We start from the raw sequence: 43,606 nt of genomic DNA on the forward strand, positions 1-43,606 counted from the left end.
CCCGCGCCCGCCTCGGTGAACTCGACGGTCCCGCCGAGGACCTCGGAGACGGCGTGGGCGACGTCGTGGACGCCGCCGCCGCGCAGGACGAGTTCGGAGAGCCGGTCGTGGACCTCGGAGGCCCGCTCGATGACACCGCTGTGCTCGCGGATGATGTCGTTGGCCCGCTCCAGTTCGGCGAGGGCCGAGCGGGTCTCGGCGAGCAGGTTGGCGGTGTCGATGGCGACGGCGGCGTGGGCGGCGAAGGAGGCGAGCAGCGCGACCTGTTCGCGCTCGAAGACCCTGGCCCTGCGGTCGGCGGCGAACAGGACGCCGATGACCTGGCTGCCGAGGCTGAGCGGCACGCCGAGGATGGCGACAAGGCCCTCGTCCCGTACGGCCGCGTCGATCGAGCGCGTGTGCTGGAAGCGCGGGTCCTGGAAGTAGTCGTCGGTGACGTACGGACGGGCGGTCTGGGCGACCAGACCGCCGAGCCCCTCCCCCATGCCGAGACGGACCTGCTGGAAGCGGGCGGAGACGGAACCCTCGGTGACCCGCATGTACGTGTCTCCGGCCGCCGGGTCGTTGAGGCTGAGGTAGGCGACCTCGGTGCCGAGGAGCGAGCGGGCCCGCTGCACGATGGCGCGCAGCACCGCGTCGAGGTCGCGGAGCCCCGCGAGGTCGTGGGCGGTGGCGAAGAGCGCGGAGAGCTCCGCCTCGCGGCGCCGCCGCCCCTCCAGCTCGGCCCGGACCCGCAGCGCGAGCTGTTTGGCCTCTTCGAGCCCGGCCAGCGTCTCGGGGCCCGCGCCGCTCGCGCGGGCGAGCAGCACGGGCCGGTCGTAGGCCTCCGTCGCCGCTCCCCGGGCGAGGAGTTCCAGGTAGGAGACGTGTTCATGGGACATGGACACAGGGATACCTGCCGTACGTGTGGTCGCACCACCCCTGTGGACGACCTTCACAGGGTCCACCTCAGTGGGCGGTCCAGCCGCCGTCGAGGGTGAGGGAGGTGCCGGTCATGAACGAGGCCTGGGGGCTGCAGAGGTAGAGGACGGCTTCGGCGACCTCCTCGGGTTCGATGAGCCGCTTGAGCGCCGAGTCCTTGAGGAGGACCTCGGTGAGAACCCGTTCGGACGGGATGCCGTGGGCGGCGGCCTGGTCGGCGATCTGCCGTTCGACGAGCGGGGTACGGACGTAGCCGGGATTGACGCAGTTGGAGGTGACCCCGTGCGGCGCGCCTTCGAGGGCGGCGGTCTTCGACAGCCCCTCCAGGCCGTGCTTGGCGGCCACGTACGCGGATTTGAAGGCGGAGGCGCGCAGCCCGTGGACGGAGGACAGGTTCACGATCCGTCCCCAGCCCTGGGCGTACATGTGGGGCAGGGCTCCCCGGATGAGCCGGAAGGGCGCCTCCAGCATCACGGTGAGCACGGTGTGGAAGACGTCCGGCGGGAACTCCTCGATGGGGCGGACCAGCTGGATCCCGGCGTTGTTGACGAGGATGTCGGTCCCGGCCGCCGCCGACTCGGCCGCGTCCAGGTCGGTCAGGTCGAGGAGCCGGGGTTCGAGGGCGCCGGGGAGCGTCCCGGCCGCCTCGGCCAGGGCCTCCAGGCCCTCGGCGGCACGGTCGACGGCTCTCACCCGGGCTCCGGCGGCGGCGAGCCGCAGCGCGCAGGCGCGCCCGATGCCGCCGGCCGCGCCGGTGACGAGCGCGGTGCGGCCGGTGAGGTCGAGGGCGAGTCCCGCGGCGCGGGGCAGGGGCGAGGCTGCGTCCGTGCCGGGCTCGCTGCCGGGGACGGTGATGGGGGCGCTCATGCTCCGCACCCTATGAACGGGCCCCTCCCCCACCGATGTGTGCTCACGCCACAGTTCAGTCGGTTGCTGTGGTGCGGAACCATGTGGGTTCGTCGGCGAGCGCCTTCTCGATCCGCAGGTACGAGAAGCGCTTCATCTCCGGCAGCGCGTCGACCTCGAACCAGCCGACCTCGGTCGACTCGTCGTCGTTGACCCGCGCCTCGCCGCCGACCGCCCGGCAGCGGAACGAGACGTCCAGGTACTGGCAGATGTCGCCGTTGGGGTAGGTGACGGGCTTGCGCAGGGTCTCCACGAGCAGGATCCGCTCGGGCACGCACCGCACGGCCGTCTCCTCGAACACCTCGCGCACCACGGCGTCGGCGGGCTGCTCCCCGGGGTCGACGATCCCGCCGACGAGCGCCCAGCGGCCGTTGTCGGCCCGCTTGCCGAGCAGGACCCTGCCCCGGTCGTCGAAGACGACGGCGCTGACGCCCGGCAGGAAGAGCAGCTGGTGGCCGGCCGTCTTGCGCAGTTCGCGGATGAAGTCAGGAGTACCCATGCCCCGACCCTAGATCATCAGATCATCTCCGGGCCGGGGCCGGGGCCCGTGCGGGGCCTCCTCAGGCCGCCGGCGTCCGGCGGGCGCGCACCGCGCGGGCGGCGGCCCAGCCGAGACCGGCCGCCGCGAGGACCGCGAGCAGCGCCTCGGGCAGGGTGCCCAGTCGGGTGGCGGGGGTCTGCGAGGACCGCAGCGGCACCTTCTCGACGAGGACGTCGGGGGTGAACATCTTCGTCTGCGCGACGATCTCGCCGTCGGGGCGGATGACCGCGCTGACGCCGCTGGTGACGGGCACGACGACGGAGCGGCTGTGCTCGACCGCGCGCACCCGGCTCATCGCGAGCTGCTGGTAGGTCATCTCGCTGCGGCCGAAGGTGGCGTTGTTGCTGGGGACGGAGATCAGCTGGGCGCCGTGGGTGACGGTGTCGCGCACGGCCCAGTCGAAGGCGGCCTCGTAGCAGGTGGCGAGGCCGACCTTGGTGCCCGCGAGGTCGAAGACGCCGACCTTCGTGCCGGCGCCGAAGTCGCGGCTCACCCGGTCGACGTTGCTGTTGAAGATCCGTACGAAGGAACGCATCGGGATGTACTCGCCGAACGGCTGGACGTGCCGCTTGTCGTACGTCGCGACGGGGCCGCCCTCGGGGTCCCACTGGATGAGGGTGTTGCGGAGCTTGCCGGTCTCGGGGGTGATGACGGCGCCGATCACGGTGGGGACGCCGATCGCCTTGACGGCGCCGTCGATGACGTCGGCGGCGTCGGGGTTCGCGAAGGGGTCGATGTCCGAGGAGTTCTCGGGCCAGAGCACGAAGTCCGGCTGCGGCTCGCGGCCCTCCTTGACGGCCTGGGCGAGCTCGCGGGTGCGGGCCACGTGGTTGTCGAGGACGGCCCGGCGCTGGGAGTTGAAGTCGAGGCCGAGGCGCGGCACGTTGCCCTGGACGGCGGCGACGGTGGCGGTGCCGTCCTCGGCGGAGTCGTCGACGAGGGGCAGCGCGGCGACGGCACCGGTGACCGGGACCAGGACCGCGAGCGCCGCGGCGGCGAGCGGACCGCGCGGGACGGTGCCGGCGGCCCGGTGGGCGCGGATCTGGCGGCCCGCCTCGTACAGGCCGAAGCCGCAGAGGGCGACGGCGAAACCGAGGACGGGGGTGCCGCCGGCGGCGGCCAGCGGAAGGAAGAAGCCGTCCGCCTGCCCGAAGGCGACCTTGCCCCAGGGAAAGCCGCCGAAGGGCACGCGCGCGCGTGCCCCTTCCCCGAGGATCCACACCCCGGCCGCGAAGAACGGCCACCAGGGGAGCCGGGAGACGGCGGCGATGCCGAGTCCGGCGGCGGCCACGAAGAGGGCCTCGACGGCGGCGAGCGCGAGCCACGGACCGGCGCCGACCTCCTCGCCGGTCCAGACGAGCAGCGGGAGCAGGAAGCCGAGTCCGGCGAGGTACCCGAGGCCGAAACCGGCGCGGAGCCTGCGGCCCCGCAGGGTCCAGCCGAGCAGCGCGAAGGCGGGCAGCGCGAGCCACCACAGGGGTCGTGGCGGGAAGCTCAGGTAGAGCAGGAACCCGGACAGCAGAGCCGCCCCGGGCCGTACGAACCGCAGCAGCCGGGAGACCGGCGTGGGTGCGGCGTCGGGTCCGGGCGCGTCGACGGGGGTGATGGTGGCGCTCACCTTGGGGAGTCTACGTGTCGCCCCTGTGGGCGAGCGGGGAGGTGCGTCCCGGCGCCGGGCGTCCACGGGACGGTGTACGGGGGTGGCCCGCCCGTCCGGTCAGACTCCGGTCGCGGCGGGCGGGACCGGAGGGACCGGCGGGGCCGGGCGGTGGAGGCGGTCGCGGATGACGCGGACCGCGGATTCGGCGTCGTCGACGGTCACCGTGAAGGTGAGGCCGTCTCCGAGGCGCAGGACCAGGCCCTCGCCGCGCCGGACGATCACGGCCGTGCCCTTCTCGGGGCGCCAGCGGTAGCCCCAGCCGCCCCACTGGCGCGGGGTGACGCTGGGCGCGAAGTCGGCGCCGACGACCTGGGCGAGCGGGATGCGGCGGCGCGGCACGCCCATGTGGCCGCAGCGGACCTCCATGGCGCGGTCGTCGACCCGCACGGCGACGTGGACGAAGGCGAGCGTGCCGAAGAGGACGAGCAGTCCGGCCGCGACGCAGCCGATCACCGCCATGAGGAGGGCGGCGATGCCGGAGGTCCACGGGGACTCGACGGCGAGGGTGACGCCCAGGGCCATGCAGGCCGCGCCGGCGGCGGCCGCGACCCACTGGAAGCGGTTGGTGGCGCGGCCGGTCCAGACGGCGGACGTCGGGTCGCCGGGGCGCGGGACCGGGTTCCGGGAAGACTCCCTCATAAGGGGAGCGTACCCAGGACCGGGGAGAGCGGCGCGGCGGAGCGCGCTCGCCCGGTGACGCTCGGTGGTTCGGTGACGCTCGGTGCCCAGCCGGGCCCGGTGAGGCTCGGTGTCCGACCGTGCCTGGTGACCCGATGACGCTCGGTGGTCCGGCCGGGCGGGGGACGGTCAGTGCGCGGCGGCGGTGGCGGCCGCGAGGGCGCGGCCCTCGGCGTATCCCAGGGCGGTGGCGGGGAGCTGCCCCGGCCGGCCGCTGAGCAGGACGGCGAGGGTGCCGGTGGGGTCGGCGTCGGGCGCGGGCTCGGCGCCGATCCGGCGCAGGGCCTGCGCGGCGACGGCCTCGGCGGAGCCGTGGAAGACGATCGGCGGCAGCCCTGCCTGGCGGCGGGGCTCCAGGGCGGCGACGATCCGGTCCTCGACGAGCTCGTAGTGGGTGCAGCCGAGGACGACGGCGCGGACGTCGGAGGGGGTGAGCGCGGCCGCCGCTGCGACGGCGGCGTCCACGGCGTCCCGGTCGGCGTGCTCCACGGCGTCGGCGAGCCCCGGGCAGGGCACCTCGGTGACCTCGGCGCCGTCGGCGAAGTCGCGGATGAGTCCGCGCTGGTAGGCGCTGCCGGTCGTGGCGGGGGTGGCCCAGATGGCGACCTTGCCGCCGGCCGCGGCGGCGGGCTTGATCGCGGGCACGGTGCCGATGACGGGGACGGCCGGTTCGAGGGCGGCGCGCAGGGCGGGCAGGGCGTGGACGGTGGCGGTGTTGCAGGCCACGATGAGCGCCTGCGGGCGGTGCGCGGCGGCGGCGAGGGCGACGTCGAGGGCGCGGCCCGTCAGGTCCTCGGGGGTGCGAGGGCCCCAGGGCATGCCGTCGGGGTCGTTCGAGAGGAGGAGATCCGCGTCCGGCCGGAGGCGCCGCACCGCGGCCGCCGCCGGGAGGAGGCCGATTCCGGAGTCCATGAGCGCGATCTTCACCCGGTCACCCTAGCCGATGAGCCGTTCCTCCCCCGCGATCTGGGGCAGACTGCCGCGAATGAGCACCCTCGCCTGGTTCTCGGTCGTCTCGCTGGCCGCCTGGCTCTGGCTCCTCCTCGGCCAGGGCTTCTTCTGGCGCACGGACCAGCGGCTCCCGCCGGTGCGGCGGACCCCGCCGGACGTGTGGCCGCGGGTCGCGGTCGTCGTGCCGGCCCGGGACGAGGCGGAGGTCCTGCCGCTGAGCCTGCCCTCGCTGCTGGTGCAGGACTATCCGGGGACCGCGGAGGTCTTCCTGGTCGACGACGGAAGCACCGACGGCACCGGGAAGCTCGCCGTCGAGTTGTCCGAGCGGTACGGCGGGCTGCCGCTGACCGTGGTGTCGCCGGGGGAACCGGAGCCGGGCTGGACGGGGAAGCTGTGGGCGCTGCGGCACGGCATGGCGCTGGCCCGCGCCGGTGGACCCGAGTTCCTGCTGCTGACGGACGCGGACATCGCGCACGAGCCGGACAGTCTCCGGCGGCTGGTGGCGGCGGCCGTGGACGACGGCCTGGACCTGGTGTCGCAGATGGCGCGGCTCCGGGTGTCGAGCTTCTGGGAGCGTCTGGTCGTCCCTGCGTTCGTCTACTTCTTCGCGCAGCTGTATCCCTTCCGCTGGATCAACCGCCCGCGGCCCCTGGCGACGGCGGCCGCGGGCGGCTGCGTGCTGCTGCGGACGGAGACGGCGGTGGCGGCGGACGTGCCGGAGGCGATCCGGCAGGCGGTGATCGACGACGTGTCGCTGGCGCGGGCGGTGCGGCGGGCCGGGGGCCGGATCTGGCTGGGGCTCGCGGAGCGGGTCGACAGCGTCCGCCCGTATCCGGGCCTCGGCGAGCTGTGGCGGATGGTCGCGCGGAGCGCGTACGCCCAGCTGCGGCACAACCCGCTGCTCCTCGTGGGGACGGTGGCGGGTCTCGCGCTCGTCTATCTGGTACCGCCGGCGGCCCTGGTGGCGGGCGCCTGGAGCGGGGACGCGGCGGCGGCGTGGGCGGGGGGCGCCGCGTGGGCGGTGATGGCGGGGACGTACGTGCCGATGCTCCGCTACTACCGGCAGCCGCTGTGGCTCGCCCCGCTGCTGCCGTTCACGGCGTTCCTCTATCTCCTGATGACGGTGGACTCGGCGGTGCGGCACCACCGGGGCCGGGGCGCGGCGTGGAAGGGCCGGACGTACGCGCGCCCGGAGGCCGCGCCGGACCGGTGAACACCCCGGGTTCCGTGGCCGCTTCACCGGAGGGGCTGCTCCGGCACGGTGGCTCCGTCCACGAGGACGGGAGAACGGGAGGCGCCCACGGGGAATGATCTTGCTAGGGTCCCGTCCAGGACCTGGAGCGTTCCACGCAGGGGAGGTGGTCGGGCGATGACCCCCGAGGAGCGGGATCTGGTCATGGGCCTGGTGTTCGTACCCGGCAAGGGCCGGAGACGCACGGTCGACGAGGTGCTCGCCCACTTCGGCGAGCCCGACGGCGGGGCCCTGGCGCTCCGGCTTCTCCGGGACGCCGTGGAGCGCCGGGACGCCGTCGACGTCGAGATGGCGATGATCGTCAAGGCTGTCTCGGGCGTCTCGGGCGAGGAGTTCCTGGAGCCGTTGACCGCACTGTTCCCCGCCGAATGGCACAGGAGGCACGAGGACATCGTGTCCGCGCTGGGCAGGCTCCGCTCGCCCGGGACGGTGCCGACGCTGGTCCTGGCGACCCACTGGGTTCCCCGGCATCTGGACTGGGACGAGAACCGGGCGCTCGCGGTGAAGGCGATCTGGGCGCTCGGCGCCCTTCCCGTCGCGGAGGCCCGAGCGGCCCTCGAGGCCTTGCGCGACGCCGAGGACGAGATCGTCCGCGAGAACGCGGTGCAGCAGCTCGCGCGCCGCGGCGAGCTCTGACGACGGAGCCGTAGCCGTATCCCCCGACCCGGCGCCGCGCTGGAAGCATCCCGCGACGCGGCGCTGTGACCGGTGGGTCCGAAGCGTGCCTCAGGCGTCCCGGCCCTGCCAGGTGGTCACGCAGGCCTCGTTCCCCTCCGCGTCGGCGAGCACCCAGAACGCGGGGGCACGGGTCGCGGACACGAGTCGGCCCCCTGCCGCCAGCGCGGCCTCGACCCGCCGGGGTGCCTCGTCATGGGGAACGCAGACGTCGAAGTGGATGCGATTGCGCTGGGGGCGCGCCCGGTCCATCCGCTGGAACCAGATCGCCGGGTTCTGCCCGACGGGGTCGACCAGTGGATCCTCCGGTCCTTCGGCGCCCGCCTCGTCGGCATAGCCCAGCACCGCCTTCCAGAACGGCCGGATCTCGGCGATGTCCAGCGCGTCGATCGCGATCTCCACGAGTTGGACCGACCGCGGTGCCCCCGTTCCGATCTCGGGCTCCGTCGTCAGCGACCCGGTCCCGTCGACCGCGGCGGAGATCCGACGTGCGAGTTCGACGTCCCGGGTGGTCACCGCCGCGTGGTCCACCGACTGCAGGGTCAGCACGACCCGCTGGGGGCGGACGTCGACCCGAAGGTGCCGATCGGCGTCGCCGCCGCACACCGCGACGGCGTCCGCCGCCAGGCCGATCGCCTGGGCCAACGATCCGACCGGGACCGACGTGCGCAGCGTGCCCAGCAAGAACCGCCAACCCTGGTCGTAGACAGCCTCGGACGCTTCCCGCCGACTCAGTATGTGTTCCATCGCCGCATCCTCGCAGCCCTCTGCGAGACCCACCGCGCACACATGCGGGTGACACCGTCCGATTACGCCGTTCGACGTGCGGCACAACGGCTAGCGGGGCGGCGCCCCGCGCGCTCCCCCTCATGGCACCCGCCGATCAGCCCAGTCCCCGAATTGCCTCCGTAAAAATGACTACGTATGCCCATACTCTCGTCCTGCGTCTTCCGAGAGAGTCCGCTTTTCTGATCGTCGGGCGATTCCGCCATTCGGCGATTCATGGGAACGGGGCCTCCGGCCATTCCGCTTCTCATTCCTGGAGAAACACATGCGCGTTGCCGTGACCGGTGGCGGTGGTTTCCTTGGGTCGCACCTGTGCGAGGCGCTTCTGCGGCGCGGCGACTCCGTGGTGTGCCTCGACAACTTCTCGACGGGCGACCCCGAGAACATCGCCCCTCTCCTGGCCCACCCGGCCTTCGAGTTCCAGCACTCCGACGTGAGCGTGTCCGTGGAGGTCACCGGTCGCGTCGACGCCGTCGCCCACCTGGCCTCCCCGGCCTCCCCGCCCGACTACCTGCGCCACCCGCTGGAGACCCTGGCGGTCGGGAGCCGCGGCACCGAGAACGCCCTGCTCCTGGCGCTGCGCCACGGCGCCCGCTTCATCCTCGCCTCGACCAGCGAGATCTACGGGGATCCCCTGGTCCACCCGCAGGAGGAGACGTACTGGGGCAACGTCAACTCCATCGGCCCGCGCAGCGTCTACGACGAGGCGAAACGATACGCCGAGGCGGTCTCCGCCGCTTACCGCCGCACGCACGGGGTCGACGTCGGCATCGCACGGATCTTCAACACCTACGGTCCCCGGATGCGCCCGCACGACGGTCGCGTGGTGTCCAGCTTCATCACCCAGGCCCTGACCGGCGAACCGCTCACCATCTACGGCGACGGTGGGCAGACCCGCAGCTTCTGTTACGTCGACGACCTCGTCCGCGGACTGGTCGCGCTCCTCGACTCGACCGAGCTGGGCCCCTTCAACCTCGGCAACCCGGTCGAGCGCACGGTCTCCGAACTCGCCTCGATCGTGCTGGAGATGACCGGCTCGACCTCGGAGGTGAGACACCACCCCCTGCCGGTCGACGACCCGGTCCGCCGCCGCCCGGTCATCATCCGCGCCCGTGAGGTGCTCGGCTGGGAGCCGGAGATCGACATCACCGAGGGCCTGCGCCGCACCGTGGCGTACTTCGGCGCCCGCCCGGATCGCCTCGGCGCCTCCGCAGCGGCGATCCGCGGCGGTCAGAACGAGACGGTCCCGCTGGCCGCCGTGGCCCCGGCGCCCGTCGCACCGCAGACGATCCCCGGTCCTGCGGGCGCCGGCGTGACGTCCGCCGCCCCGGGAGCCACGGTCGCGGGCGGCTGAACGGCACGCCGCGGCGGACCGCCCGCCGGTACGCCGCGGCACCGGGCTCCCTCAGCCCTCCCCCGCCTCCTCCCCTCCCCTCCCCCTGCCACACCGCCTGGAGAACCTGCCGCCATGACGTCCTTGGAGCAAGGTCCCGTCCACGGGACCGGCGCCGTCCAGGAACCCCCGCTCTCCTCGCCGGCTCCGGGCTCGCCGGAGGAGTGGGAGGCACTGGGCGACGCCATCCACGCCCTGTCCGACGGCTCGGTCGCCTCCATCGGCCCGGACGGCCCCGTCCTCGCCCGCCCGGCACGCCGTCGTCACGCCTCCCCGTCCAGCTTCGTCCGGGCGTTCTCCCGCCCGGACCGCTTCCTGGTCGCCCTGCTGTCCCTCGGCTGGGCGGCCTGTCTGGTCTGGTTCTGGGCCTGGTGGCTCGAACCGTCCCACCGCATCGGCTGGACGGGCCTGATCGTCAACAGCGCGCTCCTGCTGTACCTCACCTATCTGCCGGTGCACTTCCTCGTGGCGCTGCTGCGGATCCGCCGTTTCGACCCGGCGGTCGGCGTGCCCGCGCTCCGCACCGCGTTCGTCGTCACCCGCGCCCCGTCCGAGGGCTGGGACATCGCCCGCCGCACCCTGGAGGCGATGCTCGGCCAGCAGTTCCCGCACGGCTACGACGTCTGGCTCTGCGACGAGGACCCCACCGAGGAGATCCTCGACTGGTGCCGTGCCCACGCCGTGAACGTCTCCTGCCGCCGGGGCCGCGCCGACTACCACCGGGCCGACTGGCCCCGGCGCACGCGGTGCAAGGAGGGCAACCTCGCCTTCTTCTACGACCACTGGGGCTACGACCGGTACGACGTGGTCGCCCAGCTCGACTGCGACCACGTCCCCGCGCCCACGTACCTCGCCGAGGTCGTCCGCCCCTTCGCCGACCCCGCCGTCGGCTACGTCGCGGCCCCCAGCGTCTGCGACTCCAACGCCGGGGAGTCCTGGGCGGCCCGCGGCCGGCTGCACCGTGAGGCCATGTTCCACGGGCCCGTCCAGCTGGGCCATTCCGCCGGGCTCGCCCCCGTCTGCATCGGCTCGCACTACGCCGTCCGTACGGAAGCGCTCCGGGACATCGGCGGCCTGGGCCCCGAGCTCGCCGAGGACTTCTCCACCTCGTTCCTGCTGACCTCGGCCGGCTGGGAGGGCGCCTTCGCGATCGACGCGGACGCGCACGGCGAAGGCCCCCTCACCTTCGGCGCCATGATCACCCAGGAGTTCCAGTGGTCCCGCAGCCTGGCCGTCATGCTCCTGGGCATGCTGCCGCGCCACCTGGGCCGGATGCCCCTGAAGCTCAGGGTGCGCTTCGGGGCCGCCCTGCTGTACTACCCGCTGCTCGCCGGCGCCACGATCATGGGCATCCTGCTGCCGCCGGTCGCCGCGGTCACCGGAGCTCCCTGGATCGACGTCAACTACTTCTCGTTCCTCGGGCACTTCTGGAGCATGTCCGTCTGGCTGATCCTGCTGACGCTGCTGTGCCGGCGCCGGGGCCTGCTGCGCCCCAAGGACGCCCCGATCTTCAGCTGGGAGATCTGGCTGTTCGGGCTCTCCCGTTGGCCGTACGTGACCTGGGGCGTGCTGGCCGCGGTGGTCCAGAAGCTGAGGCCGCGCCAGATCACCTTCAAGGTCACCCCGAAGAAGCGCGACGGCCTGGAGCGGCTCCCGCTGCGCGCCGTCGCCCCGTACCTGCTGATCACGGTGTTCCTGTCGGGCGCGGCCCTCGTCGGCCAGTTCACCGGCCCCGCCGTCGGCTACGTCTTCCTCTGCATCCTGGGCTCCGCCTCGTACACCGCGGTGACGCTCGCGATCGGCGCACTGCACGTCAGGGAGACCGCGCGGGCCACCGGGACCCCCGCCGTGCGGGCGCTGCGCACGGCCGCGCTGCCGCTCGCCGCGGGCCTGTCGTCCCTGCTTCCGCTGGGGCTCGCGGTCGTCGTGTTCCCCACCTATCTCACTGGCTTCTACGCCTGGTGACGGCCCCCGAGGCCGATCGAGAAATGAGGTTTCCGTGCCCCAGACCGTGCTGGTCACCGGCGGTGCCGGTTTCATCGGCAGCCACACCTGCGTCGAGCTGCTGCAGGCCGGCCACGAGGTGGTCGTGCTCGACGACCACTCCAACAGTTCGCCCGAGGTCCTCGAACGGGTCGCGAAGGTCGCCGGCCGCCCCATCGCGGCGGCCCATGTCGCCGACGTACGCGACCGGCGGGCCCTCGACACCGTGTTCGCGAGCCACCCGATCGACGCGGTGATCCACTTCGCCGCGAAGAAGGCCGTCGGCGAGTCGGTGCAGATCCCGCTCGCGTACTACGACATCAACGTCGGCGGCACGACGGCGCTGGTCTCGGCCATGCACGACCACGGCGTGCACCGCCTGGTGTTCTCGTCCTCCTGCTCGGTCTACGGGGACGTCACGACCGTTCCCCTGACCGAGGAGTCGCCCGCGGCGCCGACCAACCCGTACGCCACCACCAAGTGGACCTGCGAGCGGATCCTCGCGGACGTCTGCCGGCACGTGCCCGAGCTCCGGGTGCTGGCCCTGCGGTACTTCAACCCCGCCGGAGCCCACCCCTCCGGACTCCTCGGCGAGGACCCGAGCGGCGTGCCGAACAACATCATGCCCTTCCTGACCCAGGTCGCCGTGGGCCGCCGTGACCGGCTCAGCGTGTTCGGCGACGACTTCCCCACCCCCGACGGCACCGGCGTCCGCGACTACGTCCACGTCGTGGACGTCGCCGAGGGGCACCGCACCGCGCTGGACCACATCGACGACGAGCCGGGCATGCGGGTCTTCAACCTCGGGACCGGGCGCGGCGCTTCCGTCCTGGAGCTCGTACGCACCTTCGAGGAGGCGTCGGGGCGGCCGATCCCGTACCGCGTCACCGAGCGCCGCCCCGGCGACGTCGCGGAGCTCGTCGCCGACCCCTCGAAGGTCGCCGCGGCCTGGGACTGGACCGCGCGCCGTGACCTGGCCGCCATGTGCCGCGACGCATGGACCTTCCAGCAGCGGAACCCGTACGGCTACGCGCCCTGACCCGTAGTCCCCCACCCCGCCCTCGCGTTCAGACAGGAGAGCTCCGCATGCGGTTGACCGTCATCGGAACGGGCTACCTCGGAGCCGTGCACGCCGCGTGCATGGCCGACATCGGACACGACGTCCTCGGCGTCGACGTCGACACCGAGAAGATCGCGGCCCTCGCGGAGGGCCGGCCCCCCTTCTACGAACCCGGCTTCGACGAAGTCCTCACCCGGGCCCTCGCCTCCGGACGCCTGCGTTTCGGCACCAGCCTGCGCGAGGCCTCGGCGCACGGCGAGGTCCACTTCATCTGCGTGGGCACGCCCCAGCGGGCCGGCTCCCGCGCGGCCGACCTCCGGTACGTCGACGCCGTCGTCGACGGGCTGGTGCCGCACCTGACCGCCTCCTGCCTGTTGGTCGGGAAGTCGACCGTGCCGGTGGGCACGACCGCGCGCCTGACCGAGCGCATCGCGGGTCTCGTCCCGGCGGGCGTGCGGGCGGACGTGGCGTGGAACCCCGAGTTCCTGCGCGAGGGCTTCGCCGTCGAGGACACCTTGCGGCCCGACCGGATCGTCGCCGGCACCACGTGCCGGGAGGCGGACCGGACGCTGCGCCGGCTGTACGCCCCGATGCTGGACGCGGGGGTCCCGTACATCGGCACCGACCCGAACACGGCCGAACTGGTCAAGTCCGCGGCCAACTCGTTCCTCGCCACCAAGATCTCGTTCATCAACGCGATGGCCGAGGTCTGCGACGCCGCGCAGGCGGACGTGGTCACCCTCGCCGACGCCCTCGGCCACGACACCCGGATCGGCCGGCGCTTCCTCAACGCCGGTCTCGGCTTCGGCGGCGGCTGCCTGCCCAAGGACATCCGGGCGTTCACCGCCCGCGCCGAGGAGCTCGGCGTCGGCTCCGCGCTGGCCTTCCTCGACCAGGTCGACGAGATCAACCAGCGGCAGCGGACGCGGACGGTCGCCCTCGCCCGCCGAATGGCCGGAGGCGACCTGGCCGGCCGCCGGGTGACCGTCCTGGGCGCCACGTTCAAGCCGGACAGCGACGACGTGCGCGACTCGCCGGCGCTGGCGGTGGCGGCGGCCCTGCACCGGGAGGGCGCCGACATCCGCGTGCACGACCCGGAGGGCGCCGCGAACGCGCGCCGCGCCCATCCGGAACTGCGCTGCGAGGCCGACCTCCTGACGGCCTGCCAGGGGGCCGAGCTCGTTCTGCACCTCACCGAGTGGGCGCAGTACCGCGAGGCGGACCCGGTGAAGCTGGCCCGTGTGGTCCGCCGGCCGGTCCTCGTCGACGCGCGCAACGCGCTCCGGCACGAGGAATGGCGGGCCGCCGGCTGGACCGTCGAGGCGCTCGGCCGCCCCTCGCCCTCGCAGGGCCGGCCGGCCGTCCCGGCCGGGGAGCCGCTGCGGGCCACGATCGCCTCGCCCGCCGCCGAGGGCGACCGCGCCACCGGCCCCCTGTCCCCGGCGCTGCCGACCGGCACGGGCCGGAGGGTGTAGCGGAAGGTCCTCGTGAGCGCCGCCCCGCACCCGTGGTCCCGGACCCGTCGTGCGGGGCGGCGTCACGGTGCGTCCGGCGGGCCCGGGCGTCGTGCGGGGAGAGCGCGGGGAGCCGGGGTGCGCCGGCTCCCCGGGGAGATCCGGCTCAGGGGGCCGGAACCGACTGGGCGGCGCCGGGCCGCAGGACGTCCGGGACGCGGTTGCCGAAGTAGTCGACGGGGCCCACATCCACGCCCGAGGCCTGCGGGCCCATGCTCGTGACCACCTCGTCCTCGCAGCGCGGTACGAGGTTCTCGGCCCCCGCCGGGTCGGTGACGGGGACGGTCAGGGCGCGCAGGCAGGGGTCGTCGCCGGTGCCGGTGGGCTCGCCGCCGAGGAGCTCCTGGCGGGAGGCGGTGCGCCATTCGTCGAGGTCGGTGAAGCGCCGGCCGCCCCAGCCCAGCGACCAGGGGCCCGTGCTGTGGTAGACGTTGCTCCGGAGCTGGTGCGTGCCGGGGAGGTACGCCGACTGGGCTTCGACCAGGGGCCCGCCGTCGGTGGCGAAGATGTTGTCGTGGACGCTCACGCTGTTCATGCCGTCGCGCAGCCGCAGCGCCGGGGGCCGGATTCCCGCGGCCTCCGCGGAGGCCAGCCGGTCGGTCCGCATCACCACCGTGTTGTTGTAGACGTCCAGGTTCCTCATGAGGGAGCCGTAGGCGACGATGCCGCCGTACTCGGGGAGCTTCCGCGCGTCGTCCCAGCTCATGTTGAAGCGGACGACGTTGTCCCGGTGGGCCCCGGTCGCCTGGCCGGAGTAGACGAGGAACCCCGGCCCGTCGTTGCCGTAGGCGAGGTTGTACTGCATGACCGAGTGGGACACGTTGTTGTCGAGGCCGAAACCGCCGCCGTCCACGCGGGAGCCGGTCCGGTTCCGGTAGGAGCGGTTGTTCTCCAGGACCACCTCGGTCGAGTCGTACGCCCAGATGCCCTCCGGGCCCTCCTGGGCGCCGGGCGCGGAGCGCGCGCCGTTGTCGTGGGCGACCGAGCGCGTCACCTTCGCGTCCCGGACGCTGCCGAGGGCGATGCCGCTGCCGGTGTTCCGCGCGTCGCTGTCCGGGTCGCCGGTGTTGGCGTACGCCGTGACGCGCTCGATCCGCAGCCCGGAGTGCGCGTAGGCCGGGCGGTCCGCCGTGAACTCGGGTCCGTAGAAGACGAGTCCGGCCTCCAGGTTGTGGTGCACGGAGACATCGCTGATGCGCACGTCGCTGTAGCCCGTGACGGCGTCGTCGTCCGCGCCGACGCTGATCCCGTTCTGGAAGCCCCGCGCCTCCACGTTCGCGATCCTGACGTGGGCGAGCCCGCGGTCCCCGGGGCGGGTGGCGCGGAGGGCGATGCCGACTCCTTCGTGCAGCGCCTTGCGGTCGCCGACCAGCACGAGGTTCCTGATCTCCACGCCCGCGGTGTCCCGCACGGTGATGCCGGACGTGCCGCGGGGCGCGATGGTGGCCCGGCCCGTACCGTACGACTCGATCACCACGGGCCGGGCGGCGCTGCCCGCCTCGCCCTCGTCCAGGGTGATGGTGCCGCGGTACCGTTCGCCGCCCCGGAGCCGGAGCCGGTCGCCGGGCCGGAAGTTCGCGGTGTTCGCGTGGTCGAGGGTCCGCCAGGGCTTCTCCGGCGACATGCCGTCGTTCCCGTCGTCGCCGTCCGGACTCACGTAGAAGGTGAACGGACCGCGGCTCGCGGGGCGGGCGGGGCGGTAGACCCCCGGCACGTCGCACCCCGTCATCAACAGGAACACCACGGCCGAGACTCCGGCCGCGACCCTGGTCGTCCGGCTCCGCTTCACCGCGTTCACGCGTACCCCCTGGGGACGTGTCCGGTGCCGTACACGGCACATGAAGCAGCAGACTGTCAGAAAAGGGGCATCTGAAACGCCGTCGAACGTGCGGCATCCGAGTCACGTGCGCACGACCGCCCCACGATTCGGCACCGACCGGGACGCCCCGCCGACACGTCGGGACTATCCGCGGAGCGCCCCTTTCCAGAACGGGCCGACATCGCCCCCCGCGCCCGTAGCCGGCCCGTCACGGAGCGCGCTTTCGGCGGGACGTCGACCAGACTGCAGTTACGGTCGGTAATAGCGCGGTAATCCAGAGCTTCAGGCGTTCGAGGTCGAAGCCATCCGCCCTGGTCGGCGGGGCGGAGGCCGCCCTTGCGACCCGACCGCCACTCTCGTCGAGAGTGCGTCCATCGGGTGAAAATCTCTCGCCGTTAACGCAGCCTTTAACAACGTTTCGGCAGGTCAGGCCGACAAAACCAGCGTAAAACGGATAACCGCAAGATGGGGACTCCCCAACCAGCACATCGTGGGCTTAACTTATGTGCCATGACCTCCCCCCGCTCCACCTATGGAGGCGGTTACCACACCGCGCCGTCCTTCCCGGACACCCCGATCTACGACTCCCTGGTCGCGGAGCGGGGCACGCCTCAGATCGCCCCGATCCGAGTGCCCGCCGCCTACGACACCGGCAGCAGCTTCCCCGTGAGCGGCTCCTACCTGCCGGCGCTCCCCGCGGCACTGCCCGCCCTCCCGGCGGCGCCCACCCCGCAGCCCGCCCCCGCCTACAACAGCGGCTACGGCTACCCCCAGCCCGCGCCGCAGATGGCCCCCGTCCCGCTGCAGCACGCCCCGGCCCCGTACATCCCGCAGCAGCAGGTGGCCCCGCGCGGCTACCCGGGCGGCCCGTACCCGCAGCAGCCCCGCCCGGCCGCCGCCGGATACGAGGCGATGCGCCCGGCGGCGCCCCGGCCCGCACCGGTCCCCGCCCCCGCGCCGTACGACGACCCGTACAACCGTCCCTACCAGGGCGGGGGTTACTGACCGCTCGCCGCTCCGGCCCCCGGGGGGACCGGAGCGGCTGGCAGGATGAGGGCATGCCGACTCCTGTGCTCCGCTCCGTCCACGTCCATCCGGTGAAGTCCATGCGCGCGCTGGACCGCACGGAGGCCGAGGTCCAGCCCTGGGGGCTGGCCACGGACCGCCGCTGGGCGGTCGTCGACGCCGCCGACAAGGTCGTGACCCAACGCCGTCACCCCCTCATGGCGTTGGCCACGGCGCAGCCGCTGCCGGGCGGCGGGGTCGCCCTCTCCGCTCCCGGCCGGCCGATACTGGAGGTCGAGGTCCCGCACCCCTCGACCACCCTCACGATGGAGATCTTCGACAAGCCCGTGGAGGCGGTCCCGGCCGACCCCGCCGCGGCCGCCTGGCTCTCCGCGTATCTGGACAGCGACGTACGGCTCGTGCACATGGACGCGCCCGAGCACCGGCGTCCCGTCGATCCCGACTACGCGCTGCCCGGCGAGACCGTGAGCTTCGCCGACGGCTATCCCCTGCTCGTCGCCACCACGTCCTCGCTCGACGCGCTCAACTCCCTCATCGCGCAGGGCGACCACGCCGACGAGGGCCCGCTGCCCATGAACCGCTTCCGCCCGAACCTGGTCGTGGAGGGCACCGCGCCCTGGGCCGAGGACGGCTGGACGCGGCTCGCCGTCGGAGAGGTCACCTTCCGGGTCGCCCGGCCCTGCGGGCGCTGCGTCGTCACCACGACGAACCAGCTCACCGCGGAGCGGGGCAAGGAGCCCCTGCGGACCCTCGCGCGGCACCGCAAGAGCGACGGCCGCCTCATCTTCGGCCAGAACCTCGTCCCCGAGCACACCGGCACCGTCCGGGTCGGCGACGCCGTGAAGATCGTGGACTGACCCGGGGAACCCGGGCCGGGGACTCCGGGGGCGCGCCACGGACCACGGACCGACGGGCGGGGAACCCGGCCCGGGGTCACACTCGTTGGAGGAGCGGTTGACAACGAGGGGGTCCACACGTGCGCGCAGCCACCGGACTCTGGCGCTGGCGGCACAATCCCCTGCGCCGGACCACCGATCTCGTCGAGGCGTGGGTCGCCTTCGCGGCGGCCGTCCTGCTCTGCCTGGCGGTGCCGCTGACCGCCTGGGCGGCCGGCACCTCCGCGTACGGCTCGCTGTCGCGCGCGGTCCGCACGCAGCAGGAGCAGCGACTGCCGACGACCGCCCGGGTGGTACGGCTCGCCGACGGCCCCGTCAGCGGCCCCCGGTCCGTCGAGACGGCCGGCGAGGAGCGGCTGCGGCGCTCCGTCGTCGCCCGCTGGACGGCGCCGGACGGCTCGGCCCGCACGGGGACGGTGCCGACGGCCCGGCAGCACTCCGCGCCCGGCGCCGCGTTCAGGCTCTGGACGGACCGGGACGGGCGGCCGGTGGGTCCGCCCCTGCAGGCGTCGGCGGCGCGCGCGCACGCGGTCGTCGCCGGTCTGACGGCCGGGCTCCTCGCCGGCCTGCTGGTGGAGCTGGTCCGCCGCCTCGCCGTCCGGAGACTGGTGGTCCTGCGGCACGCGCGCCTGGACCGGGCGTGGGCCGCGGCGGGCCCCGACTGGGGCCGGACGGGCACGGGAAGCTGAGTCCGGCACGCACCTCGGACCGCGTTCGGGTGAGACCGCTCCGCGACCGGGTTCGACCGCTCCGGATCACCCGGGACCGGCGGTGACGCGTGTCCGGCACCACCCGGCGTCCGCTGCGGGCGCGGGCCGCCGACCCGTCAACCCGGGGGCGCCGCGCGCGCTACGGTGGGGCATCGGATCAGCGGCGAGGCATGAGGCGGGGGCAGGACACACCCATGGCACAGGGCACGGTCCAGGTGACGCACACCGGCACATCGCGGTGGCGGCGCCGCACGGGTGAGTACCCCTCTCTCGCCGCCGCCCTGGAGGCCGCGGGCGACGGGGACGTCCTCACCGTCGCGCCCGGCACCTACCGGGAGAACCTGGTGGTCCGGCGCGCCATCACCCTGCGCGGTCCCGAGGGCGGCGGCGGTTCGGTGCGGATCGCGCCCCCGGACGGGGTCCCGCTGACCCTCCGGGCCTCCGTCACCGTCCAGGACCTGCACATCGAGGGGCAGGACGTGGCCGCGCCCGCGCTGCTCGTCGAGGACGGCACCCCCGAGCTGCTCGACCTGCGCATCATGACCCGCTCGGCCGCGGGGATCGAGGTGCGGGGCGCCGCCCGCCCGACGGTCCGCCGCTGCACCGTCGACAACCCGGCCGGGGTCGGCATCGCCGTGCTCGACGGCGCGGGCGGGGTGTTCGAGGAGTGCGAGGTCGTCTCCGCCGGGCAGGCCGGGGTCTCGGTGCGCGGCGGGGCGCATCCGCGCCTGGAGCGCTGCCGGGTGCACCACGCCTCCGGCGCCGGCATCGCCGTGACCGGCGAGGGCAGCGGCCTGGAGGGCGTCGGCTGCGAGGTGTACGAGATCAAGGGCGCCGGGCTGCAGATCGCCGGCCGCGCCACCGCCCACCTCACCGACTCCTCCGTGCACCGCACCTCGGCGGACGGCATCACGCTCGACACGGACGCGGTGCTCACGCTCTCGGACTGCGACATCCACGACGTCCCGGAGAACGCGGTCGACCTGCGTTCGCGCTCGGTCCTCACGCTGACCCGGTCGACCGTCCGCCGCTTCGGGCGCAACGGTCTCTCGGTGTGGGACCCGGGGACGCGGGTGGACGCCAACCAGTGCGAGATCCACGACAGCACGGGCGACTACCCGGCGGTGTGGGTGAGCGACGGCGCGACCGCGGTCCTCGACGCCTGCCGGGTGCACGACGTGCCGGACGCGCTGTTCGTCCTCGACCGGGGCTCGCGCGTGGACGTCGTCGACAGCGATCTGACCCAGGTGCGGAACACGGCCGTGTCCGTCAGCGACGGAGCCACGGCCCAGCTCGACGACTGCCGGATCCGGGAGGCCTCCACGGGCGCCTGGTTCCGGGACCACGGCAGCGGCGGCACCCTCGGCGGCTGCACGATCGACTCCGTGCAGACCGGGGTCATCGTGACCAAGGGCGCCGACCCCACGATCGACCGGTGCGTGGTCACCTCGCCCGCCGAGGCCGGTTTCTACGTGTCGGCGGAGGGCCGCGGCTCCTTCCACGGCTGCCGGGTGACCGGCAGCGGCGGATACGGCTTCCACGTCACGGACGGCTGCCGCACGACCCTGCGCAAGTGCCGCACGGAGCGGTGCGCGCGCGGCGGCTACGAGTTCCCCGAGGAGGGCGCCAGCGCCGAGGACTGCACCAGCGACGAGAGCGCGGTCCGCTCCTCCGTGCCCGACGGCGGGACCGTCCTGACGGCCACGCAGTCGCCGGGACTGCTCGGCACGGTCCCTCCGCCGCGCGCCACCGTGCCGGCCGCCCCGGCCCCGCCGGAGCCGGCTCCGGATGCCCGTTCCTCGCAGGACGTACTCGGCGAGCTGGACGCCCTGGTGGGTCTGGAGAGCGTCAAGCTGGAGGTCCGGACCCTCACCAACATGATCGAGGTGGGGCGCAGGCGCCAGGAGGCGGGGCTGAAGGCGGCCTCGGTCCGCCGGCATCTGGTCTTCACCGGAAACCCGGGCACCGGCAAGACGACGGTGGCCCGGCTGTACGGCGAGATCCTGGCCTCGCTCGGAGTCCTGGAGCGCGGGCACCTGGTGGAGGTCTCCCGGGTGGACCTGGTCGGCGAGCACATCGGCTCGACGGCGATCCGCACGCAGGAGGCCTTCGACCGGGCGCGCGGCGGGGTGCTCTTCGTCGACGAGGCGTACGCGCTGTCGCCCGAGGACTCCGGGCGGGACTTCGGCCGCGAGGCGATCGACACCCTCGTGAAGCTGATGGAGGACCACCGGGACGCGGTGGTGGTCATCGTCGCCGGGTACACCGCGGAGATGGAGCGCTTCCTCACCGTCAACCCGGGTGTGGCCTCGCGCTTCTCGCGGACCATCTCCTTCGGCGACTACGCGCCGCAGGAGCTGCTGCGGATCGTCGGCCAGCAGGCGGACGAGCACGAGTACCGGCTCTCCCCCGGCACCGACGAGGCCCTCCTCACGTACTTCGAGAAGCTGCCGAAGGGCCCCGCGTTCGGCAACGGCCGCACGGCGCGGCAGACGTTCGAGTCCATGGTGGAGCGGCACGCGGGCCGGGTCGCCGAGCTCGCGGACGCGAGCACGGACGACCTGACCCTGCTCTACCCGGAGGACCTGCCCGAACTCCCCTGATCCGCCTCCTCGTCCGAGGCCCTCTGACGGGGAAGGGCGGGCGGGAGCCGGTCGAGGAGCTCCGAGCGGCACCGCGCGAACGCCGGGTCGGCCTGGTAGTCGGAGTGGCCCAGGATCGGTTCGGGCAGCGGGTGCGCGCGGGTGCGGCCGTACGCGACGGGGTCGAGGAGCACCGGCGCGTCGACGGGCGGCCGGCCCTCCTCCGCGGGCACCCGGACGGGGCCGCCGATGGGGTCGGTGGCGCGGTACAGATTGCTCCAGCAGTGCACGGTGCGGTTCAGGCCGCGCAGCGCCTCGGGGCCGAAGTACGCGGGGAACCAGCGGCCGTAGAGCCGCTCCAGGGGTGAGCCGTACGTGAGCAGCGCGACCCGTCTCCGGGTCGCGGGCCTCAGCTGCCAGACGGCGGCCGCGGCGAGGACGCTGCCCTGGGAGTGGCCCGAGATGACGAGCCGCCCGCCGGTGCCGCGGGTCCAGGAGTTCATCCGCCAGGTGAGGTCGGGAACCGCGCGCTCGGCGTAGCAGGGCGGGGCGAACGGGTGGGCCGCCCGGGGCCAGAAGGTGCCCACGTCCCAGAGGATGCCGATGGTGCGGCGGGCGGAGGCGTCCTTGTACGCGCGGCGGCCCCAGGTGACGAAGAGCAGGAAGCCCAGGCCGATCATCCAGGAGCCGAGCGCCTGGGTGACGGAGGCGAGGGAGGCGATCGCGGGATGGGCTCCGTCGAAGGCGCGGCCGGGGACGTTCCCGCTGGCCCAGGCACCGGCGACGGACCCGGCCCCGAGCAGCAGCGTCGCGCCGGAGATCACGCCGACGAGGACGGGCGCGGAGTCGGTGAGCGAGGCGCGGGCCCGGTCGGCCGCGATCTGTCCCGTGCGGACCGGGTCGCGCTCGGCGGCGGCGTCGTAGTCGGCCTCGACGGCGGAGCGCAGGCGCCGGGCGTCGACGAGGGTCCGCACGGCGAGGAGGGCGGCGGGCACGAGGAGCAGCAGGAGCAGCAGCGGGATGACGGAGGCCTGCCAGCTGAGGAGGACGGGCGGGCCGATCCTGGGACCCGAGTGGTCGCCCATGCCGGGGGTGGCGGGGCCGTCGAGCCAGTCCGCGACCCGCTGCGCCACTCCCCCGGACATGACCCCGGCGAGCGCGCAGGCGAGCATGGCGACGGCGGGCCCGCCGAGTCCCCGCAGCGCGGTACGGGGGTCCCTGCGGGGCCGCTGGAGGAGCAGGGCGACGACCCCGAGGACGACGACGAGACCGCCCTGGGCGAGGGTGAGCGCGCCGAAGACGGCGTCGCCGGGGAGGGTTCCGGACGAGGTCCAGCCGGGGCGGGACCAGCCGGCGTGCAGGGCGGCGAGCGCGAGCAGGATCAGGGACGCGGCGGGCAGCCAGGAGACGAGGGCCCGTTCGACGCGCAGGTCGAGGCGGCGCTCGCTGCGGCCGCGCCGGCAGACGACCCAGAGCACGACGAGCGCGAGGACCGCGACCGCGGCCCGCAGGCCCCAGCCGAGGACGGTACGGAGGCCGGGCGCGCCGGCGTCGTGGCGTGCGGTCGCCGTGACGAGGGCGGCGGCGACGGTGAGGAACCCGGCGGCGGTGTGGGCGGCGCGGAGGCGGGCGACGAGCCGGCGGCCGTACCAGAAGCCGGGGCGGCCGAGCGCGGGACGGAGCTCGACGGGACCGGCGGGGTCGGCGGCGTCCGCGGCCTCGGTGTCGGCCGGGGGCTCCGCGACGGGCACGTCGTATCCGGTGGGCGGGCGCTGGGCCTCGTAGGCGCTCCAGGTCCGGTTGGAGAGGTACCAGAGCAGTCCGACGAGCGCGGCGGGCACGAGGGCGGCGAGGGCGAGGCGGCGGCCCGGCACCGACCACCAGCCGCCCCGGCCGGCGGAGAGGAACCCGAGCCAGGAGTACCGGTCGGTGCACGCGGTGGTGGCGGCGCACTGCCAGGCCGTCAGGTCGAGCGCGACCTCGCACGCGGCGGCGGTCAGCAGGACGGTGAGGGTGAGGGCGACGAGCCGGACGAGGACGCCGTAGAGCCGCACGAGCCCCGGTCTGCCCTGCGAGGGAGGCCGCATCCAGTGCGCCAGGTTGGCCACCATGAAGGGCAGGAGCAGCAGCCACAGGGCCCGGGCGCCGTCGCCGGAGGTCAGGTTGGACCAGCAGTACGCCTCCGGGACGGGCCGTGCCGCGTACCGCTCGGGGTGGTCCTCGGCGTCGAGGTCCTCGCCGCGCCGGTACATCGCGGCGGTACGGTCGCCGGTGACCCGGACGGTCCTCGGGTCGTCGAGCATGTCCTGGGGGGTGGCTCCGCCGACTCCGTGGACGAGGAGTTCGAGCGCCGCGCCCCCGCTCTCCGGGGCGGGTGTGGCAGGGGACACTGAGGGGACTTCCTCTCAGAGTGGGAAGATGCGACGTCGGCAACAGGATCCCGGAAGGCCGTGCGACCGCGCACGGACTCTCACCGAATCCGACAATCATCCCCTTGTCTCCTGCGGAAGGACCGGCCCCGGCGGTGACTGACAACCAGAACCTCCTCGCGGAGCAGCGGCGTGCCCTGATCCTCGACGAGGTACGGCGGCGTGGCGGTGTACGGGTCAACGAACTGACCCGCCGTCTGAACGTCTCGGACATGACGATCCGCCGCGACCTGGACGCGCTGGCCCGGCAGGGCATGGTCGCGAAGGTCCACGGCGGGGCCGTTCCGGTGGTCGAGGCGAGCACCCACGAGCCGGGCTTCGAGGCGAAGTCGGTGCTGGAACCGAGCGCCAAGGACGAGATCGCCCGGACGGCGGCGGCCCTGGTCGCGCCGGGCACGGCGATCGCCCTGTCCGGCGGCACGACGACCTACGCGCTCGCCCGGCACCTGCTCGACGTGCCGGACCTGACCGTGGTCACCAACTCGGTGCGGGTCGCCGACGTGTTCCACGAGGCGCAGCAGACCGGCGGCGGGGGCGAGTCGCGGCGCGGCGCGGCGACCGTCGTCCTGACCGGCGGGGTGCGCACGCCGTCCGACGCGCTGGTCGGGCCGGTCGCCGACCGGGCGATCCGCTCGCTCCACTTCGACCTGCTCTTCCTCGGCGTGCACGGGGTGTCCGTGGAGGCCGGCCTCTCCACACCGAACCTGGCGGAGGCCGAGACCAACCGGTGCCTGATGCGCTCGGCGCGGCGGGTCGTCGTCGTCGCCGACCACACCAAGTGGGGCACGGTGGGCCTCAGTTCCTTCGCCTCCCTCGACGAGGTCGACACCTGGGTGACCGACCGCGGCCTGCCCGAGGGGGTACGGACCGAGGTGGCGGAGCACCTGCCGGGCCTCGTGGTGCCGGGCGAGGAACAGGCGTGAGCCTCGTCCGGATCGAGCGGACCGTGCCGCAGGCGCCGGAGGAGGTGTGGCTCAGGCTCACCGACTGGCCGGCGCACGGCCGCCAGGTGCCGCTGACGCGGACGCGGGTGCTGACGCCGGGGCCGAACGGGGCGGGGACGCGGTTCACCGCCCGGACGGGCATCGGCCGGCTGTCCTTCGACGACCCGATGGAGGTCGTGCGCTGGGAGCCCCCGTCGGCCGGCCGGCCCGGCGTCTGCCGCCTGGAGAAGTCCGGGCGGGTCGTACGGGGCTGGGCGCGGATCGAGGTGACGGAGGCGGCTGGGGGCGGCTGCCGGGTGCGCTGGACGGAGGAACTCTCGCTCCGGGGCGTGCCGCGGGCACTGGACCCGGTGCTCGCGGCGGCGGGCCGCGCCGTGTTCGGCCGCGCCCTTGACGGCTTGCTCCGGGGGACGTGACCACCGTTGCGGGCTGCGCCCCGCCCCGTTGTGGGCAATCGTTCCGCTGGGGCGGAACGGGTGGGCACAACGGAACGGCGCCCCGTGCCGCGCCCAGGCTCCCGCGCCTGAACCCGCACCACCGGTGACGGCTCCTGGTGGTGCGGGCCAGGGCGCGGAACGCAGAGGCGCCGCGAGAAGGCGCCGTCCCGTGTGCCCACCCGTCCCGCCCAGCGGGACGATTGCCCACACGGGCAGCGGGCGAGCGCCCACACGGCGGGCGCGGGCCCGCACGGGCACGGACGAAGGCCCACACGGGCGCGGGGGCGAAGGCTCGTGCGGGCTCTGGGATGTTGACGGGGTGTCAGCTATCGTGGCGGATTCATTCGCGCCCCGGGAGGCCCCATGCCGCGCCGACTGCAGCCGGTGGAGCTCGACTTCACCGCCTCCGCGCCCGTCCGTCTCGTCTTCGCCGCGACCCTCGCCGCGCCGCCCCCGGCCGTCTACCGGTCGGTGGCCGTGGAGGTGGGGAGCCTGCCGTCCTGGTTCACCGCCGTGACCTCGGCCGTACCGACCGGCGACGGCGCGGGCCGGACCGTGCGGCTGCGCGGCGGCATCGCGTTCGACGAGACGATCCTGGCGTCGGAGCCCGACCTCCGCTACGCGTACCGGGTGGACGTCACGAACGCGCCCGGCGTGACCGCCATGGCGGAGGAGTGGACCCTCTCGCCCACCGGCACCGGAACCCGGCTGTGCTGGACGATGGCCGCCGACGGCACCGCCCCGTTCCGGCTCGCGCTGCGCCTCGCGGCGCCGGGGGTCGGCTACTCGTTCCGGGACGCGGCCCGCCGGCTCGACCGGCGGCTCACTCCGGCCAGGCCCCCGTCGCGAGGAACCGCTCGATAGCGGCGGAGTACGGGGCGATGTCCAGTCCCTGGGCGGCCAGCCAGTCGTCGGAGTAGTACTTGTCGAGGTAGCGTTCGCCGCCGTCGCAGATCAGGGTGACCACGCTGCCGGTGCGGTCGTGGGCGACCATCTCGGCCACGATCTTGAAGGCGCTCCACAGGCCGGTGCCGGTGGAGCCGCCCGCCTTGCGGCCGATCGCGGTCTCCAGGGCGCGGACGGCGGCGACGCTCGCCGCGTCGGGGACCTTCATCATGCGGTCGACGGCACCGGGCACGAAGCTGGGCTCCATGCGGGGGCGGCCGATGCCCTCGATGCGCGAGCCGCAGTCGGCGGTGGCGTGGGGGTCGTGGTGCGTCCAGCCGTCGAAGAAACAGGAGTTCTCGGGGTCGGCGACACAGATCCGGGTGTCGTGCTGCATGTAGTGGACGTAGCGGGCGATGGTCGCCGAGGTGCCGCCGGTGCCGGCGGTCGCGACGATCCAGGCCGGCTCGGGGTAGCGCTCCAGCTTCAGCTGCTGGTACATCGACTCGGCGATGTTGTTGTTGCCGCGCCAGTCGGTGGCCCGCTCCGCGTAGGTGAACTGGTCCATGTAGTGGCCGCCGGTGCGCTCGGCGAGGGCCGCGGCCTCCTCGTACATCGTGCGCGAGTCGTCGACGAAGTGGCACTGCCCGCCGTGGAATTCGATGAGCCGGCACTTCTCGGGGCTGGTCGTGCGGGGCATGACGGCGATGAAGGGGACGCCGATGAGCTTCGCGAAGTACGCCTCGGAGACGGCCGTCGAGCCGCTGGACGCCTCGATGACCGGCTTTGCGGGCCGGATCCAGCCGTTGCAGAGCCCGTAGAGGAAGAGCGAGCGGGCGAGGCGGTGCTTGAGGCTTCCGGTCGGGTGCGTCGACTCGTCCTTGAGGTAGAGGTCGATGCCCCACTTCTCGGGGAGGGGGAAGCGCAGCAGGTGGGTGTCGGCGGAGCGGTTGGCGTCGGCCTGGACCTTGCGCACGGCCTCCTTCAGCCAGGACCGGTACGCCAGGTCGCTGCGGTCGACGTCGACGGTGGCCGCCGCGGCGGTCGCACTCTCGTGGGTGGTGCTCATCCGTCCCTCTCCTCGTGTGTCCCCGATGGACTCCCCCGGCACCGACAATACCGCTCTCACCTGGGCAAACGTTCCCTTTGACGATCCATAGGCCTGCCTTGTGGACGCGCTCGGGAAGCTCCTCGGAAGGGCTACTGGTGCGGGCGGCGACGGCCCGGCACACTGGGTACGGCAACCGGGTGAAAGGGGCGGATCGGCATGGCGGAGCCCGAGTTCAGCGCCAGGGGCGTGCGGATCGCGCGCTGGCCGCGCTCACTGACGCGCGCGGGAGAGGTGAGGATCGAGGACGGTCGCCTCGCGCTCCTCACGAGTTACGGCAGCGAGATCGACAGCGCGCCGGTCTCGGCGGTGCGGGCGGGACGCCCGTGGTTCGCGAAGTCGGACGAGACGGTGGCGACCGTGAACGGCACGCGGTACCGGCTGACCCTCCAGGATCACGACCCCGGCCGTGACAGCGGGTCACAGGCGTCGGGGCGCTTCCTCGCGGCGCTGCGGAGGGCGTCCGGGCGGTCCTGAGCTGCGAGGGCTCGCGGCGAGTTGCGGGGCGGTCACGGCTGGTCCAGGCTGGAACCCACCTCACTGAGGGTTCAGCGGTGGTGACGCTGCGATCGGGTCACCGCCCCCCATCTGTAGCGCATTGACAGATCCGAATCTTCGTCTTCTTCCGGACCACTTCGGGGAGTCGCAGCCGTGATCAGCGAGCCGAGCAGGTACTACGCGGTGGAGCTTCAGGCCCTGCCGTCGCGGATCGGACAGGTCCGCCGCATCATCTCCGCCCATCTCCGACATTGGCAGCTGGACGCCCTGATCGACCAGGCCGTCCTGGGCGTGACCGAGCTTCTGACGAACGTGCACCGCCACGCCCGGCCGGACAAGCACTGCACGGTGGAGCTCGAGCTGCTGCTCGACCGGCTCACCGTCTCCGTCCGGGACCACGACCCCCGGATCCCCGAGGTGTGTCCCGTGGACGCCTTCGGCCCGGTGGACGACCTCGACGCGCTCGCCACCTCCGGGCGGGGGCTCGGCATCGTCGGCGCGGTCAGCGAGAGCTGGGGCATCCGGCCGTGCGGAGCCGACGGCAAGGTCGTGTGGTTCACCCTCACGGCGCCGCCCGTCGGCGGCCCCGTCGGGGAGTGCGCGCACGCCGGATGCGGCGCGACGGCCGAGGTGCCGCTCGCGGGCGTCGGCTACAGCCGTCTTCCGGGCGTTCCGCTCAGCGCGCCGGCCGAGCCGGTGCCGGCCCCGTCGGTGGCCCGCCCGGTCCTGGCGGGCCGGGCGGGCTGACGGGGCGGGGTTCCGGGGCGGTCACTCCGTGGCGATCGCCCGGAGGATCTCCAGTCGGGCCGCCCGGCGGGCCGGGCGCCAGGCCGCCACGGCCCCCGCCACCAGACCCACCAGGGCGACGGCGGCGAGCCGCACGGCCGGTACGGCGAACGCGAGGGCGCTGTCGTCCGAGCCGCCGGAGGCACGCACGAGGACCCAGCCGAGGAAGGCGCCGAGGGTGAGCCCGCCGACCGTGCCGAAGGCGGCGACGAGCACCGACTCCCAGCGGACCATCGCCCGCAGCTGCGCCCGGGTCTGCCCGACGGCCCGCAACAGGCCCAGCTCGCGGGTGCGTTCGTGGACGGAGAGGGTCAGCGTGTTCGCGATGCCGAGCAGGGCGATGAGGACCGCGAGCGCGAGGAGCGCGTAGATCAGGGTGAGCATCATGTCGATGCCGCCCGCCGAGGCCGCCGCGTACTCGTCGCGGGTCTGCACCTCCGGACGGCCGTACCGGTCGGCGGCCTTCGTCACGGCAGCCTTGCCCTCCGCGGCGCCGACACCGTCCTTGAAGGACACGGCGACGAGCCGGTCGGCGTCCTGGGTGCGGTGCGGGGCCCAGGCCGCCCGGGTGACGAGGTAGTCGCCGGCGAGGTCGGCGCGCTGGTAGACGGCGCGGACGGTGAAGGTGTGGCTGCTGCCGTCGGTGAAGGTCAGGACGGTGGTCCGGCCGGGTGCCAGACCGGATCCGGCGGCCTCGTCGGCGGCGACGGCGATCCCGTCCGTGCCGAGTCCGGCGAGGGAGCCCCTTACCTCCCCCAGGTCCAGTGTGCGGGCGAGCGCGGCCGGGTCGGTGACCGTGAGCGCGCGGCCCCGGCCGTCCACCTCCGCGACGCCCCGCCCCAGGCCCACGGCGGTGTCGACCTCGGGCAGCGCGGCGACGGCCGGGGCGAGCCGGGGGCTGAGCCCGCTGCCGCCCGCCCCGAACGAGGGCGTGCCGATGGCCACGTCCCCCGCGAAGGAGCGGTCGACGGTGCGGTCCATGGTCGCCTTCAGGGAGGCGCCGAAGACCGTGAAGAGGGTGACGACGGCGACGCCGATCATCAGGGCGGTGGCGGTCGCTGCGCTACGGCCGGGGCTGCGCAGGGCGTTGCGCCGGGCGAGGCCGCGGTTGGTGCCGCGCAGCGGCCGGCCGAGCACCCGTACGGCGAGCGTGGCGGCGACCGGTCCGAGCACCACGAACGCGGCGACGGCCGACGCGGCCCCGATCGAGGCGAGCCACAGCGACGGCGTGCCGAGGACCCCGGCGAGGACCGTGCCGACGCCGGCCGCGAGCAGCGCGCCGCCGGTCAGCGCGCGGCGGCGCGAGGTGCCCGAGGCGTCCACGTCCGTCTCGCGGAGCGCGGCGAGCGGGGCCGTGCGTCCGGCCCGTACGGCCGGCAGGAGCGCCGAACCGGCGCAGACCGCGAGCCCGACGCCGAGCGGCAGCAGGAGGGAGGTGCCGGTCACGACGAGGTCGCCCTCGGGGAAGGGGAAGCCGATCGCGGGGAACAGGGCCTGGAGTCCGGCGGCCACGCCGATCCCGGTGAGCAGCCCCGCGAGGGAGGCGAGGAGTCCGACGGCGAGTGCCTCGGCGAGGGTGCCGGCGACGACCTGGCGGCGGGCGGCGCCGAGGGCGCGGAGCAGGGCGTTCTCTCGGGTCCGCTGGGCGACGAGGACCGCGAAGGTGTTGTGGATGGTGAAGACGGAGACGAGGACGGCGACCCCGCTGAACACGAGCAGGAAGGTGGTGAAGAGGTTCAGGAAGCGGCCGGAGACCATCTGCGTGTTCTCCTCGGCGGCCTGCTGTCCGGTGATCGCCTCGACGCCGTCCGGCAGCGCGGGCGTGAGCGCGGCGACCAGCTCGTCCTGCGAGACGCCGGGCCCGGCGCGTACGGCGATGCCGGTCGCCTCGCCGGGCCGGGCCGTCAGGTACTTCTCGGCGTCCGCGCGGGTGAGGCCGGTCCAGGTGACCTGCCCCATGCCGTCGGCGCCGCCGAAGGTGGCCAGGCCGACGACGGTGACCTTCACCGGGTCGGGGGTGCGCAGGACGGTGGTGTCGCCGACGGCGAGACCGGCCGCCTTCGCCGCTCCCCGGTTGACGACGACCTGGCCGGGGGCGTTCGGTGCGTGGCCCTCGGCGAGCCGGTACGGGTTGAGGGCGGGGTCCTCGATCCAGTTGCCCGCGAGGGTGGGCGGGCCCTTGCCGCCGACGGGGGTGCCGTCGGCGGCGAGGAGCTGTCCGGCGCCCTCGATGCGGGGTGCGGCGGCGGCGACCCCGGGGACCGTGGCGAGCCGTTCCGCGAGGGCCGCGTCGACGGGTCCCCGGGTGCCCTGGGCCTCGCCGGCGGCGGTCACGGTGGTGGCGCTGCGGACGACGGCGTCGGTGCCGCGGGTGGCGCTGGTGAACATCGAGTCGAAGCTCGACCGGAGGGTGTCGCCCATGACGAGGGTGCCGGTGAGGAAGGCGACGCCCAGGAGGACCGCTGCGAAGGTGCCGAGGAAGCGGCGCCGGTGCGCGCGGAGGGAGGAACGGGCGAGGCGGAGGGTGGCGGGGGTGTTCATGGCGTGCCTCCGGGGACCATGGTGACGCCCGTGTCGAAGGCCTTCATGCGGTCGAGGACGTGGTCGGCCGTGGGGCGGGTCATGCGGTCGACGAGCCGGCCGTCCGCGAGGAAGATCACCTCGTCGGCGTGGGCGGCGGCGACCGGGTCGTGGGTGACCATGACGACCGTGCGGCCGGTGTCGCGGACCGTGCGTCCGAGCAGGCGCAGGACCTCCTCGCCGGACCGCGAGTCGAGGTTGCCGGTGGGTTCGTCGGCGAAGACGACGTCGGGGTCTCCGGCGAAGGCCCGGGCGACGGCGACCCGTTGCTGCTGTCCGCCGGAGAGTTCGCCCGGCCGGTGGTGGAGCCGGTCGCGCAGGCCGACGGTGTCGACGAGCCGGTCGAACCGGTCGCGGTCGACGGTGTGTCCGGCGAGGTCGAGCGGGAGGGTGATGTTCTCGGCGACGGTGAGGGTCGGGAGCAGGTTGAAGGCCTGGAAGACGAAGCCGATCCGGTCGCGGCGCAGCAGGGTCAGCCGCCGGTCGTCGAGGGTGGACAGGTCGGTGTCGCCGACGAGGGCGGCGCCGGAGGTGAGGGTGTCGAGTCCGGCGGCGCAGTGCATGAGGGTGGACTTGCCGGATCCGGAGGGGCCCATGACGGCGGTGAAGCGGCCGGCGGGGAAGCCGACGCTCACCCCGTCGAGGGCCCTGACCTCGGTGTCGCCGCGCCCGTAGACCTTGACGGCGTCGACGACCCGGGCGGCGGGGAGAGGGGCGGGGGTGGTCATGTCCGGCGCCTCTTCTGGTCCGCGGCGCGGCCGAACTGCTCGTCCAGGACGCTCAGGCGCCGCCAGTACTCGTCCTCGTCGATCTCGCCGGCCGCGAACCGGTGGCCGAGCAGGGCGATGGGCGAGTTCTCGTCGGGTCCGGCGTCGCGGCGCGAGCCGGGTCCGGAGCCCGGGCCGAAGCCGCGTCCGCGGCGCCATCCGGCGCGGCGCAGGACGGTGACGACCCCGACGACGACGGCCGCCCAGACGAGGGGGAAGAAGAGGACCCACGGGCCGGGGCCCGCGTGGGCGAGTGTGTTCATGACGGTTCAGCTCCTCCGCTGGGGGTGCGGTTGTTGTCCGTGGTCCGAGCGTCGCTCCGGGAGGGGGTCCGGGTCGTCGTACGGGCAGCGGCTTCCGGCGTACGCCACGGGGAGTACGCCGCCGCGCGGGACCTGCTTCCGTTCTGTACCTACTGGTATGCGCGGCGGAGGAGCCGGGGGCCGCGGCCGAAGCGGTCCTGGGCGGCGGGGGCTCGGCGTACGCCCGCGTCGAGGCGTACCTGCTGCGTGAGCCCGACGTCCTGCGCGGCTGTCCGATGGGACGGCCGGCCATGGACCCGGAGGTGATCGCCCCGGTCGAGGAGGTGCTCGGGCGCGTGCGCGGCAGGCTCGCGGACGTCGTCAGGGGTGCACGCGATGCGGTACGAGAGGCAGACGCTCCCCGCGCACCGGTCGGGGATCCGACCGATGTGCCAGGGAAGGTACGGCGGCAGGCGACTCGTGAGCGGGTTCGGACAGGGGGCCAGGTCGACGCACGCGATGTCGGCGACGTCACCCCGTACGAGGCCCGGACCCACGCCGGCGGTCGAAGCGGCGGCGCTCTTGCGCGTGCTCCACATCGCGATCGCGGAGTCTGTCGAGGGCCCCCGGGGCTGAACTGCCAACCCTTGCGTCCCTGTTGCCTGTCACGTAAAGTCAACGCCGCGTGTATCGGCTGGAAAACCTCGCACGCGCCAACCCTTCCCGAAAGGACCAACTGATCGTATTCGGCCTGGCCGCAGTGGCACAGGCACAGGAGCTGGACTGCCTGCTCCTAGCTGGAGACCGCACCTACGGGTGAGGCATGTCTCCATGCAATACGCATCAGTGACACTCGGGAGGAAACAGCGTGACGTCCAGCGGCACCACCACCACTACCTGCGCACACCCGGTTCGCGACATCATCATCGTGATACTCGTCGGCGCGGTGGTCGGCCTTCTCTCCTTCATCGCCGTAACCGACCTTGGTGGCACCGTTCTTGACGGCCTGACCAAGGCCGGAACCGCGTGCCTGGCGGTCACCTGTGCCGGCATCGCCATGCTCCAGTACCTCAAGCGCGGCTGACGTCTTCGCGAGGGGCGACCCGACGGGGTCGCCCCTCCGACGCGCGGAGTGCCTCAGCGCAGGCTCGGACGTGCCGACGACTTCGGCTGCCGCCTGGTGGTGCGGCCCCCGGCGGTGAGGCTCAGGCCACCGCGACGAGCGTGAGGTAGGCGATGCCGAGGGCGCGCCGGTAGCCGCCCAGCCAGCTCGAACGCTGCCGGTCCACCCGCTCGCGCGTCTCGGCGGCCAGCGGATGGTCCGGGTGGGCGGCGAGCCAGACCTCGGTGTCGTACCGGTAGCCGGACTCGAACTCCTCCCACTCCTCCGCGCTCGCCGTCTCGATCCACGCGGGCCGGAATCCCGCCTCGATCGCGAGGTCGACGAGCCCTTCGAGGGAGTGGTGGTCGCCGGCCTTCGCCCCGGGCCACATCCGGGCGAGCTCCTCCTCGGTGGGCGTGTGCTCCCAGAAGCCCTCGCCGAGCACGACCCGCCCGCCGGGCCGGACCAGCCGGCGCAGTTCGCGCAGCGCGACGGCCGGGTCGTGCAGCTCGGGGTCGCAGAGGGCCTGGCTGGACCCGAGACAGAGGATCGCGTCGACGGGGCCCCGGTCGGTGCCGCGCGCCGACTCCTCGACGAAGGCCACCCGCTTCGCGAGCCCGCGTTCCTCGGCGAGCGCCCGGCCGCGGGCCAGGTCCTCCGCGTTGATGTCGATCCCGACGCCCGTGGCGCCGGGCGCCCCTTCCAGGACGCGGAGGAGCAACTCGCCCCATCCGCAGCCGATGTCGAGCACGTCGGCCGGGGCGGTGGCGGCGAGCCGCCCGATCATGCGGGTGGCGCGGGCCTCGGAGAGCGGGCCGTGGAAGTCGAGGCTGCCGAGGCGCGGGGGAAGACCGGCTGAGGAATCGGAAGTGATCATGGGGAGGAACGGTACGTCGCACCGAGTCCCCCGCGCACCCGTTTTCCGACGGCGTCCGCGCCGGAGCGCGGCTAGCCTGGAAGACGTGTACACCACGCGCGTGTCCCGTCACGTCGACGCCCCCGCCTCGGTCGTCTACCGGTCGCTCCTCGATCCGGACGCCGTCGCCCGCTGGCGGGTCCCGTACGGCATGACCTGCGAGGTCCATGCCTTCGAGGCGCGCGAGGGCGGCGCCTTCCGGGTGTCGCTGCGGTACGACTCACCCGACGGCGCGGGGAAGTCGGGGGGCCGTACGGACACGTACCACGGCAGTTTCCTGGAGCTCGTGCCGTACGAACGGGTCGTCGAGAGCATCGAGTTCGAGACGCCGGACCCCCTCCTGCACGGCACCATGATCGTCACGACGACGCTGACGGCGATCGGCGACGGCACCGAGGTGTCGGTCGCGCACGAGGGGGTGCCGGAGGTCGTTCCGGCCGCCGAGAACGAGACCGGGACGCGCATGGCCCTGGACCGGCTCGCGGCTCTGGCGGAGGGCCGGCCCGATCCGGGCGGAAGCTGATCGGCGACGGCCCCGTCCGCCTGGAGGCCTGTCGGCGCCCGGCCCGATCCGTCTTGAGGCGATGGGCGGCGGCCCGCCGGTGGCTGGAGGGCCGACCGGCCGGCCGGCGTTCAGACCGTCTCGGGCCCCAGGGCCGCCAGCGGGTCGTCCAGGACCGGCTGCCAGGCCAGTTCGGCCGCGCCGACCAGGCTGTTGTGGTCCAGGGTGCACGGGAGGATCGGCACCCCGCCGCTGCGGCCCCAGAGGCTGCGGTCGGCGACGACCGCGCGGAGCCGCTCGGGGTCCGCGTCGAGGAGCTCGCGGTGGAGCCCTCCGAGGATGATCCGGTCCGGGTTGAGGATGTTCACGAGGCCGGCGAGGCCGAGGCCCAGGCGGTCGATCAGCTCCCCCACCGCGACCCGGACACCCGGGTCGTCCGGGCTGGTTCGCAGCAGGTCGCGGGACTGCTGGAGCAGCGAGACCTCGGGGCCCGGGACCCGGCCCGCGGCCGTGAGGAACGCGAGCGGGTCGGTCTCGACGTCGACGCAGCCGCGGCTGCCGCAGTGACAGGGCCGGCCCTCGGGATTGACCGTGACGTGGCCGACCTCCAGGGCCAGGCCGGCACTGCCGGTGTGCAGGCGGCCGTCGAGGACGAGCGCCCCGCCGACGCCGCGGTGACCGGTGGCGACGCAGAGCAGGTCCCGGGCGCCGCGCCCCGCGCCGTGGCGGTGCTCGGCCAGGGCCGCGAGGTTCACGTCGTTGCCGGTGAAGGCGGGGCCTTCGATGCCGGCGGCCCGTACCCGCTCGGCGAAGATCTCCCGTACGGGCGCTCCGGCGGGCCAGGCGAGGTGGAGCGGGTTGAGCGCCGTCCCCTCGGGTTCGGCAACGGCGGACGGCGCCGCGAGTCCCGCGCCGACGCAGCGGCGGCCGCTCTCGGCGAGGAGCGCCGCGCCCGCGTCGACGACGGCGCCGAGGACCTGTGCCGGGTCGGCGGAGACGGTGACGCAGCCGGGTGCCGTGGCCACGATCGTGCCGCCGAGGCCGACGAGGGCGGCCCGGAAGCCGTCGGCGTGGACCTGGGCGGCAAGGGCGACGGGGCCCTTCTCGTCGACGGCCAGGCGGTGCGAGGGCCGTCCCTGGGAGCCCGCGGCGGCACCGGGGTTGGAGTCGACGCGGATGAGCCCGAGGGCCTCCAGCTCGGCGGCGACGGCGCCCGCGGTGGCCCGGGTGACGCCGAGCTCGGCGGTGAGGACGGCCCTGGTCGGGGCCCTGCCGGTGTGCACCAGTTCCAGCGCGGGGCCGAGCGCGTTACGCCCCCTGTCCAGCCGTGTCCGGGTCGTCGTCGCCTTGCCGTTCATGGGGGTGAGTCTCCCATGATCGGGCCCGCCCGCCGTCCCCGCCCGGTTGATTCCCCCGCCGCCCGCCCCCTATCCTGAGTTTGTGCCGCTACTAAACAAAGTACGGACGGCCGTAACGGGGGGACCCGGCGGAGACACCGCCACCCGCTCCCTGCCCCGCCTCCGCTCCGCCCTGACCCTCTTCTTCGCCCTCGACGGCTTCCTGTTCGCCGGCTGGGTGGTCCGGATCCCCGCCGTCAAGCAGCAGACCGGCGCCTCGGCCGGCGACCTCGGCCTCGCCCTCCTCGGCGTGTCAGCCGGCGCGGTGATCACGATGACGCTGACCGGACGGCTCTGCCGCCGGTACGGGTCCCACGCCGTCACGGTCGCCACCGCCGTCCTCCTCTCCCTGTCGGTCACCCTCCCGGCGCTCACCCGGTCCCCGCTCGCGCTCGGCCTCGTCCTGCTCGTCTTCGGCGCCGCGTACGGCGGCATCAACGTCGCCATGAACAGCGCCGCCGTGGACCTCGTGACCGCGCTGCGCCGGCCCGTCATGCCCAGCTTCCACGCCGCGTTCAGCCTCGGCGGCATGCTCGGCGCCGGACTCGGCGGGCTGCTCGCCGGAAGCCTGTCCCCCACCGCCCATCTCGCCGGACTCGGCCTCGTCGGGCTCGCCCTCACCGCCCTCGCCGGGCCCGTGCTCCTGCGCCACCCCTCGCCCGTGCGCCCCGAGGCCCTCCCGTCGCCGTCCGGCGCCGCCTCCCCGGCCGGCGGGTCCCGCCGTACCGTCCTCGTCTTCGGCGTCATCGCGCTCTGCACGGCGTACGGCGAGGGGGCCCTGGCCGACTGGGGCGCCCTCCACCTGGCACAGGACCTGCACGCGCACCCCGGCGTGGCCGCCGCCGGCTACTCCGTCTTCGCGCTGACCATGACCGCCGGCCGCCTCTCCGGCACCGTCCTGCTCGAACGCCTCGGCCAGACCCGCACCCTGGTCGCGGGCGGCACGACCGCCGCGGCCGGCATGCTCCTCGGCGCGCTCGCGCCGAGCGTCTGGGCCACGCTCCTCGGCTTCGCGGTCACCGGTCTCGGCCTCGCCAACATCTTCCCCGTCGCCGTGGCCCGCGCGGGCGCGGTCGCCGGACCCGGCGGGGTCGCCACCGCGTCCACCCTCGGCTACGGGGGCATGCTCCTCGGCCCTCCGTCGATCGGCTTCCTCGCCGACTGGTTCTCCCTGCCGGTCGCCCTCACGACCGTCGCGGTCCTCGCGGCCGGCGCGGCCGCGATGGGCTACTGGGCGCGCAACGCGGGAGCCGCGGGGGCGAATTGATCCGTGCCGGTCGTCGTCCGCCTGCCAGAATCCGATCCATGGACACCCTGACGATCACGGAGCACATCGACGCCCTGGAGGCGGCCGGCCGCGGCCTCGCGGAGGCCGCGGAGAAGGCCGGGCCCGACGCCGAGGTGCCGACCTGCCCCGGGTGGCGGGTCCGCGACCTCCTCCGCCACACGGCCATGGTCCACCGCTGGGCCACGACCCTGGTGGCCGAGGCCCGCACCTCGTACCACCCCGGCGACGGCGAGACGACGCTCGACGGACCCGAGCTGCTCTCGTACTTCCGCGCGGGGCACGCCGGTCTCGTCGCCGCCCTGCGTGCCGCGCCGGACGCGCTGGAGTGCTGGGCCTTCCTGCCGGCACCCTCCCCGCTGGCCTTCTGGGCCCGGCGGCAGGCGCACGAGACGACCGTCCACCGCGCCGACGCCGAGTCCGCCCTCTCCGGCGGCCCCGGGCCGGTGGATCCGGCCGTCGCCGTCGACGGCGTCGACGAACTGCTCGGCGCCTTCCACTCGGGCGAACGCAGCCGGGTGCGCCCCGAGGAGCCCCGCACGCTGCGGCTGCGGGCGACCGACACCGGCGACGTCTGGACGGTGCGCCTGACCCCGACGGAGCCCCCGCGGACGGAGCGGGGCGCGCAGGGGCCCGCCGACACCGAACTGAGCGGCCCCGCCGACCGGCTGTACCTGACCCTCTGGAACCGGCTCCCCGCCGGCGCGGTGACGGTCACCGGCGACGCGGACCTCGCCCGGCTGTGGCGGGAGACCTCCGCGATCACCTGAGACCGGGCGGGTCAGGCCGCGCCGCCGAGCGGTGCGAGGTCGGGCTCCACCCAGGCGGCCCGGGCCTCGGCGGACGCCAGCGTGGCGGGCCGGTAGAACCGGGCGAGCAGGTCCTTGTCCAGCAGTTCGGCGTGGGCCCCGGCGAACGCCGCGAAGTCCGGCAGTCCGCTCTCCCGCTCACGCCGGGCCACCAGCTCGACCCAGGCCCGGGTCATCGTGACGTGGACCTTCTGCGGCGCTCCCGCGGCGGTCGCGGTGCGCCGGATGCCCTCGCCGACGAGGGCGACGGCGCCGGGCATGCCGACCCGGCGCACCGCCAGCCAGGTCAGGTGGACGTGCTCGCGGTGGCCGAAGCCGCCGGTGGCCGCCATGGCCTCGGCCATCAGCTCCCGGAAGAGCGCGACGTCCTCGGGGGTGCCGTGTGCCGTCGTGGTCACGCGGGCACCTCCGCGAGCGCGCGCAGGACCGTGTGGAATCCGGCGACGGCCTCGGCGGGGAGGCCGTCGAGCGCGCGGGTCTCCACCTCGTCGAGGGTCCGGCGGATGGTGGCGGCGGTCAGGCGGCCGGACTCGGTCAGTTCCACGAGCACGACCCTGCGGTCGCCCGGGCGGGGGCCGCGGGTGAGGTGACCGCGGCGCTCCAGCCGGTCGAGCACGCTGGTCAGCGTGGTCGGGCGGGTGCCGGCGGCGGCCCCGAGCTCGGAGACCGTGCGGCCCCGGCCGTCCGCGAGGATGGCGAGCGCGTTGGTCTCGGACGGCGTCAGATCGAGGTCGACGAGCTCGGCGGCGAGGATCTGGAGGGTGGCGTGGGTCGCGCGCTGGAGTGCCAGGATCGCGGAGCCCTCGGAGGGCGGGGGAACAGAAGTCACGAGATCGGAATATACGATTTCGTAGGATCGGCTCGCAAACGGCTCCGCCGACGGGCCGGCCGGGGCTCAGCCCAGCCAGCCGGGCCGGACCAGGCCCGACTCGTAGGCGAGCACGACGAGTTGGGCGCGGTCCCGGGCGCCGAGCTTCACCATGGCGCGGCTCACGTGGGTCTTCGCCGTGAGCGGGCTCACCACCAGCCTGCGGGCGATCTCCTCGTTCGACAGGCCGATGCCCACCAGGGCCATCACCTCCCGCTCCCGCTCGGTCAGGGCGCCCAGCGCGGCCGTCGCCGCCGGGGCCTTGGAGCGGGCCGCGAACTCCTCGATGAGCCGGCGGGTGACGCCCGGGGAGAGGAGCGCGTCCCCGTGGACGACGGCGCGCACGGCCCGCAGGAGCTCCTCCGGCTCGGTGTCCTTGACCAGGAACCCGGAGGCACCCGCGCGGATCGCCTCGAAGACGTACTCGTCGAGCTCGAACGTGGTCAGCATGACGACCCGGACCCCGCCGAGGCCGGGGTCGCCGGTGATGTGGCGCGTCGCCTCCAGGCCGTCGAGCCGGGGCATCCGGATGTCCATGAGGACGACGTCGGGGCGCAGGGCGCGGACCCGTTCCAGCGCCTCGGCGCCGTCGGCGGCCTCGCCGGCCACCTCGATGTCGGGCTGGGCGTCGAGCAGCGCGCGGAACCCCGCCCGTACCAGCGACTGGTCGTCGGCGAGCAGGACACGGATCACGGGGTTCCCTCCGGGCGCAGCGGGAGCACGGCGTGGACGCGGAAGCCGCCGTCCGGGCGGGCGCCCGCCTCGATCGTGCCACCGAGGGCGGCGGCCCGCTCCCGCATTCCGGCCAGTCCGTTGCCGCTGCCGCCGGCCTCCGTGCCGGTCGCGGGGCCGTCGTCGTCGACGGTCAGCTCCAGGCCCGCGGCACCGCGTCCGATCCGCACCCGGGCCGTGCGCGAACCGGAGTGGCGCACCACGTTGGTGAGCGCCTCCTGCACGATCCGGAAGGCGGCGAGGTCGGCGCCGGGCGGCAGCGCGGCCCGGGGGCCGCTGGTGGCGACGGTGACGGTGAGGCCCGCGGCGGCGGCCTGTTCGACGAGTTCGGTGAGCCGGCCGAGCCCGGGCGCCGGGGCGCGTGGGGCGTCGCCGGGGGTTCGGAGGGTGGCGAGGACCTGCCGGACCTCGCCGAGCGCCTCCTTGCTGGCGGCCTTGATGGTGGTCAGCGCGGTCCTGGCCTGCTCCGGGTCGGAGTCCAGGAGGGCGAGGCCCACGCCCGCCTGGACGTTGATGACGGAGATCGAGTGGGCGAGCACGTCGTGGAGTTCGCGGGCGATGCGGAGCCGCTCCTCGTCGGCGCGGCGCCGCTCGGCGGCGGCCCGTTCGGCCCGCTGCTGCGCCCCCTGTTCACGCCGCACCCGGACGGCCTCGGAGGCGGCGAGCACGGCCACGGCGAACGCCGCGGCCGGCAGCTCCTGGCCCCAGGGCGCGGGCCCGTCACCGGCCGGGGGCAGCCATCGGTAGAGCCAGTGCGAGAGCAGCAGGTGCCCCGCCCAGACCAGGCCGATGGCCCACCAGGCGGCGGTCCGGTGACCGTGCACGACGGCCGCGAAGCAGGCGACCGCGATCATGACAAAGACCGGGCCGTACGGGTATCCGGCCGCCAGGTAGCCGAGGGTGACGGCCGCGACGGCGAACGCCACCGGCACGGGCCTGCGGTGACGGAACAGCAGCGGGACCGCCCCGAGCAGGAGCAGCGCCCGTCCGGCGGCGTCGAGCGCCTCCCGGCCGGGCTGGTTCCGCGCGGAGAATCCGGTCCCCACCATGACGAGGACGGCGATCAGCAGCGTCGACCGCCACGGGAGACCGCCGCCGCGCCCCCACCGCTCCCAGGGCCCGCGCGGCCGCTCCTCGTGCATCCCGGCGTCCATACCGGTCACGCTAGCCGCGCCCGCCCCGCGCGCACGTCAGCCCGGCGGGGTGGTCGCGCCTACTCCCCCGGGAGTACGAGGCCGGGGCGGGGCGGAGGCGGCGGCGCCCCGTCAGCCGCGCGGGAGCAGCCCCACGTCCTGGCCCAGGCGGCGGGCCGCCGCCGCGAAGAAGGTGTCGCGGTCCTCGACGACGCGGTGGAACTGCCCGAAGACCTCGAAGGAGACGAGCCCGAAGAGCTGCGCCCAGGCGGCGACGAGCGCGACGGCCAGGGCCGGGGGGAGGTCGGGGGCGAAGTCGGCGCTCATGCGGGCGGCCTCGGGGCGCAGGTCGTCGGCGAGCGGCGGGAGGGCGACGCCCTCGCCCGCGTGGGCCGCGCGGGCGATCTCGATGAGGACGAGCCCGACGCGGGAGGCGGGGACGACTGTGTCCTGGGGGGCGGTGTAGCCGGGGACCGGGGATCCGTAGATGAGGGCGTACTCGTGGGGGTGGGCGACGGCCCAGGCGCGGACCGCCCGGCAGACGGCGGTCCAGCGGTCCAGGGGGCGGTCCGCCCCGGCCTCTGCGGCGGCCCGCTCCGCGGTGGCGCCGACGGCGTCGTAGGCGTCGACGATGAGGGCCGTGAGCAGGTCGTCCCGGCTGGGGAAGTAACGGTAGAGGGCCGAGGACACCATGCCCAGCTCGCGGGCGACGGCCCGCAGGGACAGCTTGGCCGCTCCTTCGGCGGCGAGCTGGGTGCGGGCCTCGTCCTTGATGGCGGCGGTGATCTCGATGCGGGCGCGGGCGCGGGCTCCTCGAACGGTCGTCATGGAGAGCAGTGTGCCACTTTCGGAGCACTGGAACGAAACGAGAGCACCGCTCTTGCTTGTGAGCACCGAACCGTGCACACTGATCTCAAGCGAGAGCAGTGCTCACGCATTGAAGCCCAGGAGGCCCTCATGTCCGCTCAGCCCGCCGGCTCCACCCCCGCCACCCCCGCCGCCCACGTCATGAAGCCCGGCTGGTTCACGGTGAACGTCTTCAACCGCGCCGTCGCCTGGATGACCCGCCGCGGCATCAGCGTCTGGGGCTCCCGCGTCCTCGCCGTCCGGGGCCGCAAGAGCGGCGAATGGCGCCGCACCCCCGTCAACCTCCTGACCGTGGACGGCGCCCAGTACCTCGTCGCCCCCCGCGGCCACGTCCAGTGGACCCACAACATGCGGGCCGCCGGCGGCGGGCAGCTGCACCTGGGCAAGCACGTGCAGGAGTTCACCGCCGTCGAGGTCGCCGACGACGACAAGCCCGCCCTGCTGCGCGCCTACCTCAAGCGCTGGAAGGCCGAGGTCGGCGTCTTCTTCGACGGCGTCGGCCCCGACTCCTCCGACGAGGAGCTGCGGGCGATCGCACCGAAGCACCCCGTCTTCCGCGTCACGACGACGGGCCCCGCCACCCCGGCGGCGTGAGCCGGCCGGGGCAGCGGAGCCCGTGTCCGTCGATCCGCGGCGCGCGCCGCGGTCAGACCTCTTCCGGCGCCTCCGGGGACTTCGTGTCCTCCGCCTCGGACTCCGCGCGCTCGCGCGCGCTGACGCCCCGCCCCGCCGGGCCGACACCGGACGTGGTGTCCATCCGCTTGTCGAGGAGCTCCAGGGCCCGCCGGGCCAGCCCGTTCGAGCGGACCATGCCGCCGAGCGTGGCCGCGCCGCGGGTGATGTCCGCGAAGGCGTTCCAGGCGGGCCGCACGCCGGTGATCGTCGCGTGCAGCAGGCCCGGTCGCCGCTCGAAGACGGCGAGCATCCGCCGCCCGACCGCCATCTCGACCCCGAGCCCCGCCTTGATGGCGAAGGCGTAGTTCAGGGCCTGGCGGCGCGCGTCGACCGCGTCGCTCGACTCCGCGACCCGCACCGCCCACTCACCCGCGAGACGGCCCGAGCGGAGCGCGTACGAGATGCCCTCGCGCGTCCACGGCTCCAGGAGACCCGCCGCGTCACCGCAGACGAGGACCCGGCCGCGGGAGAGCGGCGAGTCGTCGGTGCGGCAGCGCGTCAGATGGCCGGAGGAGATCGTGGGCTCGAAGCCGGCGAGGCCGAGCCGGGCCACGAAGTCCTCCATGTACCGCTTGGTGGCGGCGCCCTCGCCGCGCGCCGAGATGACGCCGACGGTCAGCGTGTCGCCCTTGGGGAAGACCCAGCCGTAACTGCCGGGCATCGGACCCCAGTCGATGAGGACCCGCCCCTTCCAGTCCTCCGCCACGGACGGCGGCACGGGGATCTCCGCCTCCAGGCCGAGGTCGACCTGACCGAGCTTCACCCCCACGTGAGCGCCTATCCGGCTGGCGCTGCCGTCGGCGCCGACGACCGCGCGCGCGAGGACGGTCTCGCCGTCGGCGAGGACGACGGCGACCGTGCGCCGGTCCGGGACGGACGGACCGTGCTGCTCCACCCGGGTCACCGTGGCACCGGTCCGCAGTTCGGCGCCCGCCTTCTGGGCGTGCTCGACGAGCTGCGCGTCGAACTCCGGACGGTTGATGAGCCCGAAGAGCATCCGGCGCGAGCGGCGGGTGCGGGCGAAGCGTCCGTCCAGGGAGAAGGTGACGGCGTGGACCCGGTCCTGGAGGGGCAGTTCGAAGCCCGGCGGGAGCGAGTCGCGCGACGGGCCGATGATGCCGCCGCCGCAGGTCTTGTACCGGGGCAGCTCCGACTTCTCCAGGAGCAGCACCCGGCGGCCCGCGACGGGCGCCCCGGCCCCCCCGGGCCCGCCCGCCCCGCCCCCCCCCCCCCCCACCCCCCCCCCCACCCCGCCCCCCCCCCCCCCCACCCCGGCCGGCACCCACACCGC

42 protein-coding genes (1 of these 42 running past the window's edge) are annotated in these 43,606 nt (G+C 74.4%); 20 read left to right on the forward strand and 22 right to left on the reverse strand.

Annotation, left to right across the window (positions count from 1 at the left end):
• The 6 genes from ACFV2S_RS14680 to ACFV2S_RS14705 all read right to left on the reverse strand — a co-directional run.
• Window positions 1-881, reverse strand: the start of a protein-coding gene (locus tag ACFV2S_RS14680; RefSeq protein ID WP_385557902.1) for a helix-turn-helix domain-containing protein. It extends 1,015 nt beyond the left edge of the window; 881 of the gene's 1,896 nt are visible here — the first part of the coding sequence; it begins with the start codon at window positions 879-881; the stop codon falls past the left edge of the window.
• 67 nt (window positions 882-948) lie between these two features.
• Complete coding sequence (locus tag ACFV2S_RS14685; RefSeq protein WP_385557905.1) at window positions 949-1,788, reverse strand: 3-hydroxybutyrate dehydrogenase; 840 nt, start codon at window positions 1,786-1,788, stop codon at window positions 949-951.
• A gap of 55 nt (window positions 1,789-1,843) precedes the next feature.
• Window positions 1,844-2,326, reverse strand: coding sequence for an NUDIX domain-containing protein (locus ACFV2S_RS14690; RefSeq protein ID WP_383795237.1), 483 nt, complete (start codon window positions 2,324-2,326; stop codon window positions 1,844-1,846).
• Between the two features lie 61 nt (window positions 2,327-2,387).
• Window positions 2,388-3,986, reverse strand: a complete 1,599-nt coding sequence (gene lnt, locus ACFV2S_RS14695; protein ID WP_385557909.1) for an apolipoprotein N-acyltransferase — start codon at window positions 3,984-3,986, stop codon at window positions 2,388-2,390.
• A gap of 99 nt (window positions 3,987-4,085) precedes the next feature.
• Window positions 4,086-4,667: a hypothetical protein gene (locus ACFV2S_RS14700; RefSeq protein ID WP_385557912.1), complete on the reverse strand. Its 582-nt coding sequence runs from the start codon at window positions 4,665-4,667 to the stop codon at window positions 4,086-4,088.
• Between the two features lie 168 nt (window positions 4,668-4,835).
• Complete coding sequence (locus ACFV2S_RS14705; protein ID WP_385557915.1) at window positions 4,836-5,633, reverse strand: glutamate racemase; 798 nt, start codon at window positions 5,631-5,633, stop codon at window positions 4,836-4,838.
• 58 nt (window positions 5,634-5,691) lie between these two features.
• Here ACFV2S_RS14705 and ACFV2S_RS14710 point away from each other — a divergent pair, with 58 nt between their 5' ends.
• The gene (locus ACFV2S_RS14710; RefSeq protein WP_385557918.1) at window positions 5,692-6,870 is read left to right on the forward strand and encodes a glycosyltransferase; all 1,179 of its coding nucleotides are present in this window, start codon (window positions 5,692-5,694) and stop codon (window positions 6,868-6,870) included.
• A 156-nt stretch (window positions 6,871-7,026) separates the two neighbouring features.
• A complete protein-coding gene (locus ACFV2S_RS14715) occupies window positions 7,027-7,545 on the forward strand; it encodes a hypothetical protein (RefSeq protein ID WP_385557921.1) in 519 nt (172 codons plus the stop codon).
• A 90-nt stretch (window positions 7,546-7,635) separates the two neighbouring features.
• On the opposite strand, the gene ACFV2S_RS14720 is transcribed toward ACFV2S_RS14715, so the two are convergent.
• Window positions 7,636-8,331, reverse strand: coding sequence for a VOC family protein (locus tag ACFV2S_RS14720; protein ID WP_385557924.1), 696 nt, complete (start codon window positions 8,329-8,331; stop codon window positions 7,636-7,638).
• A gap of 304 nt (window positions 8,332-8,635) precedes the next feature.
• Between ACFV2S_RS14720 and ACFV2S_RS14725 the strand changes: the two genes are divergently transcribed.
• The 4 genes from ACFV2S_RS14725 (at window position 8,636) to ACFV2S_RS14740 (ending at window position 14,281) form a co-directional block, all read left to right on the forward strand.
• A complete protein-coding gene (locus ACFV2S_RS14725; protein ID WP_385557927.1) occupies window positions 8,636-9,724 on the forward strand; it encodes a UDP-glucuronic acid decarboxylase family protein in 1,089 nt (362 codons plus the stop codon).
• A 114-nt stretch (window positions 9,725-9,838) separates the two neighbouring features.
• Window positions 9,839-11,728, forward strand: a complete 1,890-nt coding sequence (locus tag ACFV2S_RS14730; protein WP_385557930.1) for a glycosyltransferase family 2 protein — start codon at window positions 9,839-9,841, stop codon at window positions 11,726-11,728.
• Between the two features lie 34 nt (window positions 11,729-11,762).
• Entirely contained in the window at window positions 11,763-12,785 is a 1,023-nt protein-coding gene (galE, locus tag ACFV2S_RS14735; RefSeq protein WP_385557933.1) for a UDP-glucose 4-epimerase GalE, read from the forward strand.
• Window positions 12,786-12,832: 47 nt separating this feature from the next.
• Entirely contained in the window at window positions 12,833-14,281 is a 1,449-nt protein-coding gene (locus tag ACFV2S_RS14740) for a UDP-glucose dehydrogenase family protein (protein ID WP_385557936.1), read from the forward strand.
• 145 nt (window positions 14,282-14,426) lie between these two features.
• Here the strand turns inward: ACFV2S_RS14740 and ACFV2S_RS14745 are convergent, their stop codons facing one another.
• A complete protein-coding gene (locus ACFV2S_RS14745) occupies window positions 14,427-16,118 on the reverse strand; it encodes a right-handed parallel beta-helix repeat-containing protein (RefSeq protein ID WP_385557939.1) in 1,692 nt (563 codons plus the stop codon).
• Between the two features lie 531 nt (window positions 16,119-16,649).
• On the opposite strand from ACFV2S_RS14745, the gene ACFV2S_RS14750 reads away from it, so the two are divergent.
• The 4 genes from ACFV2S_RS14750 to ACFV2S_RS14765 all read left to right on the forward strand — a co-directional run bounded on the left by ACFV2S_RS14750 (window position 16,650) and on the right by ACFV2S_RS14765 (window position 21,374).
• Window positions 16,650-17,144 carry a DUF6643 family protein gene (locus ACFV2S_RS14750; RefSeq protein ID WP_385557942.1) on the forward strand — a complete coding sequence of 165 codons (495 nt, stop codon included), beginning with the start codon at window positions 16,650-16,652 and terminating at the stop codon, window positions 17,142-17,144.
• Window positions 17,145-17,197: 53 nt separating this feature from the next.
• Complete coding sequence (locus ACFV2S_RS14755) at window positions 17,198-18,022, forward strand: MOSC domain-containing protein (protein WP_385557945.1); 825 nt, start codon at window positions 17,198-17,200, stop codon at window positions 18,020-18,022.
• Window positions 18,023-18,141: 119 nt separating this feature from the next.
• A complete protein-coding gene (locus ACFV2S_RS14760; protein ID WP_385557948.1) occupies window positions 18,142-18,750 on the forward strand; it encodes a hypothetical protein in 609 nt (202 codons plus the stop codon).
• A 215-nt stretch (window positions 18,751-18,965) separates the two neighbouring features.
• On the forward strand, window positions 18,966-21,374 hold the full coding sequence (locus ACFV2S_RS14765; RefSeq protein ID WP_385557951.1) for a right-handed parallel beta-helix repeat-containing protein: 2,409 nt from the start codon (window positions 18,966-18,968) through the stop codon (window positions 21,372-21,374).
• Here ACFV2S_RS14765 and ACFV2S_RS14770 read toward each other — a convergent pair.
• The gene (locus ACFV2S_RS14770; protein WP_385557954.1) at window positions 21,344-23,743 is read right to left on the reverse strand and encodes a hypothetical protein; all 2,400 of its coding nucleotides are present in this window, start codon (window positions 23,741-23,743) and stop codon (window positions 21,344-21,346) included. The two genes, ACFV2S_RS14765 and ACFV2S_RS14770, sit on opposite strands and share 31 nt — an antisense overlap.
• A 134-nt stretch (window positions 23,744-23,877) precedes the next feature.
• On the opposite strand from ACFV2S_RS14770, the gene ACFV2S_RS14775 reads away from it, so the two are divergent.
• The 3 genes from ACFV2S_RS14775 (at window position 23,878) to ACFV2S_RS14785 (ending at window position 26,027) form a co-directional block, all read left to right on the forward strand.
• A complete protein-coding gene (locus tag ACFV2S_RS14775) occupies window positions 23,878-24,705 on the forward strand; it encodes a DeoR/GlpR family DNA-binding transcription regulator (protein WP_385557957.1) in 828 nt (275 codons plus the stop codon).
• Entirely contained in the window at window positions 24,702-25,142 is a 441-nt protein-coding gene (locus tag ACFV2S_RS14780) for an SRPBCC family protein (protein ID WP_385557960.1), read from the forward strand. The genes ACFV2S_RS14775 and ACFV2S_RS14780 overlap by 4 nt, the downstream gene beginning before the upstream one ends.
• Before the next feature lie 384 nt (window positions 25,143-25,526).
• Window positions 25,527-26,027 (forward strand): SRPBCC family protein, encoded by a 501-nt coding sequence (locus ACFV2S_RS14785; RefSeq protein ID WP_385557963.1) that lies wholly within the window; start codon window positions 25,527-25,529, stop codon window positions 26,025-26,027.
• On the opposite strand, the gene ACFV2S_RS14790 is transcribed toward ACFV2S_RS14785, so the two are convergent.
• Window positions 25,987-27,117 (reverse strand): PLP-dependent cysteine synthase family protein, encoded by a 1,131-nt coding sequence (locus tag ACFV2S_RS14790; protein WP_385557966.1) that lies wholly within the window; start codon window positions 27,115-27,117, stop codon window positions 25,987-25,989. The two genes, ACFV2S_RS14785 and ACFV2S_RS14790, sit on opposite strands and share 41 nt — an antisense overlap.
• A gap of 198 nt (window positions 27,118-27,315) precedes the next feature.
• On the opposite strand from ACFV2S_RS14790, the gene ACFV2S_RS14795 reads away from it, so the two are divergent.
• Entirely contained in the window at window positions 27,316-27,633 is a 318-nt protein-coding gene (locus tag ACFV2S_RS14795; protein WP_383801993.1) for a hypothetical protein, read from the forward strand.
• Window positions 27,634-27,807: 174 nt separating this feature from the next.
• Window positions 27,808-28,401: an ATP-binding protein gene (locus ACFV2S_RS14800; RefSeq protein ID WP_385557970.1), complete on the forward strand. Its 594-nt coding sequence runs from the start codon at window positions 27,808-27,810 to the stop codon at window positions 28,399-28,401.
• A gap of 21 nt (window positions 28,402-28,422) precedes the next feature.
• Here ACFV2S_RS14800 and ACFV2S_RS14805 read toward each other — a convergent pair whose 3' ends face one another.
• The 4 genes from ACFV2S_RS14805 to ACFV2S_RS14820 all read right to left on the reverse strand — a co-directional run bounded on the left by ACFV2S_RS14805 (window position 28,423) and on the right by ACFV2S_RS14820 (window position 32,628).
• A complete protein-coding gene (locus tag ACFV2S_RS14805; RefSeq protein ID WP_385557973.1) occupies window positions 28,423-30,981 on the reverse strand; it encodes an ABC transporter permease in 2,559 nt (852 codons plus the stop codon).
• Window positions 30,978-31,748, reverse strand: coding sequence for an ABC transporter ATP-binding protein (locus ACFV2S_RS14810; RefSeq protein ID WP_385557976.1), 771 nt, complete (start codon window positions 31,746-31,748; stop codon window positions 30,978-30,980). Before ACFV2S_RS14810 ends, ACFV2S_RS14805 begins: the two co-directional genes overlap by 4 nt.
• Window positions 31,745-32,050, reverse strand: a complete 306-nt coding sequence (locus tag ACFV2S_RS14815; protein ID WP_385557979.1) for an SHOCT domain-containing protein — start codon at window positions 32,048-32,050, stop codon at window positions 31,745-31,747. The genes ACFV2S_RS14810 and ACFV2S_RS14815 overlap by 4 nt, the downstream gene beginning before the upstream one ends.
• A gap of 149 nt (window positions 32,051-32,199) precedes the next feature.
• Window positions 32,200-32,628 (reverse strand): hypothetical protein, encoded by a 429-nt coding sequence (locus tag ACFV2S_RS14820; protein ID WP_385557982.1) that lies wholly within the window; start codon window positions 32,626-32,628, stop codon window positions 32,200-32,202.
• Between the two features lie 269 nt (window positions 32,629-32,897).
• Here ACFV2S_RS14820 and ACFV2S_RS14825 point away from each other — a divergent pair, with 269 nt between their 5' ends.
• Window positions 32,898-33,113, forward strand: coding sequence for a hypothetical protein (locus tag ACFV2S_RS14825; RefSeq protein ID WP_385557985.1), 216 nt, complete (start codon window positions 32,898-32,900; stop codon window positions 33,111-33,113).
• A gap of 121 nt (window positions 33,114-33,234) precedes the next feature.
• Here ACFV2S_RS14825 and ACFV2S_RS14830 read toward each other — a convergent pair whose 3' ends face one another.
• Window positions 33,235-34,008 carry a methyltransferase gene (locus ACFV2S_RS14830; RefSeq protein ID WP_385557988.1) on the reverse strand — a complete coding sequence of 258 codons (774 nt, stop codon included), beginning with the start codon at window positions 34,006-34,008 and terminating at the stop codon, window positions 33,235-33,237.
• Between the two features lie 85 nt (window positions 34,009-34,093).
• Between ACFV2S_RS14830 and ACFV2S_RS14835 the strand changes: the two genes are divergently transcribed.
• Window positions 34,094-34,570: an SRPBCC family protein gene (locus tag ACFV2S_RS14835; RefSeq protein ID WP_385557991.1), complete on the forward strand. Its 477-nt coding sequence runs from the start codon at window positions 34,094-34,096 to the stop codon at window positions 34,568-34,570.
• A gap of 110 nt (window positions 34,571-34,680) precedes the next feature.
• Here the strand turns inward: ACFV2S_RS14835 and ACFV2S_RS14840 are convergent, their stop codons facing one another.
• Window positions 34,681-35,907 (reverse strand): ROK family protein, encoded by a 1,227-nt coding sequence (locus ACFV2S_RS14840; RefSeq protein ID WP_385557994.1) that lies wholly within the window; start codon window positions 35,905-35,907, stop codon window positions 34,681-34,683.
• Between the two features lie 82 nt (window positions 35,908-35,989).
• Here ACFV2S_RS14840 and ACFV2S_RS14845 point away from each other — a divergent pair, with 82 nt between their 5' ends.
• On the forward strand, window positions 35,990-37,213 hold the full coding sequence (locus ACFV2S_RS14845; protein ID WP_385557997.1) for an MFS transporter: 1,224 nt from the start codon (window positions 35,990-35,992) through the stop codon (window positions 37,211-37,213).
• Between the two features lie 47 nt (window positions 37,214-37,260).
• Window positions 37,261-38,001 carry a maleylpyruvate isomerase family mycothiol-dependent enzyme gene (locus tag ACFV2S_RS14850; RefSeq protein WP_385558327.1) on the forward strand — a complete coding sequence of 247 codons (741 nt, stop codon included), beginning with the start codon at window positions 37,261-37,263 and terminating at the stop codon, window positions 37,999-38,001.
• An 11-nt stretch (window positions 38,002-38,012) separates the two neighbouring features.
• Here ACFV2S_RS14850 and ACFV2S_RS14855 read toward each other — a convergent pair whose 3' ends face one another.
• The 5 genes from ACFV2S_RS14855 to ACFV2S_RS14875 form a co-directional block, all read right to left on the reverse strand.
• Window positions 38,013-38,438: a hypothetical protein gene (locus tag ACFV2S_RS14855; RefSeq protein WP_385558000.1), complete on the reverse strand. Its 426-nt coding sequence runs from the start codon at window positions 38,436-38,438 to the stop codon at window positions 38,013-38,015.
• On the reverse strand, window positions 38,435-38,869 hold the full coding sequence (locus ACFV2S_RS14860; protein ID WP_385558003.1) for a MarR family winged helix-turn-helix transcriptional regulator: 435 nt from the start codon (window positions 38,867-38,869) through the stop codon (window positions 38,435-38,437). The genes ACFV2S_RS14855 and ACFV2S_RS14860 overlap by 4 nt, the downstream gene beginning before the upstream one ends.
• A gap of 66 nt (window positions 38,870-38,935) precedes the next feature.
• Window positions 38,936-39,601 carry a response regulator gene (locus ACFV2S_RS14865; RefSeq protein ID WP_383797714.1) on the reverse strand — a complete coding sequence of 222 codons (666 nt, stop codon included), beginning with the start codon at window positions 39,599-39,601 and terminating at the stop codon, window positions 38,936-38,938.
• Window positions 39,598-40,782, reverse strand: coding sequence for a sensor histidine kinase (locus ACFV2S_RS14870; RefSeq protein WP_385558330.1), 1,185 nt, complete (start codon window positions 40,780-40,782; stop codon window positions 39,598-39,600). Before ACFV2S_RS14870 ends, ACFV2S_RS14865 begins: the two co-directional genes overlap by 4 nt.
• A gap of 123 nt (window positions 40,783-40,905) precedes the next feature.
• Entirely contained in the window at window positions 40,906-41,601 is a 696-nt protein-coding gene (locus ACFV2S_RS14875) for a TetR/AcrR family transcriptional regulator (RefSeq protein WP_385558006.1), read from the reverse strand.
• A gap of 129 nt (window positions 41,602-41,730) precedes the next feature.
• Here ACFV2S_RS14875 and ACFV2S_RS14880 point away from each other — a divergent pair, with 129 nt between their 5' ends.
• Window positions 41,731-42,234: a nitroreductase family deazaflavin-dependent oxidoreductase gene (locus tag ACFV2S_RS14880; RefSeq protein ID WP_385558009.1), complete on the forward strand. Its 504-nt coding sequence runs from the start codon at window positions 41,731-41,733 to the stop codon at window positions 42,232-42,234.
• A gap of 52 nt (window positions 42,235-42,286) precedes the next feature.
• Here the strand turns inward: ACFV2S_RS14880 and ACFV2S_RS14885 are convergent, their stop codons facing one another.
• A complete protein-coding gene (locus tag ACFV2S_RS14885; protein ID WP_385558012.1) occupies window positions 42,287-43,552 on the reverse strand; it encodes a geranylgeranyl reductase family protein in 1,266 nt (421 codons plus the stop codon).
• Window positions 43,553-43,606: the final 54 nt, after the last annotated feature.

This window comes from Streptomyces sp. NPDC059695, assembly GCF_042733785.1.
Classification (GTDB): domain Bacteria; phylum Actinomycetota; class Actinomycetes; order Streptomycetales; family Streptomycetaceae; genus Streptomyces.

Bases quoted from the DNA above. Each gene is read 5' to 3' on its own strand.
- ACFV2S_RS14685 (WP_385557905.1), bottom strand. From the start codon at position 1,788: ATGAGCGCCCCCATCACCGTCCCCGGCAGCGAGCCCGGCACGGACGCA.
- ACFV2S_RS14690 (WP_383795237.1), bottom strand. From the start codon at position 2,326: ATGGGTACTCCTGACTTCATCCGCGAACTGCGCAAGACGGCCGGCCAC.
- ACFV2S_RS14700 (WP_385557912.1), bottom strand. From the start codon at position 4,667: ATGAGGGAGTCTTCCCGGAACCCGGTCCCGCGCCCCGGCGACCCGACG.
- ACFV2S_RS14710 (WP_385557918.1), top strand. From the start codon at position 5,692: ATGAGCACCCTCGCCTGGTTCTCGGTCGTCTCGCTGGCCGCCTGGCTC.
- ACFV2S_RS14715 (WP_385557921.1), top strand. From the start codon at position 7,027: ATGACCCCCGAGGAGCGGGATCTGGTCATGGGCCTGGTGTTCGTACCC.
- ACFV2S_RS14720 (WP_385557924.1), bottom strand. From the start codon at position 8,331: ATGGAACACATACTGAGTCGGCGGGAAGCGTCCGAGGCTGTCTACGAC.
- ACFV2S_RS14725 (WP_385557927.1), top strand. From the start codon at position 8,636: ATGCGCGTTGCCGTGACCGGTGGCGGTGGTTTCCTTGGGTCGCACCTG.
- ACFV2S_RS14730 (WP_385557930.1), top strand. From the start codon at position 9,839: ATGACGTCCTTGGAGCAAGGTCCCGTCCACGGGACCGGCGCCGTCCAG.
- ACFV2S_RS14740 (WP_385557936.1), top strand. From the start codon at position 12,833: ATGCGGTTGACCGTCATCGGAACGGGCTACCTCGGAGCCGTGCACGCC.
- ACFV2S_RS14750 (WP_385557942.1), top strand. From the start codon at position 16,650: ATGACCTCCCCCCGCTCCACCTATGGAGGCGGTTACCACACCGCGCCG.
- ACFV2S_RS14755 (WP_385557945.1), top strand. From the start codon at position 17,198: ATGCCGACTCCTGTGCTCCGCTCCGTCCACGTCCATCCGGTGAAGTCC.
- ACFV2S_RS14765 (WP_385557951.1), top strand. From the start codon at position 18,966: ATGGCACAGGGCACGGTCCAGGTGACGCACACCGGCACATCGCGGTGG.
- ACFV2S_RS14785 (WP_385557963.1), top strand. From the start codon at position 25,527: ATGCCGCGCCGACTGCAGCCGGTGGAGCTCGACTTCACCGCCTCCGCG.
- ACFV2S_RS14790 (WP_385557966.1), bottom strand. From the start codon at position 27,117: ATGAGCACCACCCACGAGAGTGCGACCGCCGCGGCGGCCACCGTCGAC.
- ACFV2S_RS14795 (WP_383801993.1), top strand. From the start codon at position 27,316: ATGGCGGAGCCCGAGTTCAGCGCCAGGGGCGTGCGGATCGCGCGCTGG.
- ACFV2S_RS14805 (WP_385557973.1), bottom strand. From the start codon at position 30,981: ATGAACACCCCCGCCACCCTCCGCCTCGCCCGTTCCTCCCTCCGCGCG.
- ACFV2S_RS14810 (WP_385557976.1), bottom strand. From the start codon at position 31,748: ATGACCACCCCCGCCCCTCTCCCCGCCGCCCGGGTCGTCGACGCCGTC.
- ACFV2S_RS14815 (WP_385557979.1), bottom strand. From the start codon at position 32,050: ATGAACACACTCGCCCACGCGGGCCCCGGCCCGTGGGTCCTCTTCTTC.
- ACFV2S_RS14820 (WP_385557982.1), bottom strand. From the start codon at position 32,628: ATGTGGAGCACGCGCAAGAGCGCCGCCGCTTCGACCGCCGGCGTGGGT.
- ACFV2S_RS14830 (WP_385557988.1), bottom strand. From the start codon at position 34,008: ATGATCACTTCCGATTCCTCAGCCGGTCTTCCCCCGCGCCTCGGCAGC.
- ACFV2S_RS14840 (WP_385557994.1), bottom strand. From the start codon at position 35,907: ATGAACGGCAAGGCGACGACGACCCGGACACGGCTGGACAGGGGGCGT.
- ACFV2S_RS14870 (WP_385558330.1), bottom strand. From the start codon at position 40,782: ATGCACGAGGAGCGGCCGCGCGGGCCCTGGGAGCGGTGGGGGCGCGGC.
- ACFV2S_RS14875 (WP_385558006.1), bottom strand. From the start codon at position 41,601: ATGACGACCGTTCGAGGAGCCCGCGCCCGCGCCCGCATCGAGATCACC.
- ACFV2S_RS14880 (WP_385558009.1), top strand. From the start codon at position 41,731: ATGTCCGCTCAGCCCGCCGGCTCCACCCCCGCCACCCCCGCCGCCCAC.